At 44.7% G+C, this 57,671-nt stretch carries 57 protein-coding genes (2 of these 57 running past the window's edge); 28 read left to right on the forward strand and 29 right to left on the reverse strand.

The features are described 5' to 3' along the window. Nucleotides 1-63, forward strand: partial view of a DUF779 domain-containing protein gene (locus PO830_RS06875; RefSeq protein ID WP_272852800.1) — the final stretch only. Its footprint begins 315 nt before the window's first position; the window shows 63 of its 378 coding nt (coding positions 316-378); its start codon lies off the left edge, out of view; its stop codon occupies nt 61-63. Between the two features lie 54 nt (nt 64-117). Here PO830_RS06875 and PO830_RS06880 read toward each other — a convergent pair whose 3' ends face one another. After that, nucleotides 118-1,554 (reverse strand): SLC13 family permease, encoded by a 1,437-nt coding sequence (locus PO830_RS06880; protein ID WP_272852801.1) that lies wholly within the window; start codon nt 1,552-1,554, stop codon nt 118-120. A gap of 268 nt (nt 1,555-1,822) precedes the next feature. On the opposite strand from PO830_RS06880, the gene PO830_RS06885 reads away from it, so the two are divergent. Beyond that, nucleotides 1,823-3,100, forward strand: coding sequence for a hypothetical protein (locus PO830_RS06885; protein ID WP_272852802.1), 1,278 nt, complete (start codon nt 1,823-1,825; stop codon nt 3,098-3,100). A gap of 31 nt (nt 3,101-3,131) precedes the next feature. Here the strand turns inward: PO830_RS06885 and recO are convergent, their stop codons facing one another. From recO to gdhA, 3 genes are all read right to left on the reverse strand, one after another. Next, nucleotides 3,132-3,851, reverse strand: a complete 720-nt coding sequence (gene recO, locus PO830_RS06890) for a DNA repair protein RecO (protein ID WP_272852803.1) — start codon at nt 3,849-3,851, stop codon at nt 3,132-3,134. Next, complete coding sequence (gene porZ, locus PO830_RS06895; protein WP_272852804.1) at nt 3,851-6,130, reverse strand: type IX secretion system anionic LPS delivery protein PorZ; 2,280 nt, start codon at nt 6,128-6,130, stop codon at nt 3,851-3,853. The genes recO and porZ overlap by 1 nt, the downstream gene beginning before the upstream one ends. Nucleotides 6,131-6,241: 111 nt before the next feature. Next, nucleotides 6,242-7,585 (reverse strand): NADP-specific glutamate dehydrogenase, encoded by a 1,344-nt coding sequence (gene gdhA / locus PO830_RS06900; protein ID WP_272852805.1) that lies wholly within the window; start codon nt 7,583-7,585, stop codon nt 6,242-6,244. A 249-nt stretch (nt 7,586-7,834) separates the two neighbouring features. Between gdhA and PO830_RS06905 the strand changes: the two genes are divergently transcribed. Then, the gene (locus tag PO830_RS06905) at nt 7,835-8,644 is read left to right on the forward strand and encodes a THC0290_0291 family protein (protein ID WP_272852806.1); all 810 of its coding nucleotides are present in this window, start codon (nt 7,835-7,837) and stop codon (nt 8,642-8,644) included. A gap of 74 nt (nt 8,645-8,718) precedes the next feature. Here the strand turns inward: PO830_RS06905 and PO830_RS06910 are convergent, their stop codons facing one another. Continuing rightward, nucleotides 8,719-9,861: a cystathionine gamma-synthase gene (locus PO830_RS06910; protein ID WP_272852807.1), complete on the reverse strand. Its 1,143-nt coding sequence runs from the start codon at nt 9,859-9,861 to the stop codon at nt 8,719-8,721. An 80-nt stretch (nt 9,862-9,941) separates the two neighbouring features. On the opposite strand from PO830_RS06910, the gene PO830_RS06915 reads away from it, so the two are divergent. From PO830_RS06915 to PO830_RS06930, 4 genes are all read left to right on the forward strand, one after another. Next, nucleotides 9,942-10,706: a DUF3298 and DUF4163 domain-containing protein gene (locus PO830_RS06915; RefSeq protein WP_272852808.1), complete on the forward strand. Its 765-nt coding sequence runs from the start codon at nt 9,942-9,944 to the stop codon at nt 10,704-10,706. After that, on the forward strand, nt 10,703-11,062 hold the full coding sequence (locus PO830_RS06920; protein ID WP_272852809.1) for an arsenate reductase family protein: 360 nt from the start codon (nt 10,703-10,705) through the stop codon (nt 11,060-11,062). The genes PO830_RS06915 and PO830_RS06920 overlap by 4 nt, the downstream gene beginning before the upstream one ends. A 3-nt stretch (nt 11,063-11,065) precedes the next feature. Beyond that, entirely contained in the window at nt 11,066-11,959 is an 894-nt protein-coding gene (locus tag PO830_RS06925; protein ID WP_272852810.1) for a DMT family transporter, read from the forward strand. 61 nt (nt 11,960-12,020) lie between these two features. Then, the gene (locus tag PO830_RS06930; protein WP_272852811.1) at nt 12,021-12,386 is read left to right on the forward strand and encodes a nuclear transport factor 2 family protein; all 366 of its coding nucleotides are present in this window, start codon (nt 12,021-12,023) and stop codon (nt 12,384-12,386) included. A 9-nt stretch (nt 12,387-12,395) separates the two neighbouring features. Here the strand turns inward: PO830_RS06930 and PO830_RS06935 are convergent, their stop codons facing one another. The 4 genes from PO830_RS06935 to PO830_RS06950 all read right to left on the reverse strand — a co-directional run bounded on the left by PO830_RS06935 (nt 12,396) and on the right by PO830_RS06950 (nt 15,111). Then, nucleotides 12,396-12,878: an acyl-CoA thioesterase gene (locus PO830_RS06935; protein WP_272852812.1), complete on the reverse strand. Its 483-nt coding sequence runs from the start codon at nt 12,876-12,878 to the stop codon at nt 12,396-12,398. Next, the gene (locus PO830_RS06940; RefSeq protein ID WP_272852813.1) at nt 12,869-13,729 is read right to left on the reverse strand and encodes an alpha/beta hydrolase; all 861 of its coding nucleotides are present in this window, start codon (nt 13,727-13,729) and stop codon (nt 12,869-12,871) included. Before PO830_RS06940 ends, PO830_RS06935 begins: the two co-directional genes overlap by 10 nt. Next, nucleotides 13,729-14,322, reverse strand: coding sequence for a TetR/AcrR family transcriptional regulator (locus PO830_RS06945; RefSeq protein ID WP_272852814.1), 594 nt, complete (start codon nt 14,320-14,322; stop codon nt 13,729-13,731). The genes PO830_RS06940 and PO830_RS06945 overlap by 1 nt, the downstream gene beginning before the upstream one ends. Nucleotides 14,323-14,532: 210 nt before the next feature. Further along, nucleotides 14,533-15,111 carry a TetR/AcrR family transcriptional regulator gene (locus PO830_RS06950; protein ID WP_272852815.1) on the reverse strand — a complete coding sequence of 193 codons (579 nt, stop codon included), beginning with the start codon at nt 15,109-15,111 and terminating at the stop codon, nt 14,533-14,535. A gap of 106 nt (nt 15,112-15,217) precedes the next feature. Here PO830_RS06950 and PO830_RS06955 point away from each other — a divergent pair, with 106 nt between their 5' ends. After that, nucleotides 15,218-16,192 (forward strand): YheT family hydrolase, encoded by a 975-nt coding sequence (locus PO830_RS06955; RefSeq protein WP_272852816.1) that lies wholly within the window; start codon nt 15,218-15,220, stop codon nt 16,190-16,192. Next, on the forward strand, nt 16,182-16,694 hold the full coding sequence (azu, locus tag PO830_RS06960) for an azurin (RefSeq protein WP_272852817.1): 513 nt from the start codon (nt 16,182-16,184) through the stop codon (nt 16,692-16,694). Before PO830_RS06955 ends, azu begins: the two co-directional genes overlap by 11 nt. A gap of 37 nt (nt 16,695-16,731) precedes the next feature. On the opposite strand, the gene PO830_RS06965 is transcribed toward azu, so the two are convergent. From PO830_RS06965 to PO830_RS06975, 3 genes are read right to left on the reverse strand one after another with little or no spacing between them, the layout of a single operon-like run. After that, the gene (locus PO830_RS06965) at nt 16,732-17,655 is read right to left on the reverse strand and encodes a hydroxypyruvate isomerase family protein (RefSeq protein WP_272852818.1); all 924 of its coding nucleotides are present in this window, start codon (nt 17,653-17,655) and stop codon (nt 16,732-16,734) included. A 9-nt stretch (nt 17,656-17,664) separates the two neighbouring features. After that, nucleotides 17,665-18,309, reverse strand: coding sequence for a gluconate 2-dehydrogenase subunit 3 family protein (locus tag PO830_RS06970; protein ID WP_272852819.1), 645 nt, complete (start codon nt 18,307-18,309; stop codon nt 17,665-17,667). Nucleotide 18,310: 1 nt separating this feature from the next. Next, nucleotides 18,311-20,008, reverse strand: coding sequence for a GMC oxidoreductase (locus PO830_RS06975; protein WP_272852820.1), 1,698 nt, complete (start codon nt 20,006-20,008; stop codon nt 18,311-18,313). 257 nt (nt 20,009-20,265) lie between these two features. Between PO830_RS06975 and PO830_RS06980 the strand changes: the two genes are divergently transcribed. The 10 genes from PO830_RS06980 to nadD are packed head-to-tail and all read left to right on the forward strand — an operon-like array spanning nt 20,266 to nt 28,733. Next, nucleotides 20,266-21,252, forward strand: coding sequence for a sugar phosphate isomerase/epimerase family protein (locus PO830_RS06980; protein WP_272852821.1), 987 nt, complete (start codon nt 20,266-20,268; stop codon nt 21,250-21,252). A gap of 3 nt (nt 21,253-21,255) precedes the next feature. Next, nucleotides 21,256-22,485, forward strand: a complete 1,230-nt coding sequence (locus PO830_RS06985) for a nucleoside permease (protein ID WP_272852822.1) — start codon at nt 21,256-21,258, stop codon at nt 22,483-22,485. Between the two features lie 3 nt (nt 22,486-22,488). Continuing rightward, complete coding sequence (locus PO830_RS06990; RefSeq protein WP_272852823.1) at nt 22,489-23,622, forward strand: Gfo/Idh/MocA family protein; 1,134 nt, start codon at nt 22,489-22,491, stop codon at nt 23,620-23,622. 11 nt (nt 23,623-23,633) lie between these two features. Continuing rightward, nucleotides 23,634-24,686 carry a sugar phosphate isomerase/epimerase family protein gene (locus tag PO830_RS06995; protein ID WP_272852824.1) on the forward strand — a complete coding sequence of 351 codons (1,053 nt, stop codon included), beginning with the start codon at nt 23,634-23,636 and terminating at the stop codon, nt 24,684-24,686. A gap of 10 nt (nt 24,687-24,696) precedes the next feature. Next, on the forward strand, nt 24,697-25,521 hold the full coding sequence (locus tag PO830_RS07000; protein WP_272852825.1) for a 3-keto-disaccharide hydrolase: 825 nt from the start codon (nt 24,697-24,699) through the stop codon (nt 25,519-25,521). Nucleotide 25,522: 1 nt separating this feature from the next. Then, on the forward strand, nt 25,523-26,272 hold the full coding sequence (locus PO830_RS07005; protein ID WP_272852826.1) for a 3-keto-disaccharide hydrolase: 750 nt from the start codon (nt 25,523-25,525) through the stop codon (nt 26,270-26,272). A 5-nt stretch (nt 26,273-26,277) separates the two neighbouring features. Beyond that, a complete protein-coding gene (locus PO830_RS07010; RefSeq protein WP_272852827.1) occupies nt 26,278-26,634 on the forward strand; it encodes an SdpI family protein in 357 nt (118 codons plus the stop codon). 58 nt (nt 26,635-26,692) lie between these two features. Further along, nucleotides 26,693-27,550: a YicC/YloC family endoribonuclease gene (locus tag PO830_RS07015; protein ID WP_272852828.1), complete on the forward strand. Its 858-nt coding sequence runs from the start codon at nt 26,693-26,695 to the stop codon at nt 27,548-27,550. Beyond that, nucleotides 27,550-28,143 (forward strand): guanylate kinase, encoded by a 594-nt coding sequence (gene gmk / locus PO830_RS07020; protein ID WP_272852829.1) that lies wholly within the window; start codon nt 27,550-27,552, stop codon nt 28,141-28,143. The genes PO830_RS07015 and gmk overlap by 1 nt, the downstream gene beginning before the upstream one ends. Continuing rightward, nucleotides 28,143-28,733, forward strand: a complete 591-nt coding sequence (gene nadD, locus PO830_RS07025; RefSeq protein ID WP_272852830.1) for a nicotinate (nicotinamide) nucleotide adenylyltransferase — start codon at nt 28,143-28,145, stop codon at nt 28,731-28,733. The genes gmk and nadD overlap by 1 nt, the downstream gene beginning before the upstream one ends. A 103-nt stretch (nt 28,734-28,836) precedes the next feature. Here nadD and PO830_RS07030 read toward each other — a convergent pair whose 3' ends face one another. Then, complete coding sequence (locus PO830_RS07030; protein ID WP_272852831.1) at nt 28,837-29,763, reverse strand: nicotinic acid mononucleotide adenyltransferase; 927 nt, start codon at nt 29,761-29,763, stop codon at nt 28,837-28,839. Between the two features lie 208 nt (nt 29,764-29,971). On the opposite strand from PO830_RS07030, the gene PO830_RS07035 reads away from it, so the two are divergent. Both PO830_RS07035 and PO830_RS07040 read left to right on the forward strand, forming a co-directional pair. Next, nucleotides 29,972-30,976: an NAD(P)H-dependent glycerol-3-phosphate dehydrogenase gene (locus PO830_RS07035; protein ID WP_272852832.1), complete on the forward strand. Its 1,005-nt coding sequence runs from the start codon at nt 29,972-29,974 to the stop codon at nt 30,974-30,976. Between the two features lie 161 nt (nt 30,977-31,137). Further along, nucleotides 31,138-35,364: a proprotein convertase P-domain-containing protein gene (locus PO830_RS07040; protein WP_272852833.1), complete on the forward strand. Its 4,227-nt coding sequence runs from the start codon at nt 31,138-31,140 to the stop codon at nt 35,362-35,364. 70 nt (nt 35,365-35,434) lie between these two features. Here the strand turns inward: PO830_RS07040 and PO830_RS07045 are convergent, their stop codons facing one another. Genes PO830_RS07045 through PO830_RS07055 form a run of 3 tightly spaced genes read right to left on the reverse strand, consistent with a single transcriptional unit; the run spans nt 35,435 to nt 37,273 of the window. Further along, nucleotides 35,435-35,830, reverse strand: coding sequence for a hypothetical protein (locus PO830_RS07045; protein WP_272852834.1), 396 nt, complete (start codon nt 35,828-35,830; stop codon nt 35,435-35,437). Nucleotides 35,831-35,840: 10 nt separating this feature from the next. Next, entirely contained in the window at nt 35,841-36,860 is a 1,020-nt protein-coding gene (pheS, locus tag PO830_RS07050; RefSeq protein ID WP_272852835.1) for a phenylalanine--tRNA ligase subunit alpha, read from the reverse strand. 56 nt (nt 36,861-36,916) lie between these two features. Then, nucleotides 36,917-37,273: a hypothetical protein gene (locus PO830_RS07055; RefSeq protein ID WP_272852886.1), complete on the reverse strand. Its 357-nt coding sequence runs from the start codon at nt 37,271-37,273 to the stop codon at nt 36,917-36,919. 104 nt (nt 37,274-37,377) lie between these two features. Between PO830_RS07055 and PO830_RS07060 the strand changes: the two genes are divergently transcribed. Further along, complete coding sequence (locus tag PO830_RS07060; RefSeq protein WP_272852836.1) at nt 37,378-37,923, forward strand: CvpA family protein; 546 nt, start codon at nt 37,378-37,380, stop codon at nt 37,921-37,923. 31 nt (nt 37,924-37,954) lie between these two features. Here PO830_RS07060 and PO830_RS07065 read toward each other — a convergent pair whose 3' ends face one another. The 10 genes from PO830_RS07065 to PO830_RS07110 all read right to left on the reverse strand — a co-directional run bounded on the left by PO830_RS07065 (nt 37,955) and on the right by PO830_RS07110 (nt 49,021). Further along, complete coding sequence (locus tag PO830_RS07065) at nt 37,955-39,556, reverse strand: SulP family inorganic anion transporter (protein WP_272852837.1); 1,602 nt, start codon at nt 39,554-39,556, stop codon at nt 37,955-37,957. A 72-nt stretch (nt 39,557-39,628) separates the two neighbouring features. Further along, on the reverse strand, nt 39,629-39,859 hold the full coding sequence (locus PO830_RS07070; protein ID WP_272852838.1) for a hypothetical protein: 231 nt from the start codon (nt 39,857-39,859) through the stop codon (nt 39,629-39,631). A gap of 136 nt (nt 39,860-39,995) precedes the next feature. Continuing rightward, nucleotides 39,996-40,745, reverse strand: a complete 750-nt coding sequence (locus PO830_RS07075) for a tetratricopeptide repeat protein (protein WP_272852839.1) — start codon at nt 40,743-40,745, stop codon at nt 39,996-39,998. Between the two features lie 5 nt (nt 40,746-40,750). After that, nucleotides 40,751-42,520, reverse strand: coding sequence for a BatD family protein (locus PO830_RS07080; protein ID WP_272852840.1), 1,770 nt, complete (start codon nt 42,518-42,520; stop codon nt 40,751-40,753). Between the two features lie 3 nt (nt 42,521-42,523). After that, nucleotides 42,524-43,393, reverse strand: a complete 870-nt coding sequence (locus tag PO830_RS07085) for a tetratricopeptide repeat protein (RefSeq protein WP_272852841.1) — start codon at nt 43,391-43,393, stop codon at nt 42,524-42,526. Nucleotide 43,394: 1 nt separating this feature from the next. Continuing rightward, the gene (locus tag PO830_RS07090; protein ID WP_442870056.1) at nt 43,395-44,435 is read right to left on the reverse strand and encodes a vWA domain-containing protein; all 1,041 of its coding nucleotides are present in this window, start codon (nt 44,433-44,435) and stop codon (nt 43,395-43,397) included. Beyond that, complete coding sequence (locus PO830_RS07095; RefSeq protein WP_272852843.1) at nt 44,435-45,439, reverse strand: vWA domain-containing protein; 1,005 nt, start codon at nt 45,437-45,439, stop codon at nt 44,435-44,437. The genes PO830_RS07090 and PO830_RS07095 overlap by 1 nt, the downstream gene beginning before the upstream one ends. Beyond that, nucleotides 45,436-47,085 (reverse strand): LPXTG cell wall anchor domain-containing protein, encoded by a 1,650-nt coding sequence (locus tag PO830_RS07100; RefSeq protein WP_272852844.1) that lies wholly within the window; start codon nt 47,083-47,085, stop codon nt 45,436-45,438. The genes PO830_RS07095 and PO830_RS07100 overlap by 4 nt, the downstream gene beginning before the upstream one ends. Next, complete coding sequence (locus PO830_RS07105) at nt 47,082-47,945, reverse strand: DUF58 domain-containing protein (RefSeq protein WP_272852845.1); 864 nt, start codon at nt 47,943-47,945, stop codon at nt 47,082-47,084. The genes PO830_RS07100 and PO830_RS07105 overlap by 4 nt, the downstream gene beginning before the upstream one ends. 71 nt (nt 47,946-48,016) lie before the next feature. After that, nucleotides 48,017-49,021, reverse strand: coding sequence for an AAA family ATPase (locus PO830_RS07110; protein ID WP_272852846.1), 1,005 nt, complete (start codon nt 49,019-49,021; stop codon nt 48,017-48,019). Nucleotides 49,022-49,190: 169 nt separating this feature from the next. Between PO830_RS07110 and PO830_RS07115 the strand changes: the two genes are divergently transcribed. Next, a complete protein-coding gene (locus PO830_RS07115) occupies nt 49,191-50,060 on the forward strand; it encodes an aldo/keto reductase (protein ID WP_272852847.1) in 870 nt (289 codons plus the stop codon). A gap of 55 nt (nt 50,061-50,115) precedes the next feature. On the opposite strand, the gene PO830_RS07120 is transcribed toward PO830_RS07115, so the two are convergent. Further along, a complete protein-coding gene (locus PO830_RS07120) occupies nt 50,116-50,511 on the reverse strand; it encodes a hypothetical protein (protein ID WP_272852848.1) in 396 nt (131 codons plus the stop codon). Between the two features lie 172 nt (nt 50,512-50,683). Continuing rightward, nucleotides 50,684-51,487: a DUF4382 domain-containing protein gene (locus PO830_RS07125; RefSeq protein WP_272852849.1), complete on the reverse strand. Its 804-nt coding sequence runs from the start codon at nt 51,485-51,487 to the stop codon at nt 50,684-50,686. A gap of 138 nt (nt 51,488-51,625) precedes the next feature. Here PO830_RS07125 and PO830_RS07130 point away from each other — a divergent pair, with 138 nt between their 5' ends. The 3 genes from PO830_RS07130 to PO830_RS07140 are packed head-to-tail and all read left to right on the forward strand — an operon-like array spanning nt 51,626 to nt 54,011. Continuing rightward, entirely contained in the window at nt 51,626-52,381 is a 756-nt protein-coding gene (locus tag PO830_RS07130) for an SDR family NAD(P)-dependent oxidoreductase (protein ID WP_272852850.1), read from the forward strand. A gap of 55 nt (nt 52,382-52,436) precedes the next feature. Further along, complete coding sequence (locus tag PO830_RS07135) at nt 52,437-52,826, forward strand: four helix bundle protein (RefSeq protein ID WP_272852851.1); 390 nt, start codon at nt 52,437-52,439, stop codon at nt 52,824-52,826. Between the two features lie 48 nt (nt 52,827-52,874). Then, the gene (locus PO830_RS07140) at nt 52,875-54,011 is read left to right on the forward strand and encodes an ATP-binding protein (RefSeq protein WP_272852852.1); all 1,137 of its coding nucleotides are present in this window, start codon (nt 52,875-52,877) and stop codon (nt 54,009-54,011) included. Here PO830_RS07140 and PO830_RS07145 read toward each other — a convergent pair whose 3' ends face one another. Next, nucleotides 54,012-55,457 (reverse strand): T9SS type A sorting domain-containing protein, encoded by a 1,446-nt coding sequence (locus PO830_RS07145; protein WP_272852853.1) that lies wholly within the window; start codon nt 55,455-55,457, stop codon nt 54,012-54,014. Between the two features lie 100 nt (nt 55,458-55,557). On the opposite strand from PO830_RS07145, the gene PO830_RS07150 reads away from it, so the two are divergent. Both PO830_RS07150 and PO830_RS07155 read left to right on the forward strand, forming a co-directional pair. After that, complete coding sequence (locus tag PO830_RS07150) at nt 55,558-56,700, forward strand: SPFH domain-containing protein (RefSeq protein WP_272852854.1); 1,143 nt, start codon at nt 55,558-55,560, stop codon at nt 56,698-56,700. 36 nt (nt 56,701-56,736) lie between these two features. Further along, nucleotides 56,737-57,671, forward strand: partial view of a DNA helicase PriA gene (locus PO830_RS07155; protein WP_272852855.1) — the 5' portion only. It continues 169 nt past the right edge of the window; only the first 935 of its 1,104 coding nucleotides appear in the window; it begins with the start codon at nt 56,737-56,739; its stop codon lies off the right edge, out of view.

Raw genomic sequence — 57,671 nt, forward strand, 5'->3', positions numbered from 1 at the left:
AAGTCGCGCATGTATTCGGAAACGGAAAGAGACCATTTGCAACCCATCCGCTACGGACCCTAATATTTTAAAAATAGCTATGTACTTTGAAGACCCGTCGAAAAACGACGGGTTTTTTTATGAGAAGATATAAGGTACTAGGTAATAAGCAATCGTGATCAGAATCCCTATGGCGATGATATTCAGAAAAACACCAATACGCGCCATTTCATGAACTTTAATATGACCACTCGCAAAAACAATGGCATTCGGTGGTGTCGCCATGGGAAGCATGAATGCACAGCTCGAAGCAAGGGTTACGGGAATAACCATTTCCAGAATGGGCACGTCTAATCCTATAGCAATACCTACCACCAAAGGAACTAAAATGGTGACTAGGGCCACGTTGCTCATTAATTCAGTCATAAAAAGCATGAGCCCAATGAGCACCGCGGTAATTACCCAAACACTCCAGTGGGTTTTGGTTTCAATAAACGTTCCTATAGCGTCAATCATGCCGGCTTCAGTAAGGCCTGAGGCCAGGGCGAGCCCGCCTCCAAACAATACCAAGATCCCCCACGGAAGTCTGGAGGTATCGTCCCAGTCTAATGGAAACTTTCGATTATTCCATTCATAAGGAACCACGAACATGGCAATAGCAGCGACCATACTTATGGTGGTATCAGTTAGGTTTAACGAGGGGAACCATTGATTCAACGGACCACGAAGCATCCAGGCGATGGCGGTTAGTATGAAAATGGTGAGTACGGTTTTTTCTCCTCTGGACATGGGGCCTAGTTTATCCAGTTCGGTTTGAATAACATCACCGGACGCTTTCAGGTTTCCCAAACCGTTTGGATAAAACACCTTAACAAGCATCAAGTACGTAATTACAAGTAACAACGCAGATAGGGGAACGCCCAGTTTCATCCACTGAAAAAAGCCGATATCAATTTGGTATTGTTCGTTCAGAAAAGCCAACATTACGCTATTAGGCGGTGTTCCGATAAGGGTGCTCATGCCGCCTATATTTGCGGCAAAGGCAATCCCCAACATGATCGTTAGGGCAAAATTTTGATCGTTTTTGGTAAAACCATCAGCATCGTTCATGAGCAGTGCGATGACCGAAACCGCAATGGGTAACATCACCACGGTACTTGCCGTATTGCTAATCCACATACTCATCAAGGCCGTTGCCAGCATAAACCCGAGCACGATTCCGTTGGCCCGTGTACCCGTTAATTTTAGTATTGAGAGTGCGATTCGCTTATGCAATTGTACCTTTTCTAGCGCAAGCGCAATCACAAAACCTCCGAAAAATAAATACACAATAGGATTTGCATAATTCTCGGTAACGCTTCCTATATCCATAACTCCAAATAAGGGAAATAGCGCCATTGGCAATAAGGCGGTCACCGGAATGGCGACGGCTTCACTAATCCACCAAATGATCATCCAAACGGCAACCGCTATTACAGCATCCATTTGTGGGCTAAAAAGTGTGCCGGGGTAGGCTAGGATCGCAAAACACAGGATAGGACCTAATAGAAACGACATCCATTTCGCCTTGTGCATGGTTGGTTCTTTTAAAATGATGCGGAAAGATAAAAAAACCTCCCCACATCGTTGAGAGCTCATGTAAGGAACTAATATTTATACATTCAAAAAGCAACATGAGGGTAGCCATGATCTCTTGAGTATTCGAAAGCTTTCATCTTTGAAGTCAGGAAATTAAGGTGTAATAATAATCGCATTCCACCATCTCAAAGCCATTGAAATACCCCGTATTGGGTATTTCACAGCATACGACTATTTCTACCTTGTGATTGCTAATTCGCTTATTATGAAAATCGCATTATTGATAACGGCTTTTATTTTTTTTGGAGTGCATGAAATTTTTGGTCAGAAATCCATAGAAGCAATTGATAAACTTGCTATTCAAGAAAAAATAAGCATCTCGAAAAACAATGACTCGGTACCCGGTTTACAACCATTTTTAAAAGGGCTTAGGGCACAAGAGGTGTCAGAAACCAAAATCAATGGGAAACTGGGCTTTGGGCTTACATTAAAAAACTCTCAGAATCAGGACCTGTCCGAATTTCGTGTCAGTGCGGAAGCAAGCAGAGGCTTCTTTCCAGGAGAATTTGAGTTTGAATCCTCCTTAAACGTTCAGGTACGAGATGGGGTCTTTATCGAAAATTTGTCTACCCTCGCAATGTCTTATGATCATCACATTGGCAATGAATTACAATATGAGTTTTATTCCTTTATTAGACGTAGTTCGAATAACTTTCTGAATATCGATCAGCGATATGAAGTGGGGGTAGGACTGGTTTGGAATGCCTATCTCTCCGGAAGCAGCCTTGTGACAAAAGAAGATAACATCAACAAAGAAAATACTTCACCAGAAAACAAAGAGAAATTAATTTCTTCGGAACGAAAAAAAAGGCTAACACCAGCGGGAGCAACCAAATTCAATCAACTGCGTTCCTTTGAATGCAATAACGAACGAATTGGAAAAAACCCATCGGAAGCATTTTTGTCATGCTGTAGCGAGAACGTTTGTTTTAAAGGAGGTCAAGGCTTGTTGACAAAAAAAGAGATAGTCGCGTTTCGCAATTCGATGCGTCGGTCTGTACTTTCTGTTATAAAAGAAGAAAGCAAAATTCGCTTTTCAATGCTTGCGGGAATAAATTATGAAAGTGAACGCACTAGCGATTCTCTTCAATTGAGATATACGGATACAATCTTTGAAAAACGCTCCTTTGATCCCGTAAATTTGGTTCGGGCAGTGATAGGGTCTGGGCTAGAATTAAAAATTGACAAATTCAGTCTGAAATCGAAATGTTATTTTAAAGTAGGTGTTTCAGACGGCGCCCTGGAAAACGAAGTTAGCGAAGGTCCATTTTCTAATAAGCGAGTGGATTATCGTTTAGAGTGGATAACCAGCAGCAGTCTTAAAATAAGTGAAAATATAAGCTTAAAAGGCACATTGTTATATACCCACATTAATGCTCCGAGGCGTGCCTATTTTACCGTAGTGGGCGTTGACGACCTTCAATTGTATCAGGCCGCCAATCGGTTCTTGAATTTTCAATTAGGTTTTGAATACAAGCTGTAAGAAACAGGGGCGATTTTAGCCTGAAACATTGCTAGCTAAATACTGTTTGCAAGACTTCTAAGGATTTGGGTTGTTTGAAGTTTTCAACATGCAACTGGTAATATTCCAAAAGCCAGCTTAGAGCCTCTTTACGCTGGGTTTTGGACACTCGAACGTTGCCCACATCTTCCCAACTTAGATCGTTATAGGCCAAAATGCATTGAACAGCTTCCCGCGTTTTAATGGCGTGTCCAAATTCCTGCATCTGAAATGATCCTTCCAACATGTTGAAGTAGGGCAACTGCGCTTCGGAAAAATCTGGGTAGAAGCCCAAATATGCGGTAAGTTTCAGCAGGAATAGAATCGGAAAATGCGTGCTTTTTGAACTGACATCCAATCGCAATAGCGATTCCTGTAAAAATTGGAATAAAGCTTCATTGGCTTCTTCCTCTTTTATGCTGCTTTTAAGGACTTCGGCTAAAAACAAGGTAACCGAACTTTTTATCACATCGGTATGCAGACTTTGATACGGATAGGCTACCTGAGCTTCGCGAATCCGTTCTAAGGTGCCTTTATCGCGGTGGACGGCATCGATATTGAGTTGTGTAAGCGGTTGGAAATAGGAGGGCTTTAGTTTTCCGCGTTTCGATTTTAGTAAGTTCCGAAGCAAATAACTTTTTAGACCCGCTTCTTTGGTGTAGCAGCTAACAATCAGGTCGGCTTCGGAATATTTTACCGCAGTTAGTACAATCGCCGGGGTCGTAACCGTCATTATCTTACAACCATAATTTTGGAGACCGTTGTTTCGATTCCGTCATCGGTGCTAATGAGCACTAGGTACACCCCTGAAGCGACACGATACTCTCCAAAGGCGGTAGTGTCCCATAACACGCTTCCTCCTTCACTAGTGGTTTCAAAGACTAAATTCCCTTCAATATCGGTGATTTTCACATTGGCATTAGAAGTTAAGCCGTCGATAGTCACATTTCCTGTAAATCCTGGCCGCACCGGGTTGGGAAACGCATATACATTTTCGAGGTTGTCACGAGGCGCCGTTGCTGTTCCATCGTAGGCTACGAGGCCATTAGCAGTGGCAAAATACACCCGACCCGTAAAATTATCGATATCGATATCCTGCACATTATCGCTGGGCAGAGGTGAATTGTCCTTGGTAAAACGCAATAAGGTCTCCTGCCCATCCGAGGAGAGATAAAACACTCCCGAGGTGGCGGTTGCGATCCACTTATTATTACTGCCGTCTACTTCAATATCAGTAATCGATTGCTGAAAGAGTAGTTCTTGCGGCACGCCGTCTTCTAGAATGATAATTTCTTGGGCATCGGTATTGGCACCTTCCTCAAAAAAGCCACCCACGTTGAACAAAACGCGCAGTCCTTCGAGGGTGCCGATCCACAACCTACCGCTATTGTCAAACTGCAAGGCTCGAATGTTGGGGGATGGCAGGTTTCCGCTTCCGGTTCCTTCAGAAATACTATTGAACGCGCCCGTATCGGGATTGTATCCTATCAATCCACTTTGTGCTGTTCCGAAGAACACCAACCCTTGATCATTTACTTTTACCTCGGTAAAGGCCAGTTCATCTTCTCCGGTAATGATAGCACTTACGTCTATCTTGGTGAAACTATCTCCCGGGCCCACGCGAATAAGCCCGTCATTCACCCGCGACTGTGTAACCCACAGGTTTCCCTGATTGTCGTAAGAAGCGCCAAATAAACGTATTCCCGCATCCGGATCGTCAAATGCGAGTTCGAGCGGACTATTTGTTTCGTTGAATAAAACACTGGGCGTTTGCTCCTGAATTTTAACCAGTCCCTTCTGAAAAGAGCTCATATAAACTTCAGATGTATTCTCTGGATTGATGGCAACGCGTACCAGATCGTTGGCGTTAAAGACCTCTTCTACTTCGAGGTTGGTCCAAGTGTCTTCCACAAGGTTACTTACGCCACGGAAGGTTAGTGGAAAAGGATTAAAGGTTACCGAGACTTCTCCAAACACCACCCAAACCTGTCCCGGCGTGACATCCAGCGCAAACGGAGTATTTAAAATAGGGCCGTCTGGCAAAATCTGCTCGGTACCGGACCCGCTGAAAGGAGCTCGTATCATCCCTTGAAATTGTGTTCCTACATAAAAGAAATTATTAAAGGCGATCCCCGAAATAAGTTCGTAGGGCTCAAAGTCAGGAAATGAAGTCGTAGCTCCCAAGGTCTGAAAATTGAGGTCGAAGGCCTGCACGCCGCGATTGGTGGTAATGGATAACGCCTCTTCGGTGGCTTCAAAATCTACTACCGTAGAAAAACTTCCTACTTGTTCGAATCCGGTGCCGGGCGCATATCGAAATACGGCGTCGTTCGACCGCAATAAATAGAGCTGCCCTCCAATCTCTTGCGCGCCTTTGTAGGCACTTGATTGAAGGGGGGTCCATTCCTCAAAATCAATGAGATCGTCATTGGCCACTTCGGCCTGATAAATTCCGCCATCGGTGGAAGCTGCATAAATAAATGGCTCTACCACGGCTGTTTGTGCAATATTGATTTGTGAGCCCAAAGGCCCAATAAAATAGCTGTCTCCAAATTCCAAAGCGGCCAGATCGAACACTGAAATTCCGTATTCGGTGCTAATGTATGCCAGCCCGTTGTATTCATTAAACTGATTAATGCGCTTTCTATCCGGAGGAATGCTGGGCTTGTCGAGAATATCCACCACGGTAAATACGTCTTCTTCCCCATCCATCACCACTTCTATGAGTCCGTTTTCATAACCGATGAGCAATACGTTGAAATTCTGACTGTAATACAGAGTAGAAATTTGATCTCCGGCCAGACCATTGACGGTAGAAAGTGTTGTTATTTCTTGGGTGCTGAGGTCGTAACTAAATACCGCATTGGTAGAGGCGGCATAGACGCGGTCGTTCCCAACCACGATATCCTTCACCGTCACATAGGAGAAAAAATCAGACCAGGTGTCTTCAAAGTTCTGTGCGGAAAGCCGAAAGGTAGCCAGCACGATCAGAATACAAACGATGGGCTTCATAGGGTTTGATGACATTGCTATAATAACAAGCTAAAATACTATTTATTGCCGCAATCGTCCAATAAAAAAGGCTTCCTGTATGGAAGCCTTTCTAAGTCGTTTGTGATGCTTTTACACCACGCCTTGCGCAAGCATGGCGTCAGCTACCTTTACAAAGCCGGCCACGTTGGCACCTTTCACGTAATCAACATAACCGTCTCCGTCCTTTCCATAGGTCACACAGGCGGCGTGAATATCGTTCATTATACTGTGAAGCTTTTGATCAACTTCCGCAGCGGTCCAGCTTAATCGCAAGGAGTTTTGGGACATCTCTAATCCAGAAGTAGCAACTCCACCGGCATTAGAAGCCTTACCGGGGGAAAACAAGATCTTCGCTTTTTGGAACACTTCAATCGCTTCGGGAGTACACGGCATGTTTGCTCCTTCACTCACACACATACATCCGTTGTCAACCAAGGTTTTGGCTTCGTCTCCATTGAGTTCATTTTGGGTGGCACACGGTAACGCAATGTCACAGGTTTCATTCCAAGGGCGCGCATCTTCGTGATATTTTGCGCTTGGATACTTATCTACGTATTCTTTAATACGACCACGACGGTTGTTTTTGAGATCCATTACGAATGCCAATTTCTCATTGCTAATACCTTCCGCATCGTAAATATATCCTGAGGAATCAGACATGGTGACTACCTTGCCTCCAAGTTCGATCGCCTTTTCAGCTGCAAATTGCGCCACATTTCCTGAACCGGAAATAACGACTGTTTTCCCTTTAAAGCTCTCCCCCTGTGTTTCCAACATGTTTTGAGCAAAGTATACGTTTCCGTACCCAGTGGCTTCTGGTCTCATCAAAGATCCTCCATAGCTACGTCCTTTACCGGTAAGCACTCCGGTAAACTCGTTTCGAAGTCGTTTGTACTGTCCAAACATATAGCCAATTTCACGGCCTCCTACGCCAATGTCACCAGCGGGAACGTCGGTATCAGGACCTATATGTCTAGCGAGTTCGGTCATGAAGCTCTGGCAAAATCGCATCACCTCTGCATCACTTTTCCCCTTAGGATCAAAGTCACTACCTCCTTTTCCACCGCCCATCGGAAGCGTTGTTAAACTATTTTTAAATACCTGCTCGAACCCTAAGAACTTAAGGATGCTCAAGTTTACGCTCGGGTGAAAACGAAGCCCGCCTTTATACGGTCCGATGGCCGAATTGAATTCTACACGATAGCCTCGGTTTACCTGAATGGTACCAGCATCGTCTGTCCATGGCACCCTGAACATAATGGTGCGTTCGGGTTCTACCATGCGCTCTAACAACTTCTTGTCTTGGTACTTTTCATTCTTTTCGATAAACGGAATCACGGTTTCGGCAACTTCGGTTACCGCTTGCATGAACTCGGGTTCGTTTGGGTTTCGGTCGGCTACCGAAGCGATAAAATCTTTAATACTTTGCTTCACGAGTTAAAAATTTATAGGTATTAGTAAATTTAAGGTTCAAATACGATTTGCTTCAGAAATGAGTTTTATGTAAAGTCAAACGCCCTTAATTTGGCTTCTGAAAACGTTTTCGTTTTGGTGGCAAATATACGGGTTATGTAAAAATTAAGAGATAAAAAAACCACATAAAAACACTTAAATTAAGCATTATATTTCGCTGTTAGATATGTTTTTATATATTTGTCTCGTCTCAAATTAATCGTTTTAACCATGAATACCAGGAATTTGCTATTGGTATTTCTCCTTCTTGCATTTGCCAAGCAGGACCTGCATAGCCAGTTTGGCTTTTCTCATGAAATAGGTGTCATAACCGGTCCTGTGGTGTTCTATTCCGACTACGGACAACGGTATGATTTTGAAACAAACGCAGGGAATGTGGGCATCGGGATTGGACTAGTACACTACATCAACTTCTCTTATCGGGCAGATTGTAATTGCTATACAAGAGATACCTACTTTAATGATCATTTTAAAATTCGGTCTGAATTAGACTACCACAAAACCAATTTTGAACATTTTGGAGAGTGGGTAGATCCGGATCGTGAATCCATTACCGCCAATCAACTTCGCGCCATGAAAGGTTCCACACGGGTGATCGAACTTGGAGCACAATTGGAATATTTTCCCTTAAGCATTCGGGATTTCGCGGCTGGAGGCTTTCGGTTGGCACCCTTTGCCAGTTTAGGAGCCCACTGGGTAAATTATGATCCAGAGGTGTATTCTGAACTCGGGGATTTAGTGCTCGGGGTGGATGGTGACGGAAACCAGATTTTCAACCCGGAAACGGTTCCCGCAAAATACTTTGATTCCTTTCAGCAAGACTCAGATTCCACCTGGGCCATTGTGATGAGTCTAGGTACACGTTACAAATTAGGGCCATTGAGCGACTTGATGCTAGATGCGCGTTGGACCTATTATCTATCAAATTGGGTAGACGGTTTAAATCCTGATGTGCCTGAGAATAAAGCAAACGACTGGAATTTTTGGATCAATATAGGATATATCTATTACATCGATTAAAACATATAATTATTCCATTAAAAAGGCGCTTTTTCAGAAAAGCGCCTTTTTTTATATCGAATGGTATCTGCTCGCTAGCCAATAGCCTGTTTTAAGTCGGCTACCAGATCTTCGGCATCTTCTATTCCTACACTCAGTCGAATTAATGAATCGACTACTCCTGTCTTTTCACGTTCTTCCTTTGGAATACTGGCATGGGTCATGCTGGCTGGATGTCCCGCTAAACTTTCCACCCCTCCAAGGCTTTCCGCTAGTGTGAAGACCTTGAGCTTTTCAACGATCTTGATCGCTTCTTCGTAATCATTTCCTTTGGTGACAAAAGAGATCATCCCACCAAAATCCTTCATCTGGGCTTTGGCCACCTCGTGATTAGGATGCGAAGGCAGTCCCGGCCAATACACCGCTTCAATCTTTGGGTGATTCGCCAAATATTCTGCCACCGCCTTACCATTTTCGCAATGACGTTGCATCCGTACATGTAAGGTTTTTAAACCGCGCAACATCAAAAAGCTATCTTGGGGCCCACAGATTGCACCGCTTGCGTTCTGAATAAAATAAAGCTTTTCAGCTAAGGCTTTGTCGTTTACAACAAGGGCGCCCATCACTACATCACTATGACCTCCTAGGTATTTGGTAGCACTGTGCATAATTATATCGGCACCTAAATCTAACGGCTGTTGTAAATAAGGTGTAGCGAAGGTGTTATCGACCGCCAGTAAGACTTCGTGTTTTTTAGCAACTTCCGCACAGGCTTTAATATCGATGATGTTCATCATGGGATTGGTAGGCGTCTCCACCCAAATCATCCTGGTATTCTCGTTAATGTAGTCTTCGATGTTCTCGGCATTTTCCATTCCGATGAAATGAAACTTGATCCCAAATCCTTCAAATACCTGTGTAAACAATCGATAGGTGCCTCCGTACAGATCGTTGGTGGAAATCACCTCATCCCCCGGTTGTAAGGTTTTTATCACCGCGTCAATAGCGGCTAAACCACTTCCAAAGGCTAAGCCATACTGCCCGTTTTCAATACTCGCCAGTGCACGCTCTAAAGCAGCTCTGGTGGGGTTTCCGCTTCGGGAATACTCAAACCCTTTGTGGCCCCCAGGAGTGCTCTGAGAATAGGTGCTTACTTGATAAATGGGAGGCATTACCGCACCGTAGGCGGGATCTACATCGTGTTGACCTCCATGGATTGTTTTCGTGTTAAATTTCATAAAATCTGTCTTCAGTTTTTTTCCTAGAACAAAAGTACTATAATCCTTTCTGAATGTGAATTCTGTTGTATTTTTAACGTATGTTTGAACGAATAAGCCTCTTATTTCTACTGTTACTGTTATTGGGCTGTGCAGACCCTGCCCCCTTGTCGTTTGAGAACCTTTCGTTTTCTGAAGAAGAGTTGGCAATGTGTACTTCGGTGGCCTGTCCTGAAATTTCGTTACAGTACATTCAGGCGGAAGGGTCTGATGATCTGGCCAATCAAATCAACCAAGAGGTGGAAGCGTTGCTCATTAATGCCTTGCACATTGGTGATCCGGATGAGCCTATTACAGCGACCCATCTTTCCGAAGCGGCCCAGGAATTTGTGAACACCTACCGGCTGCATGTCGCTGAGTTTCCCGACATGCCAGCTGCGTATGCGGTTGAAGCCACGATTTCGGAGCGATTTCAGAATGACCAATACCTGTCCTTGGAAGCAAACGTATATACCTATACCGGTGGCGCGCACGGGTATGGAAGCACCTCCTTTTTGCTATTTGATAAGGCCCTGGGGACCTCCATTTCATTTCCGGAGGTGATCGCTGATTGGGAGGCTTTTGAAGCGTACGTTGAAACAGCGTTTCGAAAGGCCTATGAGCTCTCAGCAGCAGATTCGATTAACGCCAACGGCTTTTGGTTCGAGAAAGACCAGTTTTATATTCCTAAAAGCATCGGGTTCACTTCCGAAGGTGTGTTGTTAATTTACAACCCCTACGAGATTGCTAGCTACGCGGAAGGTGCCATCGAGCTATCACTTCCGTGGAAAGATATTGAACCTTACCTAAAAACCTCTTCCTTATGAAAAAGATATATTATTTAGAAAGTTGTGATACATGCAAACGGATCATAAAGGAAATCGACCTTCCGCAAGCCTTTATTAAACAGAACATTAAAACAGAAGGCATCACAGAAGAAGAATTGGAAGAGCTTTACAACTTGGCCGGTAGCTACGAAGCCCTATTCAGTAGGCGCGCGCAACGGTATCGCGAACAAAATTTAAAAGATAAAGAACTGCTAGACGAAGATTATAAAAACCTCATTCTAGAACACTACACTTTTTTAAAGCGTCCGGTGATCGTCAATAACGATGAAATCTTTATCGGAAACAGCAAAAAAACCGTCGCAGCTGCCAAAGCCGCTATCCACTCAAATACTTAATTGATGAACGCCCGCGCGCTAGCCCTTCTCGCCGCGACCGCTGCCAGTGCCATATACGGACTCAATCACAGTCTGGCAAAGGGCTTGATGCCACACATTATAGGGCCCTACGGATTCATTCTGTTGCGGGTCAGTGGTGCTGCCGTGCTTTTCTGGATCCTCAGTATTTTTTATCCTTCGGAAAAGATCGACCGATCGGATGGGTGGCGCATCCTCGCTTGCGCTATTTTTGGAATGGTCCTGAACATGAACATGTTCTTTAAAGGACTACAACTTTCCACCCCAATCAACAGTTCGGTGGTGATTACCCTTACTCCGGTACTCCTCTTAATACTTTCTGCCCTTTTTCTGAAAGAACGCGTAGGTATATTGAAAATAGGCGGAATCGGGATAGGTTTGGCGGGGGCGTTGCTGCTCATCTTATTTGGTGCCGAAACACAACCGGATGCGCCTAACATTCCCCTTGGAAATGTGTTGTTTATTGTCAATGCTTCCTCCTACGCCTTGTACTTGATTTTAGTAAAACCCTTAGTAGCAAAGTACAGCAGCATCACCTTAATGAAACTGTTCTTTCTACTGGCCGTTGTCATCAATCTTCCTATAGGTTGGAAGCAATTCTCTGAAGTCGCCTGGGGGTCACTTCCCTTTGATGCCATTTGGAAAATGGGCTTCGTCGTAGCAGGAACAACGGTTTTGACCTACCTCTTCAATATTTATGCGCTCAAAGTATTAAGTCCGTCTACCATTGGTGCGTTCATCTATTTACAGCCTGTCTTAGCTACCTTATTTGCCATCTTATTAGGGGTGGACCAGCTCAGCCCGATTCGCATGATCGCCGCTGTCTTGATCTTTACCGGAGTTTTTCTTTCGACGCGAAAAAAAAGAGATCCTGCATAACCTTTTGATAATGAGAATGTAAAAACTTGTTTGTACCTTGCTCTTCTCAACAACATACCCTATGAAAACACAAGAAATAGCCACGAATTTAGTGAATTGGTGTAAACAAGGAGATTGGCAACGCTGTTACCAAGAATTATACAGCCCGAACGTTGTAAGTGTAGAGCCGGGAGGCCAAACCCCTGTGGTAGAAGGAATGGAAGCCGTTCAGAAAAAAGGAGAATGGTGGGAAGAAACCTTTGAAGTACATAGCAGTTCGGTAAGTGAACCCACGGTAGCCGATAATTGGTTTAGCGTTAAATTTGACATGGATACGACGCATAAACCAAGCGGGCAACGAAGTAAAACCTCCGAAATAGCGGTGTATCAGGTACAGGATGGCAAGATTGTAAAAGAACAGTTCTTTTACGACATGCTCGACGCCTAGTTAGGCTTCTCATTCCGAAGGAAGTGACTTGGGCGTTTTCCCGTGTTTTCGAGTGTCGTCTTTGGTCAATATTCGAAACTCGGCACTTCGTTCTGCGCGATCAAAGGTGGCTAATATTTCTTTGGGTAGGCCGGTAAGCTTACGTGTTTGTAAGTCAATCCAAGCGCCCATCATCTCACAATGCGCCACATTGTTTCCGTTGTGGTCGTAGAAGTTATGCGCGAATTCGAAGTACATTCCATCATCACTCATCCCTGTGATCTCGAGGGATACTCGTAAGGGTTTCCCAGGAAATACTTCCTTAAAATAATACACGTGTTCATAGAAGACCACCGGCCCTATGTTCTGAGCCACCAAATGCCGCTGATCAAGTCCGATTTCGTTTAAATAACTCATGCGGGTATGACTCATAAAATTGATATACGCGCTATTGGCCAAATGACGATTTGCGTCAATATCACTCCATCGCACTTCAAATTGTTTTATATACATATGGTTTCTTTTTCGGTTAGGGGTGTAGTAATGATTTGCAGGATTTTTTCTCGTGTTTCTGGGGCTTTCAGGTTGTGATCCTGACCTTCGGTAATAAAGGTGCGCAGGGATTTTTTCTTCGGAAGTGCGGCATGGATTGGCGCCCAAGGAGTGATGATATCAGAAGCCTCGTGGACGACCCAAACCGGTTGGGTCACTTCTTCGAAAAAGCCTTTCATATGAATTTCCTCCCTTGGAAGTTTCAATACTGCAGCCACTTTTATATATAAATTCTGTAATGCTCTCGGGGAAAGACTTACGATCTCCTGAAAATAGTCGAAAATTGCCGCCAAACCTGATGGTGCTCCCATAATCACGTAGCGTGCTACCGGAAGATTAGATTGATATAGACGGGCGTATGCGGTCACCAGGCTACCCAGCGAATGCGCTACCAAGGTATCTACGCCGCCAATTCGTTCGAGGGCGCGTTGGGTCGCATCACGATACATTTCGATATGCAGCGATTGCCCTTCTGAAAGTCCGTGACCCGGCGCATCCAGCGCGTAGACGGTATACTCGGTGAGGTCCAATTGATCGATATAGGGTTTCCAACGATACGAATAGCTCATCCAACCGTGCAGGAACAGAATCTTCTTTGGTCCACTTCCCCAACGGTGCAGCGTACTGTCAATCCAGGGTGACGGAATTACTTCGGTGTGTGCTGTTTCCAAAAAACTGCGTCCCTCCTCCGAAACAGGCACTCGTTTTACGCGACACAACAAGTCAAAAGCGCGCTCACGACTCCATTTGGGAAATAGTGGTGTGCTCAGGCTTATCGCAGCACCTAATATCTTAGGGATTACATTTTTCATTACGATTGGATATTTTTTGCCACTAAAGTGCGTAGATGCGCAACAATAAACTGTATCGGACTACGCTTGCCTTCGAGTTTACTCATCATGATACCGCCCTCTAGACTGCCAATAACGATATGAACAAAGGCTTCGGTGTCAATATTGGACCGCACCTGACCGTTTTCGATCCCGTTAATGACCAAGGTTCTCACAGAAGTTTTGAGTTGTTGTAATATGTTTCTGGCTTCGGTCCGCAGTTCAGGAAGTCCGTCGTCCACCTCTACCGCCGCGTTCATCAAGGGGCATCCCCCTTCATAGAAGGGCGACTCCATGTATTGTTCAAAAAAAGAAAAGATCGCCTCAAACTTTTGTTCGAAATCGGGTGCCGCCTTAATAGAAGCCCCTAACCGATCAAACATCATGGTGGAGAGCTGCTGAAGGGCATGTTTTTCAAGATCGGCTTTACTTTCGAAATGCCGATAAATAGCTCCTTTAGTAAAGCCAGTGGCTTTGGTGATATCACTGATGGAGGTAGCCTTATATCCCTGCGTATTGAAAAGGTTCGCACTTTCCAATAAAATGGTGTTTTTTGTTTGCTCCGGATCTCTCATGACACAAAGATACCGGTTGGTATCTAACTTGCCAAAGTTTTTAGATACAATTGTGATTTGGTACGTACCAGACCCTTGAGGTGCCGCTATTTCGAAGCGATTCGCGGAAAACTATCACTTTGTGAGCGTACATCTATTGGAATCGGCTGTTTATTGGATCGTATTCTGAAAATATGATATGAAACGTTCATTTCATTATCCTATTGTCCACTAACGCAGGCTACGCAGTGTCACCTGCACGATTGCCTCCAAGCGATGTGCGTCGTTTTGCAAGATCCCAACGGTCTTCATTCCCTGAAGGGTATTGTAAAGCACATAGGCATATTCCCCTGCTGTCTGCCGCCCATTGATAGAACCTCGTTCCTGTCCGTCTGCTAATAATTCCTCAAAGAATGATAGCTGTTGCTCTTCTTCCAACAGCAATCGGTTTCGAATGGCGGAATCGGAATTCATTTCATGTTTCGCATGCGCGCTAAAGCAGCCCATTCCCTCCTCTCTATTGTTGATTTCCTTCACAAACCCATCAAAAATTAGGGCGATGGCTTCTCTCGGATTTCCTGCCGTCATTAAGGCTTTTTGAAAGATCGTATGACTCCGTTTTTGATATCGTGCAAGTGCCGCCTGATATAGTTGCATTTTTCCGCCGAACGTATTGTATAAACTACTTCGATTCAGCCCGGTCGCTACCGTAATATCCTGCATGGAGCTACCGTGATACCCCTGCTTCCAAAAGAGAAGCATCGCATTTTCCAAGACCTCATTGGGTTCAAAAGCTTTTGTTCTAGGCATACAATTACCGATTCGTACGCTACAAATATACTGAAACGATTGGTTCAGATAAGTTGCATTTTATATTTTTACACTAAGTGCGCAACTTTTACGATATTCGCCTTGTATGCCCTTGGTTCCATCTACATATCAACCCCCATTGCCTTTCAGAAATGCCCACTTCGCGACCATTTTTTCAGCGAAACTAAGACGCGCCCCTACCCTCATTCAGGAGCGAGAACGGTTACAATTGCCCGATGGTGATTTCATCGATATGGATTGGTCGTATGGAACCGACGCTCGTCACCTTGCCTTACTGCTTCATGGACTGGAAGGCAACGCACAACGTCCTTACATTCGGGGACAGGCCCACCATCTAAATCGCAAGGGAATCGACGTGGTTGCCGTCAACTTCAGAGGATGCAGTGGCACCCCTAACAAGCGCTTTGAGTCTTATAATGCCGGAAAGACGGATGACCTAGAATGGGTCATTCAACATATCCTGAAAGTTAAGAATTACCAGCGCATTTCGTTGATTGGATTCAGTTTGGGGGGAAACATGGTTTTGAAGTACCTGGGGGAAGGTCGAACGCTCCATAAGCAGCTGTATCGGGCTGCCGCCATTTCGACACCCCTAGACCTCCATGGCTCGTTGCAGGCCTTAAATCAATTTCACAATATTGTCTATCGCAAGACCTTCCTGAAATATCTTCGGAAAAAGTATCGGCAAAAACAACAAGCATTTCCAAACCAAATAACCGTGGCGCCACGGCATATTAAGACCCTTATTGACTTTGATGAACACTACACCGCTCCGGCGCATGGATTCTCCAGCGCCCTAGCCTATTACAACAAAAGCAGTAGTATGCACTATCTATCCAATATTACGCTCCCGGTATACCTGCTGAATGCTAAAAACGACACCTTTCTTTCTGCAAATTGTTATCCGACAGCACTTGCATCCCAGTCAAAAAACATCTATCTTGAAACCCCATTATATGGCGGACATGTAGGTTTTTACGGCCCTCAAAACGTCTACTATAATGAGCGACGAACTACTCAATTTTTAGTTGAACCTTTAGCACATATATATGAAATTTAAACTGTATCTCTTCGCACTCCTAGCGGCTGCACTCATGGTTAGCTGCGGTGATTCCAAAGAAGAAAAGAAAGAAGAAAATGCCATCACCATTGGCGGTAAGAAAGAAACCAAGAAAAAAGATGCCAACAGCGTTACTATTGGTCTTACCGGAAATGATCTTATGAAATACGACAAAAGTGAGATCCGTGTAAAGGCTGGACAAAAAGTGACGCTTAATTTTCGCCATGTAGGCAAAATGGACAAGCTCGTTATGGGGCACAATTTTGTCTTGTTAAAACCGGGAACCGATATTACCGAATTTGCGATTAAAGCGAGCGAAGCCGGGGAGGCTGAGGATTGGATTCCTGAAGATGGCGCAAACGTGATTGTTCACACCGAGATGATTGGTGGCGGACAATCTACTTCCATCACCTTTGATGCCCCGGAAGCGGGTACTTACGACTTTATCTGTAGTTTTCCAGGGCACGCGGCCTTAATGAAGGGCAAATTTATTGTAGAATAACACCTAACATGCAACTTTTAGGTAACGTCGATGCCTTTTAAAAGGCATCGACTTTTTTATACGCTTCAATGACAGCACGCTCGCCCTCTTTTCCGGTTTGAGAATTTCCATGCTCCATTCCTATTACACCCTGGTATCCTTTTTCATGCAAATACTTGAATAGATTTCGGTAATTAATTTCTCCCGTAGTGGGCTCATTGCGTCCCGGATTGTCCCCTACCTGAATATATGCGATCTCCTCCCAACACGCTTCCAGATTTGGAATTAAATTGCCTTCCTGAATCTGTTGATGGTATACGTCATAAAGAATCTTACAAGATGGACTAGCAACGGCTTTACAAATTTGAAAGGCTTGGGGAGACTCTTTCAAAAACTGCCCCGGGTGGTTTCTGAAGTTCAAAGGTTCTAGTACCATAACCAACTTATGAGGCTCTAATAGTGCCGCTGCCTGCTTTAAGGTTTCCACAACGTTAGCAGTTTGATAGGCTGAGTTTAAATGTAAGTCTACGTGTCCCGGCACAACGGTCATCCACGTGGCACCCACGCGTTTGGCAACGGTAATTGAATCACGTATATGCTGTAAAAATTCTGCCCGCCATTCGGGTTTCCCACTCGTCAAATTAGGTTCACTCCAATAGATCTTATGGGCCACAAAAACTCCCATGGTCATCTTGAGTCGTTTCATTGCAGCCGCCATTCGTTCTTGCTCCGCCACAGAACGCTGCGCCATTTCATTGTCTTCGAAGGCGGTAAATCCTTCCGAAGCCATAAACTCCAGTTGCGCCACAACATCGTCTCCGGCGTGCGCTTTAAACATTCCGATATGAGGAGCATAGGGTAGCTTGAACGAATACTTAGTATCGTGCCATGATGTTTCCAAAGCATGTGCCAGCAGTGGTGATGTGAATGTTAAAAGGGAACCCGCTAGGGCTCCCTTTTGAATGAAAGATCTTCTATTCATAGTTATTGCTTAAAGTGACATCGCTTTGCCTTCAAATCCGGCTTCTCCAGAAGTGATGCATCCACGCTGTTGTCCGGGTACGGGATCGTACCACAGTACGTTCTCTCCAATTTCTTCACTGTTTTTCCAAGCCCAAATAGCCGATCCGCGTATGTTGGAAAGCAAGCTATACACACTTGCGTCCACATCGGGTTCTACCGTAGGGTCTTGTGCAAAAGCGATATAGAAATTACCCATTTCTTCTTGAAATCCTTTTTGAGCATCCTTATCTGCTAGGAGGTATTCTTGAAGTAATTGATCGTATTCTTCGGCATCCCCTTTTTCAAGCTCTTTATCAAAAGTGCTTCGGAATTTCTCCCCAAGCTTTCTAAAGCCAATACGTACATGCTCTTGTTGTTCTTCAGGGATCACAGCATTCCAAAAGGAATCGATAAAACTGTGTACCCCAACATCTACTGCACCGGGCATATTTTCATCCGAAGGAATTATCAAATCCACAATGTGCCTCAAGGCGTGCCCTTCATTTTTAGCGATAAACACCGTATTGAATTCAGGTTCGTTCTCACAGCTTTGTAGCAAGCTCATGATGGTAGGAGTGGCGACTAAAAAGCCGGCTCCCATTCCAATGTTCTTTAATGCTTGTCTTCTATCCATCTTACGCTTCTTTTTTAAGTTGTTCGGCGGCATGATTGGCTGCACGCGCAGAAAAGGCCATATAGGTTAGGGACGGGTTTACACAACTGGCCGAGGTCATAAACGATCCATCGGTGCAGTACACATTGGGCACTGCATGCAGTTGGTTGTTCTTGTTACACACCGACGTTTTTGGGTCTGCACCCATACGTGCCGTTCCCATTTCGTGGATTCCTAATCCGGGTGCACCGGGATCATCCCAGGGCTGTACGTCTTTGAATCCGGCTTTAGTTAACATATCTACCGCCTGGGCCACCATGTCTTTTCTCATTTCCCATTCGTTTTCTTTCCATTCGGCGTCAAAAGTATAGGTAGGAAGTCCCCATTGATCTAACTTGTCGTAATCCAGGGTCATCTTATTTTCGTGATAGGGCAAACACTCTCCAAAGCCCATCAATCCGATGGTCCAACCGCCGGGTTCTGTGACTTTTTTCTTGAGTTCTTTTCCATACCCTAATTCTGCAATCGATTCTTCCCAGTTTCCACGACTGGCACCTCCTTGGTATCCGTACCCTCGCTTGAAGTTGGGAGCGTCTGTCTTACCTCCGATATTTCGGAAACGCGGAATATAAATTCCATTAGGACGCCGTCCTTTATAATACTTATCTGTGTAGCCATCTACTTTCGCGGTAGCTCCTGCTTTAAAGTGATGGTCCATAATATTTCTACCTAATTCTCCACTATCGTTCCCCATTCCGTTCGGAAAGCGATCACTCTTAGATTGCATTAAAATTCCTGCAGTGGCAATGGCGGAAGCACACAAGAAGATCACTTTAGCTTTGAACTCCATTTTTTCGTTTGTCTCGCGATCGATCACCTTCACGCCGGTGGCCTTACCGGTAGCGTCGTCATACATTATTTCGTGTACAATTGAATTCGGACGTAACGTCAAATTCCCCGTGCGTTCCGCTGCCGGCAAAGTCGAAGAGTTACTGCTAAAATACGCTCCAAAAGGACACCCTCGCATACACCGATTTCTAAACTGGCAATTAGAACGTCCTTCGTGCGCCTTATTCCCTGTGATGTGCGCCACGCGTCCAATCGTAAGAAGTCGGCCGTCATCATAACTCTCGGCAATCTTCGCTTTTAGGTCGGTTTCGACACAATTCAATTCCATCGGTGGAGAGAATACGCTGTCTGGAAGCACATCAAGTCCTAATGCCTCCCCGCTAATTCCTACAAACTCTTCTACTTTTTGATACCATGGCTCGATGTCTTTATAACGTACGGGCCAGTCTACGGCAATGCCTTCCTTTTTATTGGCTTCAAAGTCATAATCACTCCAGCGGTAACTTTGGCGTCCCCACATGATGGAGCGTCCGCCGACGTGATATCCACGCATCCAGTCGAACCGCTTGGTTTCGTTGTACGGGTGAATAAGGTCATTTACGAAAAAATGTCGATGCGGCTCGGCGGTTGTATATCCGGTACGGCCTTGTTTTAATTGTTTTGCTTGTTCTTCCTTGGGGAGATTTCCTTTGAATTCAAAATCCCACGGGTCTAAGTTCGCTGTTGGATAATCCTCAATGTGCCGCACCATTCTTCCGCGTTCCAGAACCAGCGTCTTCAGTCCGTTCTCACAAAGTTCCTTAGCAGCCCATCCGCCACTGATTCCGGAACCCACTACGATGGCATCATAGATTTCGTTTAGGTTTGCCATGTTAACTGATTTATTTATAATATGTTAGCTATTTTAACTAAATTTTAGGAATGTGTAATTTCTGTTAATTTTTCCGATTACACAAAAAACAACTCTTAAAAAAAGAAGATTATCAGCCGAAAACGTTTTCGCTTGCGAATACCGCAGGAGATTGACAAATCTCTTAGCTTACACATAAAAAAAACATACCTTAGAGGTCACTTTTTTAGAACGAACCAATACAATTACACGACACCAATTCTAATTACATACTCCCTATGAAATTGTATACCACCTTATTGTTCCTCTGTGCGATCAGCCTGTATTCTTGCAAAGATCAGCCCACAACATCCGAGCCGGTCGCGGAAGAACCTTCTGAAACTCCCGATGCTTCAGAACCCTTCTTCAAAATTTCACTGGCGCAGTGGTCGCTCAACGAACCTATCCGCAATGGTGAAATGGATCCGTTTACCTTCGCTGCAAAAGCGAAAGAACTAGGCTTCGAAGGCATCGAATATGTAAGTCAGTTGTACACTCCGTTTCTAGCAACTTTCGAAGATAAGGAGGTTGCCATGGATTCTTTAGTGGCCAAACTGAATCGTGAAACAGCAACCCATAATATAGAAGACTTAATTATAATGATAGATGCCGAAGGTGAACTGGCATTCAACGATCGAAACCAAACACGTGACGCGATCAACAATCACAAACGGTGGATCGACGCTGCGGAAGCTTTAGGATGTCACTCCATTCGAATCAATCTTTTTGGGGAAGAAGATCCGGAGGCCTGGAAGCGAAATTCGGTGCGTTCCTTAAAAGCACTCGGCGCCTATGCCGCTCCAAAAGGAGTGAACGTGATCGTCGAAAATCACGGAGGTTTATCAAGTAATGCTTCTGTGCTGGCGGAAGTAATGACCGAAGTAAATATGGACAACGTGGGTACCTTGCCTGATTTTGGTAATTTTTGCCTACAACGAGAAGGCGGTGCGCGTTGGGGTGCGCCTTGTATAGAAGAATACGATAAGTACAAGGGAGTGGAAGAACTCATGCCTCATGCCAAAGCGGTTTCGGCAAAATCGTATGCTTTTAACGATGCTGGTGAAGAAACGACTATTGATTATACGCGCATGTTACAACTGGTTAAAGAGGCCGGTTATACTGGTTTTATCGGGATTGAATATGAAGGAAGTGAATTAGATCCTGTGACTGGAATCAACAAAACTCGAGAGCTCTTACTCAGCGCTGCGGCACAACTTAACGAATAAACTATGAAAGCACTTACTCGCATCCAACTTTCTATTATGATGTTCCTCGAATTTTTTATTTGGGGAGGGTGGTTTGTCACCCTAGGAACGTTTTTAGGAAATAATCTGAACGCCTCCGGCGCCGAAACGGCCATGGCTTTCTCAACCCAATCGTGGGGAGCCATTATCGCTCCTTTTATCATCGGACTCATTGCCGATCGGTTTTTTAATGCCGAACGTATTCTAGCGATCCTGCATCTCATTGGTGCCTTTCTTATGTATCAACTCTCGCAGGCAACCGATTTTAATACATTCTATCCCTACGTGCTAGGGTATATGATTGCCTATATGCCTACGCTTGCCCTGGTGAATTCGGTTTCTTTTAATCAAATGAAGGATCCCGCAAAAGAATTCCCTTTCATTCGCGTTTGGGGAACCATCGGATGGATCGTAGCGGGATTGATGATTAGTTTTGCGTTTCAGTGGGACTCTATCGACAACATCGCCGACGGAATGCTTGTAAATACCTTTACGATGACGGCGGTGGCTTCCGGAATATTAGGATTGTTTAGTTTTTTCCTTCCGAAGACACCACCCACCACCAAAAAAGGAGAAAAAGTAAGTGTCTCTCAAATCTTAGGATTAGACGCATTGAATTTGTTGAAAGACCGAAACTTCCTCGTCTTTTTTATCTCCTCGGTCCTGATCTGTATTCCGCTGGCATTCTATTACCAAAATTTGAGTCCGTTTCTCACCGAATCTGGCGTAGAAAACTCCACCGCATGGGCATCGGGAGGTCAAATTTCGGAAGTACTGTTTATGCTCTTACTACCGTTCTTCTTTAAAAAGTACGGATTTAAAAAGACCATTCTCTTCGGAATGTTGGCCTGGGCCATTCGCTATCTTTTGTTTGCCTACGGAAATGCCGGCGAGCTCTTCTTTATGCTGGTCATCGGAATTATACTTCACGGTATTTGCTACGATTTCTTCTTTGTTTCCGGACAAATCTATACCGATAGCAAAGCCGGAAAGAACAACAAAAGTGCCGCACAAGGGCTCATTACCTTGGCCACCTACGGTGTGGGTATGCTCATTGGTTTCTTCGTGGCCGGAAAGGTGACAGATGCCAACGTTTTGACAGATGGCAATCATTTATGGAACTCGGTTTGGGTCTTCCCAGCCATTTTCGCAGGGGTGGTGTTCATCATTTTCGCCCTGCTGTTTAAAAAAGAAAATATTGAATACAAAGAATAACGCATGAGCGCAAAAATTAGATGGGGCGTGTTAGGTGGTGGAGGTGATTCTCTTATTGGAATCCTACACCGCGTGGCCGCCAGTATGTACGACAACTTTCAATTAACCGGAGCGGTGTTTAATCCCGATTTCGAAATAAGCAAGGCATTCGCCGAAGAAATAGGGATTGGCACCAACAGGATCTATGCCGATTTTGATACCATGGTGGCTGAAGAACTGAAGCTGCCCGAACAAGAACGTATTCAGGTATTCTCGGTCTTGACACCTAACTTCCTGCATTATCCAATGGCTAAAAAACTTCTGGCATCCGGATTTCACGTAATTTGTGAGAAGCCGATGACCATGACGCACGAGGAAGCGCTGGACCTTCAAAAAGCCCACCAAAAAAGCGGAACCGTCTTTGCTCTTACCCATACTTACACAGGCTATCCCATGGTACGGCAAATGAAAAAAATGATAGAAGAGGGTGTCTTAGGGCAAGTCCAAAAGGTAGATGCACAGTATTATCAGGGATGGATCAACCCCATTATTCATGACGCTGAGCTTCGAAACACCACCTGGCGGCTCGACCCGGAAAAATCGGGCATTAGCTGTTGTATGGGCGACATAGGCGTACATGCCTACCAAATGATCGAATACGTGACCGGAATGGAGATTAGTACCATTCTAGCCGACCTTAACCACCTTTATGAAGACAATGAGATGGACATTGATGGTACCGTTTTACTGCGCTTCGGAAAACATATTAAAGGGGTCTTACGGGCAAGCCAGATTGCCACTGCTGAAGAAAACAACTTTACCGTCGCCGTTTACGGAAAGAAAGCCGGACTCAAGTGGGAACAAGAGAATCCTAATTATCTGTACCTTTTGGAAGAAGGAAAGCCTATGCGAACTCTAAAACCGGGACATGGATACAACAGTGAATTATCGCTAGATGGCACCAAGTTACCTCCGGGACATCCCGAAGGAATTTTTGACGCCATGGGGAACATCTATAAAGGAGTCGCCAAAGCCATTCGTGGCGAGGCCTACGATCCGGCAGAATTCCCTTCAATGACCGACGGAGTACGCGGCATGCACTTTATTGAGACCTCCGTCGCCTCGCACGCCGAAGGAAACGTTTGGAAGAATCTATAAGACACAACCTCATGAAAACAATCAAAGGACCCGCGGTATTTCTTGCCCAGTTTATGGACGATCACGCACCGTTTAATTCGTTAGACGGTCTCTGCCAATGGGCCGCCGATCTGGGTTACAAAGGCATTCAAATTCCGACCTGGGAAACGCGCCTGATCGATCTCGACAAAGCTGGGGAAAGTAAAACCTACTGCGATGAACTCAAAGGAAAGATCAACGACTACGGATTAGAGATCACCGAATTGTCGACCCACCTCCAAGGGCAACTCGTAGCCGTACACCCGGCATACGACATCATGTTCGATAATTTCGCTCCGGAAGGCTATAAAAACAATCCAAAGAAGCGTACTGAATGGGCACGCCAACAATTGATCAGTGCCGCCAAAGCGAGTAAGCACTTGGGATTAAAGGCGCATGCCACGTTTAGCGGTTCCCTGTTGTGGCATACCATGCATCCATGGCCGCAACGACCTGACGGACTCGTAGAAATGGGGTTCAAAGAATTAGCGGAACGCTGGCTTCCGCTATTGAACGAATTTGAAGAAAATGGGGTGGCAGTATGCTATGAAATTCATCCCGGAGAAGACCTCCATGATGGGGTGACTTTTGAACGCTTTCTGGAAGCGACAAACAATCACAAGGCTGTAAATATTCTGTACGACCCGAGTCATTTCGTCCTTCAGCAATTAGACTACATAGAATACATCGATCACTATCATGAATTCATCAAGTCCTTCCATGTAAAAGATTCAGAATTCAACCCCACCGGAAAGAAAGGAGCTTTTGGAGGCTATTCCGACTGGCGCGATCGTGCCGGACGCTATCGTTCTCTCGGAGATGGCCAAATTGACTTTAAAACCATCTTTACGAAGCTCACCGAATACGGCTGTGACGTCTGGGCGGTGATGGAATGGGAGTGCTGCGTGAAGAGTCCGGAACAAGGGGCCCGCGAAGGGGCACCCTTTATTCAGAAACACATTATCGAAGCCACAGAAAAAACCTTTGACGATTTCGCGGGAGCGGAAGTTGATAAAGAAAAACTGAAAAAAATACTCGGACTCTAACACCAAGACCATGAAACATATCCTTACCTTTTTTATTATCTTCGGAATGATCCTAAGCTGTAATTCTCCAAAAGAAGAGACAGTCGAAGCGAGCGAAACTCCTTCCGAAGCCACCACAGAAATGAACAATACCAAGCAAGAACAGGAACCCACCAAACCCGAAGAAACCGAAGTGTGGGAACCCAAACCTGAAAAAATAAACCCTACAGGACAAAACGGGATTCCAAGCGATGCCATCGTTTTGTTTGATGGCACCGATCTTTCTGCCTGGGAATCGGCCAACAAAGGCGGCGGTGACGCGCAATGGGAACTGAATGACGATGGCAGTATGACGGTTGCCGACAAAACCGGAGACATTCAAACCAAGCAATCCTTTGGCAGTGTGCAGCTGCATCTGGAATGGCGCAGCAATCCAGAAAATACCCAAACCAACCAAAACCGAAGCAATAGTGGGGTGTTCTTACAGAATCGCTATGAAGTTCAGATACTAGATAACAACAACAACGACACCTATGTTAATGGAATGGTAGGGTCAATCTACAAACAATCGCCGCCATTGGTCATGGCGGCAAAGCCTACAGGCGAATGGAACACCTACGACATTATCTTCCATGCCCCAGAATTTGACGATGCGGGAGAACGCACCAAAGCGGGAACATTAACCGTATTACTCAACGGAGTCTTGATTCAAGATCATTTTGAATTGGAAGGCACCACCGAATACATCGGCTGGCCTAAAAATGACGCTCATGGAAAAGGCCCAATCAAGTTGCAGGACCATCAAGATCAAAGTGGTGTAAAATACCGAAATATTTGGGTGCGAGAATTAGACTAGTATGAAAACAACACATGTATTATTTCTAGGCATTGGACTGATAGTGCTAAGTTGCCAATCAAAACAAGACAAAAAACAGGTCGTAACCCAAGACGTCGCGATTGTGGAATCAATGCCTTTGAACGCAGATTGGAAAGTACTCTTCGACGGCACTTCCTTTGAACATTGGCGTGGTTACAATGACTCCGAGATGCCTTCAGAATGGTCGATCGACGGGGACGCTATGGTCTTTACACCCAGTGGCGAAGGTGGAAATAATATTGTTTCCAAAGAAACCTACACCAACTTCGTGCTTTCCCTAGAATGGAAAATCGCGGAAGGTGGCAACAGCGGTATTTTTTGGGGAGTTCATGAGGCTGAAGACCTCCCCGAGCCATATTTGTCCGGACCAGAAATTCAGGTCCTGGATGACGCCAAACATCCCGATTCTTTTGTTGGAGAGGGCACTCATAAAGCCGGATCGCTGTATGATATGATCGCACCTAGCGATCTTTCAGTGGTGAACCCTGCGGAGGAATGGAATGCGTGCGAAATTACTATTGACCACAACAAGAACCAGGGAATGGTGACACTCAACGGAACCAAAATTGTTTCGTTTCCGGTACATGGTGCCGACTGGGATACCATGGTGGCTAATTCGAAATTTGCCAATTGGGAACACTTTGGCGTACATCGCAACGGGCACATTGGCCTCCAAGACCACGGTGATAAAGTGTGGTTTCGCAATATCAAGATCAAACCTCTAGAATAACAGTTATGAGTATGGAATGGCAAGAGATGATCGCCATCGGAAGTGTGAGCTTGCTTCTCGTGGTACTTTCTTGGTATTACAAAACCCATCCGCCAAAAAAAATAAATGAGTACTACGGTTATCGTACCCGACGCTCGATGAGCAATCCTGAAATTTGGAAAGCAGCCAATCACCACAGCGCAAATAGATTTTGGGAAATGTCTTGGGCGCTTGTGGTCGTGGGCGTCATCCTCATGGTTTTTGAGCCACCCTACCCTGTCATCATTCACTGTGGGGCACTCTTGCTTGGTATCTTGTTCGCGTTTCTGGCAACCGAGAACTACCTCAACAAGCATTTCGATAAAAACGGCAATCCCAAATAAAGGGTTTTTCGTTCCGCATGCATTAGAATTAGTACCTTTGTGCTCTTAAACACGTACTATGATCCAGTCCATGACCGGCTACGGCAAAAGCATCCTGCAATTGCCTTCGAAAAAGATTACGATTGAAATAAAATCCTTGAACAGCAAGAACCTCGATCTTCACGCGAGAGTCCCTAGTTCATACCGCGAGAAAGAGTTGGAACTCCGCAATCAGATCGCGCAATCATTATCTCGAGGAAAGGTAGATTTCAACCTGTATATTGAAGTAACGGGCGAAGCTACCCAAACAAAGGTGAATCAGGAGGTGGTAAAGGAATATATGAAGCAGCTTCAAGCCGTTTCCGATGGAGACGCTATAGATTTGCTCAAAATGGCGATCCGTCTCCCGGATGCCCTTAAAACCGAACGCGAAGAGATCGATCCGGCGGAGTACAAAAAAATTGTTTCCGGAGTGGAAGAAGCCTTAGCCGCCATCAATGAATATCGCACCGATGAAGGAAAAACGTTGGAAACCGATTTCCACCAACGGGTGACCAATATCGACAGTTTATTAGATCAAGTAGTGGCTATGGACCCAGAACGGGTTGCCCATGTGAAGGATCGCCTACACAAGGCGGTGGCAGAAATCAAAGAATCGGTAGATGAAAACCGTTTCGAACAAGAACTGATCTATTATCTTGAAAAATACGACATTACTGAAGAGAAAGTACGACTTAAAAATCACTTAGATTACTTCAAAGAAACACTACAAAAGCCCGTTTCCAACGGAAAGAAACTAGGCTTTATTTCTCAAGAAATTGGCCGTGAGATCAACACTATTGGAAGTAAAGCCAATTACGCGCCCATGCAGCAATTGGTGGTGCAAATGAAAGACGAGCTAGAAAAAATAAAAGAACAAGCCCTAAACGTGCTGTAATGAAAGACGGAAAACTTATTGTTTTTTCGGCACCGTCCGGAAGTGGAAAAACAACCATAGTTCGCTATCTCCTACAACAAAAAGAGTTAGATCTGGATTTTTCAGTATCGTGTACATCACGAGAACCTCGAGGTGACGAGAAACACGGAGAAAATTACTATTTCATTTCTCTGAAAGAGTTCAAACAACATATCAAGAATGGTGATTTTCTGGAGTGGGAAGAAGTCTATCGCGATAATTTCTACGGAACCCTAAAAAGTGAGGTAGAGCGTATTTGGAAGGCCGGAAAACACGTGATCTTCGATATTGATGTAGTGGGTGGCTTGCGCATCAAGAAAAAGTATCCGGAGCATACCCTGGCCGTTTTCGTGAAACCCCCCAGTGTGGACGAATTGAAAATCCGACTCAAAAAGCGGCGTACCGAAAGTGACGAGCGGATAAACATGCGTATTGCAAAGGCTTCGGTGGAATTGGCTACAGCGCCGCAATTCGATTTCATCATAGAAAACAACACCTTGGAAGTAGCCTTAAAAGAAGCCAAGGACCTGGTGTCTCGTTTTCTTTCCGATGAACTTCAAATGGAAGAAGAATAATGGCAGGTGCAAAAAAAATAGGCTTGTTCTTCGGAACCTTCAACCCTATTCACTCGGGCCACTTGATTATTGCAAATCATCTGGCGGAACACAGCGATCTCGATGCCATTTGGATGGTAGTGACCCCTCATAATCCCCATAAAAAAAAGAGCAGTCTTCTGGAAAACCACCACCGTCTGGCGATGGTGCGCATTGCTACGGAACACTACCCCAAACTAAGCGCCAGCAATATCGAATTCGACCTCCCGCAACCTAATTATACCGTCCACACCTTAGCCCATCTGGAAGAGAAACACCCCGAACATTCCTTTTGCTTGATTATGGGGGAAGATAATTTGAAAAGCTTTCCGAAGTGGAAAAATTACGAGGTCATTTTAGAGCGCTACGAATTGTACGTCTATCCCCGTATTAGTTCGGGCACGCTTCCGGAGCGCTTCCAAGACCACCCGAAGATCCATCGCATTGAGGCGCCTATCATCGAATTGAGCGCGACCTTCATCCGAAAAAGTATTTCCGAAGGAAAAAACATACGCCCAATGATGCCGGACAACGTTTGGACCTATATGGACGAAATGAATTTTTATCGCTAAAAAAACCGCCCCTCAAAACAAAATCCGTTAATCGGGGCGGTTCCACTAAATAACCAACCAAAAAATCGATAGTGCTACGCGCTGGTTGTGCGCCTTAGCGTCGTTAAAACGTACTAATCTTAATCATTTCCTTTTCAATCGCCTCTGTTGAAAGTCGTAGTTTACCTTCTTTCGGACTTTTAAACGGAATATATCCTTTGCCTCTAAATCGATACACAGTTCCTGAACTTTCATGAAACAATTCGATGGTACTATCATTGATAACGTTCAATTCAAAAAATTCATTGCCCAAATAGTCGTAGTCTAATGTTAAATATTTAGTATAAAAATCTCCGGGGACGGGATCCACATTATAGATACCCGTGTAATCCCAGTATAAGTCATTAATTGGCGTACCATTTGGATCTTGTGAGCTGCGGAAATTACCATCGCCTCCACCTGGCAAGAACTGTAGAAATTGTTCGTAGTCGAATTCATTTACTTCTCCGGTCGCGCTGGTATACGACTTCTCCCATGCGGTGTATTCCTGAAGGAAATAGTGAATATTATCATAGAAGAGGGCATCGTAATCAAAGGTGGTTCGCTGATACCCTACCAGGCGATAGCGCAGGTTCTGCGGTGGATAATACAAATCAATTTCGTGATTATTCACCTGAACTACATCAAAACTGTGAACGCCATCGATGTCATGAGAGATATCTAATACAAAATCGAAGGTATCGTAGAAACCAACATCGATTCCGTAGCCATAGCCTTGATCACCAATACCTACCAGATTGTTGTTGGCGAATACCGTTCCGCCCTGAAAGGAAAGTGTAAACGCTTTTTGAACAAAGGGTATGTACCCTGAACCACTTGAGCGATTAACATCTACATACCACAGTTCGTATGAAGACAGTAACTCACCCAGGGTAATGGCTGGAGTTGGATCTACCACAATTGGGTCTTCCTCGATAATTACTTCTGAATAGCAACTTGTAAGGGTAAGCGCCAGTAGCGCCGCAGCTAAAAAAGTGTGTAGTGTCTTCATAGGTCAAAACTTTAAAATTCTGTTAATCAAAAACGAAAAGCATGCCAAACTTTTATATAACTGGTTTTCAAATACTTATATGGTAATAAAAGCGTCTAATCACCTTCAAAATGGTTTCAATTGCAAAAAGAATGAACGCATTCTGCAAAAACGCGGAAGAAACGTTGTGGTTTGTGTATTTTTGATAGAATCGTAAAACCAAGGATCGATGTCACAACCTCCTAAAGTAGCTGTATTTGGGGGCGGAAGCTGGGCGACCGCCATCGTAAAAATGTTATGCGAAAATTTAGACGAAGTGGGCTGGTATATGCGAAGCGTGTATGCCCTTGAACATATCAAAAAAACGCAGCACAACCCGAATTATCTCAGTTCGGTTGAATTTCAAACAGGGCGACTCAAAATGAGCAACGACATCAATGAAATGGTTGCCTATGCCGAATACTTGATCTTTGTGATCCCTTCAGCTTTTGTTGAAAGTGAATTACAGCAAATAACGGTGCCCTTTCAGGAAAAAGCGATTTTTTCAGCCATCAAAGGAATCGTTCCTGAAAGTAGTTTGATCGTAGGAGATCATTTTTATACCCATTACAATGTTCCGTTTAAAAATATTGGGGTCATTACCGGGCCGTGTCACGCGGAAGAAGTGGCCTTAGAACGGCTCTCCTACCTCACGATCGCATGCGCCGATGAAAAGAAATCAAAAGCCATGGCTGCCCTACTGGAAAGCGACTACATAAAATGCGCTACTAGCGACGATGTGATTGGTACTGAGTATGCGGCCATGCTCAAGAATATTTACGCTATTGCTGCCGGAATAGCCCATGGTTTAGGCTATGGCGATAATTTTCAAAGCGTGTTGATGAGCAATGCCATCCGTGAGATGAAGCGCTACGTTAAAAAGGTTCACAAGATGAAACGCGACATCAATCAATCCGCCTATTTGGGTGATCTGTTAGTTACGGGATATTCTGTTTTTAGTCGGAATCGCATGTTCGGCAATATGATTGGCAAAGGGTATACGGTCAAGAGCGCACAAATGGAAATGAGCATGATCGCCGAAGGGTATTATGCGGCCAAAAGCGCCTATCACCTCAACAAGCAAAAAGGAAAGAAAAAAGCCAAAACACCCATCATCAATGCGGTATATGAGGTCTTGTACGAAGGAAAAGAGCCGAAACGCATCTTCGCGAAATTGACGGAAAAGTTGAACTAACCCCTTTAAAAACTAGCAAAAACTACCTTTTATCGGTGTAATACTACCGTTTGACTACGTCTTCATAAATGTTATCAAAATAGTAAAGTTTTAACCTGCTGAGGCTAGGTATCTTAAAAATTTTAACATATCTTTGAGTTAGAACCAAATAAATTTTGATCATGAAGAAAATTACGTTAGCATTAATGCTGATTGCGTTTGGGTTCGGAACGAGTCTACACGCGCAAGTATTACAAGATGACAACGCGAAGCAGGATCAGATCCAAAGTTCGAGCAACACGGTTGTTCAAAACAAAGGTCCGATTTCGCAAGATGCTGTCTTAAAAGCCTTAGAGTTACAAGGCAATGATGTAACTCATTTCACAAACCCCGAGCGTGTTTCGGGCACACCCATTTTGAACGATGCTGCAGGCACTACAACAGCAACCAAGCTGCCAGTAGGAGCGTCTGTTGCTTTAACTCCAAATGCGAGTCAAACCATTACGCCTGGGCAGGAAATAGCCTGTGCAAGCCCTACATCTTTCAGGGACAACAACATTTTTGTTGATTTTGACCTAGATGATGATTACGGCGTCAACGGAGATTTCCGAATGGCGGCTGTTGAGGTTGCCATTGGGCCGGTTTCTACACCTTCGGGCTTCCCATTGACCTTGAATATCTGGGAGTCTGATGGGGCCTTCCCCGGAGGAATGCTTACCATGGTGAACTCTATGGCTACAACCATTACCAATGCCGATGCCAACACCATTTTATCCATTCCTATTACCGGAACCATTTCCGAAGGAATGAATCTTGTGGTTGAGTTTGTAATCGTTGATGATGGTACCGACACCAACTTTATGCGCTTTGGCTGTAATTCTGATGGTAGTATTACCGAATCTTGGATTGTCGCTCCCGTCTGTGGTGCTACCACTCCAACAACACTAGCCTCCTTAGGTCTTCCGCAAGATTTTGTAGTGAACGCTATAGGGCAGCAGTCCTCTACCACCATTTGTGGTGCTGGCAATCCGCAGTCCATTCCCGTAACAGGGAGCGGAGGGTTTCCTTGTGTAGGAGGACCGACTGAATCTGACGCTACCATTACGGATGTGGGAACGTTAGGAACCAATCCAGGAGAATACACCTTAGACCAGGTAGAAATAGATATCAACCATACGTTTGATGGTGATTTAGAAATAAGTTTAGTTTCTCCCGCTGGAACTTCGTTAGACCTTTCAAGTGATAACGGTGGCGCTGGTGATAATTTTACCGGAACCGTTTTTCAAGATGGAGGGGCTGATATTACAAGTGCATCCGCACCCTTTACTGGAGTCTTCGCTCCTGAAGGAGGAAGCTTTGCCGCGACCTTTGCTGGAGAAGCGGTGGACGGTAACTGGACACTTTCCATTTGCGACGATGCTGGTGGAGATACAGGAACGTTAAACAGCTACTGTATTTCTTTTAGCAGAAATCCTGTTGTACCCATTATTAGCTGTCCTGCCGATGTTATGGCAGATACAGATCCAACCCAATGTGGTGCGGTAGTAAACTTTGCAGATGCTATTGCTATTGATCCTGACGGTGGAATGGTGACAGTAACCCAAACGATGGGACCTGTTAGTGGAAGTGTTTTCCCTGTAGGTGATACTATCGTACAATTTACCGCTACCGATGAGCAAGGTGATATGTCTATGTGTCAATTTACCGTTACGGTAACAGACAATGAAGCTCCTATGGCCATGTGTCAAGACATTACCCTTGAAGTAGATCCTGTTACAGGTTCTGTAAGTATTGTGCCTGCGGATGTAGATAATGGTTCTACCGATAACTGCGGAATCGTATCGTATAGCATTGATGAGGATACTTTCACCTGTGCTGATGTAGGTGCTAACGCAGTAACACTAACAGTTACTGATGCCGAAGGAAACACTGATTCCTGTGTGGCTACTGTTACGATTGAAGACAATACCGCACCCGTTATTGCTTGTATTGGGCAGCCAGCTGACGTGACGGATAGTGGTACTAGTGCTCCTGGCGCTGCCATCCCAGACGATGACCCCGTTGGTCTTACGAACACAATCACCATCACAGATGATCAAACCATTATCGACTTAGATGTTGATCTTGATATTGCTCATACGTGGGTAGGAGATTTGGCTATCACGATCGAATCACCTGCAGGAACGCAAGTAACGATCGTTGATCAGCCTGGCGTGCCAGCAACTGGATTCGGTTGTTCTGGAGATGATATTCTAGCCACATTAGACGATGAGGCTACTGACCCTGTGGAAGACGAATGTGATGCTGGAGTACCCACCATTTCAGGGTCATTCATTCCGAATGAAGCACTTTCTGCTTTTGATGGTGAAAGTACCTTAGGAGATTGGACCATCACTGTTGTAGATAACGCAGGTGGTGATACCGGTACCTTAAATAGCTGGACGGTGAATTACACCTATGAAAACTCAGGCGCTCCACTTGATGTGGTGCTTGACGATAACGGCATGGCCACAGTAAATATCGCCGACCTTCTCTTGAGTGTTGACGAAGCCTGTGGTTGGACCGCGACTACGAATACCACGGCTACCAATTCATTGGAGACGACCTTTGCTGCTGGCAACGGACAGTCAGGTAACATGTTCGACATTATGGCGATTAATGACCTTACAGTTCAATCCTTTGATGTGAGTATGGATGCTGGGACTACAGATGACGTGGAAATTTACTTCAAGACAGGTTCTTGGGTAGGTTTTGCGCAAGACCCAGCAGCTTGGACATTGGTTGAGACGGTAAGTGGAGTCACTTCCGCAGGAACCAACGTACCTACTCCGTTGAACACAAGTTTAGATATTGATGTTGCCGCTGGTGAAACGGTTGCGTTCTACGTTACCTTGGTGAATACTACCAATATCGCGTATACCAACGGTACTACAACAGGAGCCTTGTTTGCTTCCGACGCTAACTTAGAGTTCTATGAAGGTGCCGGAAATGCATATCCATTCGATCTTTTCTTCGAACCTCGAATATTTAATGGAAACATTATTTATGACGTTGGTGGAATGTCTAGTATGATTGACCTTACGTGTGCCGATCTTGGTGAAAACCAAATTGATGTGACGGTAACTGATGACAGTGGAAACACGGCTATGTGTACTGCTACAGTTAATGTATTGGATGAAACCGCTCCGATAATTACTTGTGGTCCACCGGCCAATGTTTCGGAAAGTGCTACGACCAGCCCTGGCCAGACCATCGATACGAATGGTAGTGATGTTACGATCAGTTCTGTGCTAAGCGTTACTGACGATCAAACATTGAATGATCTCAATGTGGATCTCAATATCAATCATACATGGATCGCAGATCTAGAAATTACACTTACCTCACCGGCTGGAACCTCTGTTCTAATCTTTAGTGGCGGTGCCGATGGATGTGGTAGTAATGACCTTATAGCAACCCTAGATGATGAATCAGCAAATCCGCTGGATTGTCAGGCTGGAGATGCCTTCCCGCTTGGAGATTATATCCCAAGTAACGCATTAGACGCGTTTGATGGGGAGAGTACGCTAGGAGACTGGACGCTATCTATCACAGATACCTTCGCAGGATTAGATGGAGGTGTTCTTAATAGCTGGGGTGTTACCTATAGCTACGCCAACCCGAATCCAAATTCTGTAATCGAATTGGATGAGAACGGAATGGCGGTTGTAGATCCATTCGACTTGATTAGTAGTGTGGATGAAGCTTGTGGTATCTCAACAGCTGCTGTGGATATCAACGAAGTATTCTGTAGCGATATCGGAACGACACTTGAAATCACTGTATTTGTAAGTGATGCTAGCGGAAATATCGCTTCTTGTGTTGCCATGGTAGATGTAGTAGACGCAATGGCTCCTGAGCTTACGTGTCCTGCTGATCAAACCGTTGATCCAGGTGCGGGTAACCTTAACTACGAAGTGCCAGATTACTTCGCAGATGGTGACGCAACGGCTACTGACAACTGTACAGATCCTGTAACGATCTTGACTCAAGATCCGGCTCCGGGTACCTTGTTGCCTGACGGCGTATACACGGTAACTCTTACCGCTGAGGATGAGTACGGAAACGTTGCTACCTGTACGTTCGAATTGACCGTAGAAAGCACCTTTGGTGTAGAAGACGTTCTTGCAAACGCGGTAAGCATTTACCCGAACCCTGCTCGTAACGTGATCAACATCACCAATGGTTCTGCGATTGGTTTAGACAACGCTACCATTTATGATGTAAACGGTCGTTTGGTACAAACCATCGATCTTACGAACATGACTACTGAAAAGTCGGTTGACGTTTCTCAATTGGCTTCAGGAGTATACATGGTAAATATTCAAGGGGAAGGTGGAAACACCATCAAACGCTTGATCAAGGAATAAACTTCCTTTATAACCAACCAAAAGAAAAGCCGCTTCTCACGAAGCGGCTTTTTATTTTTAACGAAAAATCCTAGGTTGCCATAATCCCTTTTCGCGAGAGTATGGGCAAGGTGACGCAAGCATCCTCATGAATACTATTTGTGGGAAACTCGAAGATTTTATCGTAGAGCCTCCCATCTTTGTAGAAGGTAAGCGCAAAGCGGTTGTCCAGGCTCAAGACGGAATCTTCAACCCATTCAATTTTAGCAAAGGATTTAGGGGGTAATCGATCTAATCGATGCCGCATAACCGAAGTCTGCACCTCCGCTTTACTTCCCTTAGAAACCACTAGAATTAGTTCTAATGCTTCCGAGAGCTCGTTGATGAGATAGGCGTACCATATAGTTGCTCCAGAAGCTTCCGAAGTTTCGGGCACTATGGCGATAGTCACGCCTTCAACGGTAGGGATTGAAATATCTTTCCGCATTCAACGGTGCTTAAAATGCGTTTTTGAACTGATCTAAAAAGCGTACATCATTCTCACTGAGCATGCGTATGTCTGGGATTTGATGTAGCAAGAGGGCAATTCTATCGATTCCCATTCCGAAGGCAAAACCACTATACTCTTCTGGATCGATATTGCAGTTCTTTAGTACATTGGGATCTACCATCCCACAACCCATAATTTCTAACCAGCCCGTGCCCTTCGTCATTTTATAGTCGGTTTCGGTCTCAAGACCCCAGTACACGTCCACTTCTGCGCTAGGTTCTGTAAATGGAAAATAGGAAGGTCGCAGTCGGATTTTCGACTTCCCGAACATTTCCGTCGTAAAAAACTGTAAGGTCTGTTTTAGATCGGCGAAGCTCACCCCTTTATCAACATACAATCCTTCCACTTGATGGAAGAAGCAATGTGAGCGTGCAGAGATCGCCTCGTTTCGATATACCCGTCCGGGCGAAATCGTTCGAATAGGCGGCTTGTTATTCTCCATATAGCGCACTTGTACCGAAGAGGTGTGCGTACGCAACAACACATCGGGGTCCTTCTGAACAAAAAAAGTGTCTTGCATATCACGTGCCGGATGGTATTCTGGTAAATTTAGAGCGGTAAAGTTATGCCAGTCGTCTTCGATCTCTGGACCTTCAGAAACATTAAAGCCAATACGTGAAAAGATGTCAATAATTTTATTAGTCACCAAAGAGATTGGATGTCTGGAACCTACGTGATACGGTTCTCCGGGCCGACTCAAATCGCCATATACACCCGCAGTTTCTTCCGAAGCGGCTAATTTTTCCTTCTGTTCATTCCACTTCTCTTCGGCCGCCTGTTTCAAGGCATTTACCTGCTGACCATATTGCTTTTTTTGGTCTTTGGGAACCTCGCGAAAGGCCGTAAAAAAATCATTTAGGATTCCCTTTCGACCCAAATAGGAAATACGGAAGTTTTCTACTTCTTCGGCTGTGGCAGCTTCAAACTGAGCTACTTTTTCCAGATGTTTTTTAATGTCGTCAATCATTCTTCCAGAATTGAAGCGCAAAAATAGTGTTTTTTCAGTCAATCCCCTGTGAACACTTAGGAGATAAATCCCTGCTCCTTAAAGTAGAGGACGATGGCCTCTTTCATCAGTACCGACTGTTCGCCGGCTTTTAGGGGAGGTAGGGGTTCTACGTTCTTATAGTGGGGCCATCCCTCCTCATCGAATAATTCAAACTCATAATACCCAAAAGGCTCTAGTAATCGACAAATAGCGATATGCATCAGGTGAAGCTTTTCATCTTTTTTAAAACGACGGTGTATTTGACCTAGTTCCTGAACGCCTATTAAATAAATAATAGCATCCAGTTCTAGCGTGTCGCCATCGGCAAACTGCTTACTCAATACACCTACGAGGGTATCCCAATCTTCCTTTAATTTCAGGTCGCGCGCCATAGGCTGTAAAGATACGGTAGAGTTCACAGTTCAAAAAATATCCTTCCGGCTATTCTCCTGTATTCGAGATGCGCAAAAATGTTATCTTTACCAGAAACCGAGGCATGAATACCATCGATATTGTACTAGGCATCATTCTACTCATTGCCTTTGTAATGGGGTTTAAAAAGGGCTTATTCGTTACGCTTGCGTCATTAATTGGACTGCTTGCTGGTGTATACGGGGCCGTATATTTCTCAGACATCGTAGCCGCCTATCTGACGGATTGGTTCAACTGGAGTGCGCAAATGACCAATATCGCCGCCTTTGCACTCACCTTTTTTATCATCGTATTTCTGATCTCACTGGCCGGAAAATTCTTAACGAAAATTGCTGATTTCGCTTTTTTGGGAATTATCAATAAACTACTGGGCGGTGTGTTCAATACGTTGAAATATGCCTTTATTGTAAGTGTCCTTTTCCTTTTGGTAAATGCTTCGGAAGAATTTACGATTCTTTCAGAAGAACAACGGGAGGAATCAACACTCTATCAACCGGTAGCGTCTTTAGCCCCTCTGGTGTTGCCGCATTTGCTTAGAGGAATCGAAGAATTAGAGGATCCCGAAGAAGAATCCCCTCCCATCGATTTAGAAGAATCAACAGACGAATAAAAAACCCGGCGGATTCGCCGGGTTTTCATAATTACTCCCCTACGGTAAATTCTTCTACCTTTTTTCTGCTGAAAAATTCTGCATAGCTTTCGGGGTTTTTCTCCTTTCCACGTTCAGATATTAATATCACGTCGATATTCTTATCACGCGCTTTTATCTTAAAATCATCAAAGACTTCAATGATGTCATTATCCAGATAGCGCGTTCGTCGTGTGTCGATCTGAAGCGTACTATTCTCAGAGATTCTATCCAGTTCTTTAATAATCGCACCTTTGTTGATAAAGGTTACTTCTTGCGCTAAGGTCATCTTCACGATCTCCTCTTTATTGGTGTCTTCCGATTTTTCAATATTGAGGAAGTGACTGTTTTGATAACTCTTAATGAGGATCACTACAATTCCTATGGCAAGACCTAAACTAATCCCTATGAGTAAGTCTCCGAAAACGATTCCAATAATGGTTACGATAAACGGAATAAACTGAAACATTCCCTTCTGATACATTTGCTTGAAGAGCGCAGGCTTGGCCAGTTTGTACCCTACTAAGAATAGAATGGCAGCGAGCACGGAAAGCGGAATTAAATTCAATACGGTTGGAATCAAGATTACCGAGATCAGCAAAAAGAATCCGTGGATGATCGCCGACATCTTCGTTTGACCACCTGACTGAATGTTGGCCGAGCTACGTACAATTACCTGCGTAATGGGAAGCCCTCCAATGAGTCCGGATATCAGGTTTCCGGTACCTTGCGCAAAAAGCTCTCGATTGGTAGGTGTTGTTCTTTTGTGCGGATCTAGTTTATCAGTCGCTTCCACACAGAGCAAGGTTTCTAAACTCGCAACCAGGGCAATGGTAAAACCGGTAACCCAAATTTGTGGATTCGTGATCACGCTAAAATTAGGGAATGTAAATTGTCCTAGGAACGATTCAAAATCATCGGGTACCGGCACCGCAACCAAATGGTCTGTAGAAATTCGTAAGCTTTCAGAATCCTTCGTCAGCAGGTAAAAGATAATACCCACAGCCACTGCAACTAACGGTCCTTGAATTAATTTGAAAATTTTGTATTTCTTGCTTAGTACCGCTTCCCACAGGACGAGAATCGCCATCGCGATGATTGCGATTGTGGTGGCTCCGGGACTAATATTCGCTACGATGTTTCCGAGCTCAGAAAAAGTGTTTTCACCATCTACTTGAAAGAATGCCCAGTCTCCTTCCGGGTCGGCATCATATCCAAAGAAGTGCGGAATTTGCTTTAATACGATGATAATTCCAATACCGGTAAGCATTCCTTTAATAACCGAGGACGGAAAATAATATCCGATAATTCCAGCTCTTAAAATTCCGAATACAATCTGAATAGCACCTCCTAATACGACGGCCACCAAGAAGTTCTCGTAGCTTCCCAGTGTGGCTAGCGCTGCCAGTACGATGGCTGCCAGTCCGGCGGCAGGACCACTTACCCCTAAACTTGAGCCACTAATGGCTCCTACAACAATACCTCCAATTATTCCGGCGATGAGTCCGGAAAACAAAGGGGCGCCACTGGCAAGGGCAATTCCGAGACACAAGGGAATGGCAACAAAAAATACAACTACTGCTGCCGGTATATCATTTTTTAAATTCTTGAACATAATCTTACTTATAATATGGAAGTCCAGGCATTTAACTGCCCAGACCAAATGAATGGATGGTTTGAAACGTAATTAGCTAAGATGCTGTTCAGGGGGAGGAGAAAAAGTTTCAGAAAAGAGGGACGTAAAATCGTTTAAAAACCCGGGAAGCATCCTATCTTGTAAGGATTCGATTACGGTAAAATCGACCGTGTCTTGTTGTAACAAATCAATCTTTAGGTTTACGCCAAACTCTACGGTATCGTGGTTTTCTTCTTCCGAAGTACTGAAATAAGACACTACATTAATTTCCATCTTGGTCATAGTAACCAGTGTCGGCGTCAGTAAAAAACCCGTGAAGATGAATAAAAAAAAGATGCTTTTTGGTCTCAATGCAGTTATTTTTCGACTCTCAAATATATGCTTTTTAACAGTATTTAGCTGTTAATTCTCAGTAAATCTAGAGCTCCTTTACTTCGGTAGCAGGCAACCAACCGTCCTTTCCATCGGCGATAGCGATTCGAAGCCAGTCTCCTTCTGAGGCCAAAATGCTCACTTTGGTTCCTTCGTGTAGGGCAAATGCGGCGTCACTTCCCATGGTAGGTCCTGCCCGTACAATAACTTCCTCGGCAAAAACAATGGCGGCGCGCTTAGCGTTGCGTTCGCCCTTCACTACAAACGATAGGGAAATCGACACGATCAGAAACACCAAACTTATAGTAGCCACCACAAACCAGGTGCGTTTTGTTCGTTCCCGATAGGTAAAGTAATACAGTAAAAAGGCAGCTGCAAAAAGTACCGAACACGTTACCGCTAATACAGCCCAAGTGTCATAGGAAGCAATAGAAATCAGTCGGTTGTACCACTTGTTGAAAAAGGTGGTGGGTAAGGGCTCAATGGCGTCGACAGTAGCATTTTTCGCAAAGGCCAGGTTGTTTTTTATATCTGAATCATCTGGATCCAGTTGTAAAGCTTTTTCATAATAATAAATACTGGGCCCTATTTGATTCAGCTTGTAATGAGCATTCCCCAGGTTGAAGTATACCGCGGCCGAATGCTGTCCCTTCTCGATGATTTGCATCCAGCGCGTGATGGCATCTGAATACTGCTCGGACTCATATGCGTCTTTGCCGTGCTCAAAAAGCGTCTCATTCTGAGCCGACGTTATCGTGACAACAAAACAAAATACAACCAACAATAGCTTCTTCATCCCAATCATTTTAATTGTTTGTCAATTTCTGAAAGTACCGAAACAGCCTTCTCGTAATCCTGTTGTATGGCAACATTTGTCGTTGGCGTATAGCGCGCCAGTTCACAGCTCTTTAACAGCGTAATAAAGGACGCCACCGTAGCCTCATCCACGCCGCGTTGCTGCAACAAGCCGTCAATGCGCTCCTTGCTAAATTCACTGGTTTCAATCGAAAGCTTTGCTCGTAAATAATTGTGCAATGCTCGTTCCAGCGATTCGTAGAACACCGCTTTATTCGTGAGATTCTTTTTAGCTTCCGACAGGTATTTCTTCGCCAATCTGTTGGCTTTGCGTAAGCGGTTCCCGGCAATGTCGGCTCGACGTTCTTTCCGTTTCTTTCCTATCAAAATAAACAACGGAATTAGTAAAAACGGGGCTACCAATAATATCCAAAATAGCCGTGAGCCTAGAAAAGGTGTGGTTGTTACCGACGTTAAGTTGCTATTCAGCTTTATGTATTTGAAGGTATCCCCCGCTGTGACCACCGTTTGATTGTTGCTGACCGTAGTATTTTCCTCGTTAGTTGCGACAGGTGCTGGTCCATTTTCTACAGTAATGACTATTTCTTCGGAAGTCCGCGTTTCGTAAGTTTCGGTCTTCGGATTGAAAAACGAAAAGGAAATAGGTCGAATGGGGTAGATCCCTTTGGCCTGCGGCACCACCACGTAGGATTCTGAAACCGATCCACGCATTCCGGAAGCAGTAGTACGAACCTCTTCCGAGCGTTCTGGATCATATACTTCCAAAGAACTGGGTGTTTTGGCCGAAGGAAGGTTGAAGAGTTTCAGGTTTCCACTTCCGCTTACTTCAATGTTGAGCTCTAACGATTCGTTGGCGTCCAGGGTTGTTTTGTCGCTTGTCACATTAAAATCGAATTCGCCTACCGCTCCCGAAAAGGTAACTGGTTTTCCTTCTTCTGGAAGCGGTTTTACATTGATCGTGCGTTTTCCAGCGGAAATCGTCTTATTGACACGCGTCATCAATCGGCGGCCAAACAAGTCTCGGCGATTGCTTTGTACGTCAATGGGAACATCCAACACTAAGGGTTCGATTTCCAATTCTCCCGTTTTCTGTGGATACAACACCGTTGTTCTTAAGATCACGTAGCGATACGGGCGCCCTTCGTACGTACCCTCATAAATCTTAAAATTACCTTGGGTATCGATATTCTGACTCCAGAAGTCGGCGTACTTGGGCGTGTCAATCTCTCGCCAATTACTGGTAATACTCACCTCATCCGAAACATACAGTTTATACACCACGGTAAGGGATTCATTGAGGTATGGGTTCGTTTTTGAAACCTCCGCTACCAAATGGACGTTCTCGCTGGCCACATATTCGGCATCGTTCCCATCTTTTGGGCGTTCTACGGCCTCTGTGATTGTAACGGTTACCGGAGTGGTCTTGTAGATGTCGCCATCGATCTCGATGGTTGCCTGATTGATGGTGACGGTTCCTTTGGCCAGGGGCGAAAGAAAATAGGAATAGGTTTTTGAGTAGCTTCGTTTTCCGTTGATGTAACTATTACTTATCGCTTGATTGGGTCCGCCCACCACTCGAAAGCCATCAAAATCAGGAGGTGTAAAGTTGTCGCCATCCTGGTTCATTTCAAAGTCAATGCGCAATCGTTCATTGATGCCCAATTGCTTTTTACTCACTTTCGCCTCAAAACTCACTTGCGCGGTAACGCCAAAGGTGAGTAAGCACAACAGTAAAAAAGCATGCATTCGTTTCATAAACTACCAATCTTTTTGGGATCGTACCCGCTGACCTTTTTGTTTTTTAGCGTTGATTTTATCTTGTACTTTTTTCTCCTCATTGTTCATGGCCTCTAGCAAGTTTTGAATTTGCTGAGGAGACAGCTTTCCGGGAACAGGCTGCTGATTTTTTGGGGTATCACCATCCTTTTCGGGTTGGTCTTTAGGTTGGTCTGGCTGCCCATTTTCATTTTCCTGATCACCTTCCTTATTGGGGTCTTTTTCTTCGCCTTGATCTTGGTTCTCCTCTTCATCACCCTCATCGCCTTCACTATCCTTATTCTGATCGCCCTGATCCTTATTTTCCTCGTTCTGATCGTTCTCATCTTGCTCATCTTGTTCGTTATCGTCACCACCACCACCCCCTTCCGGCGGGTTTTTCTCTAACAGTTCTTTGGCCAGGGCTAGGTTGTATCGGGTTTCATCATCGGTGGGATCATTTCGCAGCGCATTTTTATACGATTCCACCGCCTCCTGATACTTCTTGGCGTTCATAAAGGTATTGCCCAAATTGTGAAAGGCACGGTGCTTTTGCGTTTTGGTTTCCGCCGTTTGCGCCGCCTGTTGAAAACGTCGCATGGCTTCAGCGTTCTTACTTTTATTGTAGTATGCGTTTCCTAAGTTATATTTTCCAGTGGCCGCCTCCGGATGTAAGGCAATGGCCTTGCGATAATCTGCCTCACCAAGGTTGAAGTTGTCATTCTGAAGCTTGCTTTGTCCTTCACTCAACAAGGTTTCAGATTCTTTTATCGCCGCCTCTTTCTCTGGATTGGGTTGTGCCAAGAGCACTCCCGGTAGTAGCAGACTTCCAAGGAGTAGGAATATTACATTTCGATACATCTTCCGCTTCATATTATTTCTTTTTTTCGTTGAACAAATTAAGACGTTTCAACCATTGTGTTTTTCGTTCCAATAGAAATACATCCAATACCAACAAAAACAATGCCCCAGCCAAAAACCATTGAAATTGATCTTTAAAGTCGCTGAATTGCTTCGCTTCGAAGGTTTTCTTGTCCATTCCATTCAAGATATCTGTCACATTGTCAACCACATCAGACGTGTCGTTGCCATTGATATAGCTTCCGTTTCCTACTTCGGCGATCTCGAGCAAGGTGGATTCATTGAGCTTGGTGACCACACGTTCATTGTTCTGGTCTCGTTTGTAATATTGTAACACGCCGTTACTTTTGATAGGAATGGGACCTCCGTTTGTAGTTCCTACTCCAATTGTAAAAATGCGAATGCCTTCTTCGGCTGCCTGTTGTGCCAGTTCGGAAACGTTTCCTTCGTGGTCTTCGCCATCGCTTACAATAAATAAGACCCTATTGGTTTGTTCTTCATCATTGTAGTAGGTTTTCGCCATTTCAATCGCTTCAGTAATGGCGGTGCCTTGAGAAGAAACCATGTCGGTGTTCATGCTATTCAGAAACAAGCGCGCAGATGAAAAATCGGTGGTAATTGGAACCTGAGGGAATGCACTTCCGGCGTAGCCAATGATACCAATACGATCACCCGCCAGACTATTGATAATCTGAGAGACCAATTGTTTCGACTTTTCAATGCGGTTGGGCGCGATGTCTTCCGCCAGCATACTTTTAGACACATCGATGGCAAAAACCAAATCAACGCCTTCTCGCTTCACCGTTTCGAGCTTGGTACCGATCTTTGGATTCACCAGCGCCATCGTAAGACAGGCAATGGCCAAACAAAGCACGATGAGCTTCAACAGCCCCTTGAACGTAGAGGTGTTTGGGGTAAGTCGTTGTAACAGCTCGGCGTCCGCAAACTTAGACTGAATTCGCTTTTTCCAGATGAGCACGCCAACAAACAACACCACTACAAAGGCAATGGTGAACAATAGGTAAAAGTATATGGGCGATTCGTACTGCATAATTACACAAAGCTTCTGAATACGGTATGTCGTAGCAAGAATTCGAAAGCGAGGAGCCCAAAAGCGATCAACGCCAGCGGTCTAAATTTCTCGTCGTAATTCTTATACTTAAATTCTTCTATATCGGTTTGCTCTAGTTGATTTATCTCATCATAAATTTCTTCCAATCGGGTATTTGAGGTCGCTCTAAAGTATTTTCCCCCGGTAGTTTGCGCGATTTCTTCCAACAGGGCTTCATCGATCTCCACCTGAATGTTTCCGTATTGAAACGTACCATCATTGCGAATGCCAATAGGCGAGAGTGCCATACCGTTGGTTCCGAGGCCTATGGTATATACCTTTATCCCAAATTCGACCGCCAACTCACTGGCAATCTTTGGGTCGATGAACCCGCTATTGTTCACTCCGTCTGTCAATAGTATGATCACCTTGCTTACCGCTCGGCTTTCTTTGAGTCGGTTCACCGAGGTAGCAAGCCCCATTCCAATTGCCGTTCCGCCTTCAATAACCGTATTATAAGAAATTCCTTTTAAAGACGAGAGCACGATTGTTTTGTCACTGGTAAGTGGGGTTTTAGTAAAACTTTCTCCAGCGTATTCCACCAATCCGATACGATCGGTTGGGCGGTCATTGATAAATTGAGCCGCTACTTTCTTCAGAGCCTCTAATCGGTTGGGTCGTAGATCGCGCGCTAGCATACTTGCGGAAACATCAATGGCCATCACTATATCAATCCCCTTAGTAGTTTTCACTCGAGTCGATTCATCAACGGTTCGTGGGCGTGCCATGGCGGTGATGATCAGCGCCAAGGCAATGAGCCGTAACACGAACAGCAGTGGACGCAATCGGGCCAACCAATTCTTCTTGGTTTTAAATCCGGAAACACTCGAAATACGCAGTGCTGCCGTGCGTCGTTTGCGCGTCCAAACGTACCACCCCACCAATGCAGGGAGTACCAGCAACAGCCAGAATAGTTCAGGATTTACAAATTCGAATTGTGACATCATTGCGTTTGCGTTTCCAATACTTCTAATTCGACAGAATTTATAATGCGTTCTTTAATAGCTTCCGCATAGGTTTCGTTCGTAGGATAAACGATCATCACCTGTTGCATGCCATTGGCTTGTGAAAAGGTAAGAATCTCATAGGCCAAAGGAATGGGGAGCTCTTTCCCGTTTTCCGTGACAAAGTTAAATTCGCCATAGGCCTTCACCCCAGTGATTCCTTTTTCTGTAGAAAAGCTTTCCTTTTTGGCCAGTAGGTTGGTGGCTCCTTTTCGTTCTAGTTCCTGCAAGCTTCCTTCTACGGCGGCATCTAAATCGAACTCTTGTTGCCCGGCGAACTGTACCGTGCTTACGCTGGTGTAAAAATGCCTGAAATCGCCAAAGCTAAACATATCAATATTCGAAATGCCTGCTTGCGATCCTTCGGGTAGGGAAGCATCCTGACGTACTAATACGTCGGGGGTTTCTATGATGATTGCCGGAGTTCCGTATTCGCTACGAACCCAGCGTCCTTCCGCCAGTTCTTTGGTCACATTGCTGAAGAATATATCCCTCAGCGAATCAAACCCTTTAATTGACCCATACACTATTCCTCCTAGTAGTAGTAGCCCTGCCACGCCGCTTATTCCATAAATCCAGCGTTTGCGTTTGCGTTGTTTCTGAAGGGCTTCCAGATACGCTTCATTTTCACGTAATTCTTCTTCGGTCGGTTCCGGAATGGCCGCCTTGGTTTCGTTGATGACTTCTTCTACGGTACTTCGGTCTGCCTTTGCCTGTCCTTCCAACTGCTTAAATTTGGCGAATTTTACCAAATCGGCTCGTTTTAGCACCGCATCTAGCTTTTTAAGTGTGGCGGTGTCCAGGTCTAATTCGCCGGCATCCTTATGCATTTGGAGTCGGAATATCAACTCATCGGTAGTACTTTCCTGTGCTCGGTCATCCACCTCCCGATCGAGATATCGCTTTACGATCTCTGTGAGTTGCGAATAATACGTTTTAGAGTTGCCTTCTTTCAGCCAATTGGACTGGTCTAAACTGTGTAAGGACACCATTGCTTCTTCGTATGGCTCCAGTACCACTTCCTTTTCGGCTTCCTTTTTCTTTTTCCGATAGAATAAATAAGCGATACCCCCAAGAATAAGGGCCACGAGACCGATCCATAAAAGCCACTTCTTCCAATCGATAGGTGGGTTTTTAACCTCAACCGCCGGTTTGATGGTAAACATCTTTTGTTGGGTGGTATCTACGGCGACATCTCGAACTTCCACCGCTACCGAGTCGGTTGGATAGGCGATATCATTGATAAACACACGTTGTGAAGGGATGGTATAGGCGCCGCTGTCGAATTGGGTAAGTCCGTATTTCTTTACCAGTCGATAGCGTGCATCCTGGCGTAAAGTGTCCGTTTTATAGGACTCTATGGTTTCCAGGGGTGCAAAGCTCTGCCCCTCCGGAAACAGTACCAAATCGGTGGTATCTGCGGAAACTTCAATAGTGTATTGAATTTCTTCACCAATGCGGATCAAGGTGGTGTCTACCGAACTTTCCACTTGAGCAAGCATTCCTTCCGAAGCAAAAGACAACAGCACCGCGATTATTCCGAAGCGCCTAAAGTTTCTGAGCGATATGTGGGAAACAGGAAGTCTCATCGTCTTTTAAAGTACCCTAATAATTTTTTGACATAGCTTTCATCCACCCGACAACTTAGTGCTCCGGCGCCGCTCTTGGTAAAAGATTCCTGAAAATCATCAACACGTTCCCGGTAATACTGATGGTAACTATTTCGAACCCCCTTGGCGCCGGTATTCACCAATAGCAACTCTCCGGTCTCCTCATCTTCCATTTGCACCATCCCCAGATTAGGTATCTGTTCTTCCCGGCGATCATAGACTCGGATACCCGTGATGTCGTGTTTCTTTGCGGCGATTTTTAAGGTGTCTCGATAGCCTTTATCCATAAAATCAGACAGCACGAAAACGATCGCTTTTTTCTTCATCACGCTCGCCATGAACTTAAGCGCTTGGGCAATATTTGTTTTTTTGCTGTTGGGTTCAAACTCGAGCAACTCGCGAATGATGCGTAAGACGTGTGACTTCCCTTTTTTTGGTGGAATGAAGAGTTCTACATCGTCTGAAAAGAGGATCAATCCTATTTTGTCGTTATTCTGAAGGGCTGAAAATGCAAGGGTCGCCGCAATCTCGGTAACGATCTCATTTTTAAACTGCTGATGGGTTCCGAAGAATTCCGAACCACTAATATCGGCCACTAACATGAGGGTTAGTTCGCGTTCCTCCTCGAACACCTTTACAAAGGGCTCGTTGTAACGAGCGGTCACATTCCAATCGATATTCCGTACATCATCTCCAAACTGGTACTGGCGTACTTCGCTAAAGGTCATCCCACGCCCCTTGAAGGTACTATGATATTCGCCTCCAAACACGTGGTCGCTAAGACGGCGTGTCTTTATCTCGATTTTTCGTACTTTCTTAAGAAGTTCTTTGGTGTCCATGACTGATTTACGATCTACATGCAATGAGTGCGGCTTCTTTCAAGCTGTCTTTTGATGGTTAATCTTAAATCTTACGGTACCTCAATAACATTAACGATTTTGTTGATCAGGTCTTCAGAAGTAATGTTTTCTGCTTCGGCCTCGTAGGTTACCCCAATACGGTGGCGCAACACATCGTGTACTACGGCGCGTACATCTTCCGGAATCACATACCCACGCCGTCTAATAAAGGCGTAGCACTTGGCCGCCATGGCAAGGTTGATACTCCCTCGCGGAGAAGCTCCAAAGCCGATAAGCGGTTTAATATCAGAAAGGTTATACTGTTCGGGAGTACGCGTAGCGAAAATGATATCGAGAATGTACTTTTCAATTTTTTCGTCCATATAGACCTCACGAACCGCACGTTGCGCTCTCAATATTTGGTCTAAGGTTACTACCGGTTTTACTTCTTCGAAACCACCTTTCAGGTTTTGACGAATAATGAGTTGTTCTTCGGAAAGTTTTGGATAATCGATCACCGTTTTCAGCATAAAACGGTCTACCTGGGCTTCCGGAAGCGGATAGGTTCCTTCCTGTTCAATCGGGTTTTGTGTCGCCATTACCAAAAACGGCTTGTCTAAGGTAAAGGTATCTTCACCAATGGTTACCTGCTTTTCCTGCATCGCCTCAAGCAAGGCCGATTGAACTTTGGCCGGAGCTCGGTTGATCTCGTCTGCCAGCACGAAATTCGCAAAAATAGGTCCCTTTTTAATGCTGAAGTCATTGACCTTCATATTGTAAATGAGGGTACCCACCACATCGGCTGGGAGTAAATCTGGCGTAAACTGAATTCTACTGAAACTACCGTGAACCGCCTTAGATAAGGTGTTGATAGCCAGCGTCTTCGCCAAACCCGGAACGCCTTCCAACAGAATATGCCCCTGGCCTAATAGCCCAATTAACAGGCGCTCTACCATGTGTTTTTGGCCCACGATAACCTTGTTCATTTCGAGCGTCAAGATGTCTACAAAGGCACTTTCTTTCTCAATTTTTTCATTCAATACTCCGATATCTAAAGCGGTATTCGTTTCTTCCATAGGTCTAGATTCAAGTGATACGTAAGCTACAGTGTAACAACCACGCAAATTGCCTAAATATTATCGCAAACCTTGTTAATGATAGGTTAAAAGTAACTGCTAATAGTAAGCGCTTGCGCAGGGTGTTTCTTTTTCCTTTTTGCTACTTTTACGAGCACAAATTTAAAATATGAGTACTAGTTTTTCAAGAATTGTACAAGGATGCATGGGTTGGGGTTCCTGGGGGCACAATCTCAGCGCTTCGGAAATGGCAAAAAGAATTGAATTCTGCGCCTCAAACGGAGTGACTTCTTTTGATCATGCCGACATCTACGGGGATTATTCGACCGAGGAGACCTTCGGAACGGCCCTGACGGAAAGCGGGGTTGCCAGGGAACGTATTCAGCTCATTTCCAAATGTGGTATACAGTACGTTGGGAACGCACGAAACAACCCGATTAAGCATTATCAATACGATGCCGACTATATCATTTGGAGTGCCGAACGGTCCATTCAACTCCTACAAGCGGAGTATCTCGACCTGTTCTTGCTCCATCGTCCCAGTCCGCTGCTACAGCCGGAAGAAGTAGTAAAAGCAATTGAAACCCTTTTGGATTCCGGAAAAATCCGTGCTTTTGGAGTTTCCAATTTCACTCCCTCTCAAACAAGACTGATCTCTAAATACGTACCGGTTTCGGTCAATCAGATTGAATTTTCGATCACAAACTTTAAACCCATGTTGGAAGGCGATTTAGACATGATGATCTCAAAAGATATTACCCCGATGGCTTGGAGTCCGTTGGGCAGTGTATTCAAAGAAGATTCCGAACAGACGAAACGAATTCACGAAGTATTAGAGCCCCTCTGTAAAACCTATGAGGCTACCAAAGATCAGCTTCTATTAGCCTGGATTTTAGCGCATCCTGCGGGCATTCACCCCGTGGTGGGCACGGCGACAGAAGAGAGGATTGCGCAGGCGGTTGCTTCGGAAAAAATTCAATTAGAAGAAACCGATTGGTTTGAACTATGGGTGGCGAGTCAGGGACATAAAGTCCCATAAAAAAAGAGGCTCGATGAGCCTCCTTTCTTCTTTTTCTTTTTCAAAAAACAATGTATTATTCGTCTAGAGTCACGGTACCTATTGCGGTTGCTTCTCCTGTAACAATTTCCACATTTTGTAGCACTTGGGATTCGGTCTGACCGTTTATAGTGGCTTCAACGATTACCTTATACATTCCCTCTTCAAATCCAGTAATAAAAAACTCTCCGTTCTCTTTTGTCGTTCCGGTAATGGTCGCTTCTCCATTGGTTGCTATTACCGATACTTCTTCGGCCTTAGGAGCGATGACACTTCCCATCAAGGCGCCGTCTGTAGGAATCCCTGCTTCAACATCTTCTTCAAAAACATTTTCTGCGATCATCCCGTCCGGTTCGTTTGGTGTTACCGCCGATGTAATCACAGTAGCGGGCAGTGCAACAAACAACATGTATAAACTTATCTTCCAGATCATTTTTTCTCTTCTTTAATGGTATACCCAAATATACTTCAGAAAAGCGCCTAGACGCTACTGCTTAACAATGATTAACAGCAACTTTAACCGCTACTTAACTATAGAAAATGTTAAAGAAATTGCACAAAAAAAGCAGGGAATCCCCTGCTTTTTTAATCGACATAAATAGCTGTTACTCTAAAATAAATTCTATGGTTTCAACAGTGGTCACATTTCCAACGGTTACGTCAACATCGGGAAGTGTGATTGGCGGTATGTCAAGGTCAGCGTCAGCTTCAAAAGTGAGGTCGTAAGTACCTTCCGGAACACCGCTTAGTACATACGTTCCGCTAGCATCAGTGTACGATGAAATCGTTACCAGACCATTTGTAGCGGTAACTAATGTCTGCACACCTAAGGGCAATACGGTTCCTGAAATCGCTCCCGTTTCGGCTACTGTAGTCGCACGAATTACAGGCTTTAAGTTGTATCCTCCATCGCCACGAGCGACTACCGAGGCATCAACATCGAAATCCAATACAAATTCATACAAGACTCCGTTCTCAAGCGTTTCATTGACATTTATTTTTAAACCAGATTGTTGCGCGCTTGGAGTGTTCAACGGAAAGGTCTCTCCATCAATGACCACGGTGTTATCATCGCCAAGAATAAGGCGAATCTGACTCAAATTTCCGGCGGGCACTTCGTCGTCTACCAATAATACGGAAACGCCTCCTGTAAGTTCAAGCAAATCATACACACCTGTATTCACAGCGCCTATGGATACCTCTTCTTCAGAATCGTTATACTTTACAACAACATCTTCCACCTCTACAAAAACGGCTTCATAATCACCGGGAGCATCTACCATACGCACGCTAATTTGTGAGGTCCCTTGCGGGTCGTTATCGGGATCTGAATCGGAATCATCATCGCTACACGAAAAGATCGCGACACTGAGGAATGCGAGGATGGCTACATTAAATACATTTTTCATTTAAAAGGGATTTAGGTTTATTGGAATCAAATCTAACAATCGCCCCTTGCTTCTTTACCACAGCTTAACGAAGATTAACAAACGGTTTAACGGAATGTTTACTTTTACCCTTATATTCACAACGATCAATTCAGAAATATGACTTCACAAACAGCATTTATCACCGGCGCCACTAGTGGTATTGGTGCCGCCACGGCCAAACGCTTCGCAAAAGAAGGAATTCGTTTGATTCTCTGCGGAAGACGGCAAGAGCGTCTGGACGCTCTCTCTGAATCTCTGTCTTCGCAAACGGAAGTACTTACCCTTAATTTCGACGTGCGCGAACAAGAACGTATTCAAAAACTGGTAGAAGGGCTGCCGGAAGCGTTCCAAACTATTGATATTCTCGTTAACAATGCGGGAAATGCCCACGGACTCGACCCTATACAGTCGGGTAGTACAGCCGACTGGGATGCGATGATGGATATTAATGTGAAAGGCTTGCTCTATGTTTCCAAAGCGATTCTTCCGGGGATGCTTGCAAGAAATGCCGGGCATATTATTAATATTGGATCCACTGCAGGAAAAGAAGTATATCCTAAAGGAAATGTGTATTGTGCCAGCAAGCACGCAGTGGATGCCATCAACCAAGGGATGCGTCTCGATCTCAACGGAACGGGCATTAAGGTAGGCGCGATAAATCCAGGATTGGTGGAAACGGAATTTAGCGAAGTGCGTTTTAAAGGCAACACCGAACGCGCCGAAACCGTCTACCAGGGCTACACGCCGCTGCGCCCGGAGGATATTGCCGATATCATTTGGTTTACGGTGACCCGTCCTCCCCATGTAAATATTGCCGATCTCACGGTAATGTGTTTGGATCAGGCGTCGTCTACCGTTATAAATAAAAATTGAGTCTCGATAATTATTATTTATTGGTATTATTTATTGGTCGTTATTTCTATTAAATATGGCACATTACAACTCTTTTGAGGAATTAGAGATTTTCATTCTAGCCAGAGATGTCTCTAATGAGGTTTGGCAACTGATGAATGAAACCAAGCTTAGGAATGATTATAAATTGAGAGATCAAATCAATGCTGCTTCTGGGTCGATAATGGATAACATAGCTGAAGGCTTTGGAAGAGGTGGAAATAAAGAGTTTATTATGTTTTTGAGCTATGCTCGAGGTTCTTGCACTGAAACCAGGTCTCAATTGATACGCGCACACGATCGGAATCACATTTCAGCGGAAACTTTTAAAACTGTATCAGCAATGACAATAGAGTTAGAAGCCCAAATCTCTAAGTTTATTAACTATCTGAGAAATTCCCAGCGTAGAGGATCGAAATTCGATTAATAGCAATAAGAATAGATAATGAAAAATAATAATAAACAATAAGCAACAATGATCAACAAACGCCTTCTGATAAAAAACCTGCTCGCGCATAACGACGAGAGTAGCTTTTATGATAAGAAGCGGAAGATCGACCTGGGTACGAAAGAGGGAAAAGCGAAATTCTTAAAACATATTTGCGCCTTAAGCAACAGCAACCCCAAGAACAATAGTTATATCGTTATTGGGGTGGAAGATGAAGCGAACATCATCACCGGAGTGGACTTCTTCGACGATAGTAAAATTCAGAATTTGGTGAACGCCTACCTTACCAACGCGCCCTTAATTGCTTATGAAAATGTGATGTTTCCGCACCTTCCGGAAGACAAAGTCGTGGGATTGGTAACCATCAGACCGAATGGTAAGATCACCTCACTGCGGAAAAACATCTGGAAATACTGGGGCGGTTCTATCTTTTTGCGAGACGGAAGCATTTCGATGCCGAAGGATTTTGACATTGAGATCAAAGACGTGAATTCTGAAATTGTCAAATCCATTGAAAATCGCGCGAAAAATAATATTGAACATACGTTGCATGGTGTCATCGACTTTTTAAATCACCGACATGACGAGCTGGAAGCACATTACAAAGTATTTAAGGAGCAATTTGTGGTGTGCTGGGCCGGAATTACCAAACAAGTGAAGGACACTACGTATTACTCACGCGTGGACATTGAATTGATCAACGAGCAGGTAAAATTGTTTTATTCGGCTTTGGATGAAGTACAAATTGAAGTCACCAACGATTATTTTAAAACCGTAGAATATGTGAGTTTAGGTCTTACGGAACCTCAAAAATACTATCCGTTGGAAGAGGTGATTATTACCTTCCGGGAAAACGGATCGTATGTAATGGACTCGAAATTAATCTTCGAACCCCCACGTTTCGACAAAAAATCGTTGCATCACATCTACAATAGCAACAACGCCTTGATTGAAAAACTACGCAAAGACATTCCGTTACATCCTTCGGAACAAAAAGACCTTTACAACCTACCCGAAACCTATCTTATTTGCTATTTGAATGGTTTTGATTCTGCTAAAGAAAAGTTATACGACGCCAAACCTCAATTGAAAGGGGTAGGCGGCGCTGTTTATCAAGCCTATAAAGAAGCCACCCGTATTTTAAGAAAGGTGAAATACAATTAATTACTCTTTTATTATTTTTTGAACATAGTCGCCTTCTGAAGTGACCACCTTTAGCAAATATACCCCGGCTGCTAACAGACTCACATTAATAGGCTGCGCTGTTTCTGAAGTGCGTAGAATCAACACGCCTTGCATGGTATAAATCTCAACAGTCGTAATTGGTTCGATAGTGTTGGCGTGAAGGTATAGTTGCTCTATTACAGGGTTGGGATAACACAGCATTTCTGCAAAAGCATCTTGTTCTTCGACTCCTAAAATCGTTTGGTTTTCATACCAAACCAATTCTCTGCCCTCATTAGACAACGCGGCAGAAAGAATGTCTAAATCACCATCACCATCAAGATCGGCGGCACGAACTGTTCTGGGGCTTTGCAAGGAGGGGTCGATCACTAGTTGGGGACCAAAACTTCCCATCCCATCCAAATGTTCGTACCAAGCAATTTTATTATCATTTGCAGAAGCGGAAAAAACATCAACCTTACCGTCATTATTTAAATCGCCCACTCTTGTATCAAAAACATTATCCACTTCATCACTAATAATTACAAAAGGATCGAATTGCCCCATGCCATTGATGTTTTCTCTCCAAATAACGGCATCGTTTTTTTGGGAAACAATATCCAAATCGGTATCGCCATCTATATCTATCAGGTTTACAGAGTTTTCGTATAAGCCAACGGGGTCAATGATATGTTGGGTTGTGAAAGTACCTTCTCCATCCTCGTTGTCAAACCAGGACACATAGATGCCATCCGCAGAATTCGTTAGAATATCCAAATCCCCGTCGCCGTCAATATCCCCCACCGCTTGCGTCCGGGCTTGGCTAAGGGTGGCGCTAATGGTAATAAGACCCCCAAAGCTGCCCTGCCCGTCCAGATTTTCTACCCAATACAATCCCGAACCGTTAGAGACGCCAAGCACTAGGTCTAGGTCGTTATCACCATCCAAATCAGCTGCGCTCACGCCACTGGCCCTTAGCAAACCGGCGGCGATGGGTTGTAGGGTAGAAAACATACCTTCACCCAAATTTCGATACCATACCACTTCATCGTCATCAAAAAAACTTACCACCAGATCGGTCTTGCCGTCGGCATCCAGATCGGCCGGGGCTAAATTAAAAGACTGCCCCTTCCCTTCTTGAATCGCAATGGCTGGGCCAAAAGTTCCTTGGCCATCCAGGTTTTCATACCAAGCGATCAAATCAAAAGCAGCCACAACTACATCCTGGTCGCCGTCTTGGTCAAAATCGCCCGTACGAACCATTCTAACGAAAAAAGAATCTTCATCAATGATCTGCCGGGGAGCAAATTGAGACAGGCAGGGAACGCCTGTCAGCCATAATAGTAGGATGGACAGTCGTTTTAATACAAAAAAAGGCAGCGGAATAGGTTCAATCATTATGGGTTTCTTGATTTCTTCGGAATACGTTACGCCTAAGCGCGACATAAATGTAAGGTTTTACGTAGTAAGGACAAATGTATTCTTGGGGTCACATCAGATAAAACATATTCAGTATCTTTAGTTCTGAAAACTAAAACCAACTGTTATGGGTATCTTCGATAAGATCAAAGAAAAACTAAGCCATGAATTTATCGACATCATCGAGTGGCTGGATTATACAGACGACACCATCTGTCATCGTTTTGAACGGTATAAAAACGAAATTAAGAACAACGCCAAGCTTATTGTTCGGGAAGGGCAAACCGCTGTCTTTATTAACGAAGGACAATTAGCCGATGTCTTTACGCCCGGCACCTATACCTTAAATACTCAAAACCTTCCCATCTTAACTACGTTGAAAGGGTGGAAATACGGATTCGACAGTCCGTTTAAAGCTGAAGTCTACTTCGTGAACACCCACCTCTTCACCGATGAAAAATGGGGCACTAAGAGTCCGATTACCTTAAACGACGAGCGTTTTGGGTTGGTGGAAATTCGCGCCTACGGAACCTATGCCTTTAAGATCAGTGAGCCCGGAAAGTTTATTGTGGATATTGTGGGAACCGACAATAATTTCACCAACTACGAGATCAACGAACACCTCAAAAGTTTGATCGCTACGCGCTTTACCGATACCGTAGGGGAAGCCAACCTGCCCATTGAGTTGTACGCGGCGAATACTTCCGAATTAAGCGAAACCTGTAAAGAGGTGATGCAACCGGAATTCCAAACTGTGGGAATTTCCCTAGAAAAATTCTATATCGAAAACGTCTCCATGCCGGAAGATCTGAAGAAAGAGATCTTCGAGTACAGCCGTATCGACAAACTCGACCTCAACAAGCTTACCCAATTTAAAACCGCCAAAGCCATTGAAGCGGCTGCCAACCAAGAAGGCGGAACGGCCGGCGCCGGAATGGGCATGGGAATGGGCTTTGTTATGGCACAGCAAATGGGCCAAATGATGGGCGGTATGGGCAATCAAGTGTCACAACCCGGGGCCAATTCGGGGCCTGCGGCCATGGGACCACCCCCAATTCCTGCTGCTGTTTCGTATTATTACGCCAGCAATGGCCAACAAAACGGACCCGTTTCTTTTGAGCAATTACGCGCCCTTTTTGCCAATCGTACTGTGAACAAAGACACCTTAGTATGGAAAGCAGGCATGACTAACTGGAAAGCCTTGCAAGAGGTGGAAGAGTTGAAAGCTTTTTTAGGCGGAAACACACCACCACCACTTCCTTCAAACTAAGATATACTCATTCGATAAAAATGCTCCTGCCATAAGATGTCGGTCCCAACGACACAACAATCGGAACTTAAAAAGCCCTGCGTTAATTGCGGGGCTGAACTGATGTATGCTCCCGGCACCACCGAACTGGAGTGTCCGTATTGCGGTCATTCGGAAACTATTGAAGCTTCCGAAGCAGGTCTTCAAGAACTCGAACTGAAGCAGTACCTCGATTCCCTTGGCGCACAGACGCACAGCGAGGCGATCACGTTGTTGCATTGCAAAAATTGCGGCGCCAATCAACATGTGGAAGAGAACTACAAATCGCTGCAATGTGTGTATTGCGGCGGCCCGCTAATTGTGGAAGACAGCACTACCGAATCATGGATCCTGCCCGGAGCGGTCTTGCCGTTTCAGATCGATAAAGCAAAGGCGCATCAGGTATTTCAAAAGTGGGTCAAAAAATTATGGTGGGCGCCGAACAACCTCAAAAAAGCGGCACTCGACCCCAAACATACCAAGGGACTCTATGTTCCGTATTGGACCTTTGATGCCCAGTTGTCTGCCGACTATACCGGAGAACGCGGCGATTATTACTATGTCTCCGTGCCCTATACCACCACGGTGAACGGAAAAACCGTTACCCGAACCCGTCGCGAACGCCGCACCCGATGGACCCCCACTAGCGGTGCTATTTCAGGTTTTGTAGATGACACGCTTATTAAAGCTTCTAAACAACGACACGGACGCATTCCTGTTAAGATCGCTCGATGGAACCTTCAGAAATTGCAATCGTATGACAGCAGCTATTTATCAGGTTTCATTACGGAAAAATATACGATCTCGTTGGAGGATGGCCATCTGGCATCTAAAGAAGAAGCTGAAAAAATAGCCCACCGTTGGGCGCGTAGAGATATTGGCGGTGATACACAGCGCGTACATCACATCGATATGGAGCTTTCCGACGAAACTTTTAAACATATCTTATTGCC

It is taken from the genome of Altibacter sp. HG106, from assembly GCF_028561755.1.
Taxonomy (GTDB): Bacteria; Bacteroidota; Bacteroidia; order Flavobacteriales; family Flavobacteriaceae; genus DFVG01.

Excerpts from the sequence above, each read along its gene's own strand:
- PO830_RS07110 (WP_272852846.1), bottom strand. The coding sequence starts at position 49,021 with ATGGAAGAAACGAATACCGCTTTAGATATCGGAGTATTGAATGAAAAA.
- PO830_RS07060 (WP_272852836.1), top strand. The coding sequence starts at position 37,378 with ATGAATACCATCGATATTGTACTAGGCATCATTCTACTCATTGCCTTT.
- PO830_RS06930 (WP_272852811.1), top strand. The coding sequence starts at position 12,021 with ATGAAAACACAAGAAATAGCCACGAATTTAGTGAATTGGTGTAAACAA.
- PO830_RS06905 (WP_272852806.1), top strand. The coding sequence starts at position 7,835 with ATGAATACCAGGAATTTGCTATTGGTATTTCTCCTTCTTGCATTTGCC.
- PO830_RS06990 (WP_272852823.1), top strand. The coding sequence starts at position 22,489 with ATGAGCGCAAAAATTAGATGGGGCGTGTTAGGTGGTGGAGGTGATTCT.
- PO830_RS07075 (WP_272852839.1), bottom strand. The coding sequence starts at position 40,745 with ATGAAGAAGCTATTGTTGGTTGTATTTTGTTTTGTTGTCACGATAACG.
- PO830_RS07080 (WP_272852840.1), bottom strand. The coding sequence starts at position 42,520 with ATGAAACGAATGCATGCTTTTTTACTGTTGTGCTTACTCACCTTTGGC.
- PO830_RS07015 (WP_272852828.1), top strand. The coding sequence starts at position 26,693 with ATGATCCAGTCCATGACCGGCTACGGCAAAAGCATCCTGCAATTGCCT.
- porZ (WP_272852804.1), bottom strand. The coding sequence starts at position 6,130 with ATGAAGCCCATCGTTTGTATTCTGATCGTGCTGGCTACCTTTCGGCTT.
- PO830_RS06920 (WP_272852809.1), top strand. The coding sequence starts at position 10,703 with ATGAAAAAGATATATTATTTAGAAAGTTGTGATACATGCAAACGGATC.
- gmk (WP_272852829.1), top strand. The coding sequence starts at position 27,550 with ATGAAAGACGGAAAACTTATTGTTTTTTCGGCACCGTCCGGAAGTGGA.
- PO830_RS06910 (WP_272852807.1), bottom strand. The coding sequence starts at position 9,861 with ATGAAATTTAACACGAAAACAATCCATGGAGGTCAACACGATGTAGAT.
- PO830_RS07135 (WP_272852851.1), top strand. The coding sequence starts at position 52,437 with ATGGCACATTACAACTCTTTTGAGGAATTAGAGATTTTCATTCTAGCC.
- PO830_RS06950 (WP_272852815.1), bottom strand. The coding sequence starts at position 15,111 with ATGCCTAGAACAAAAGCTTTTGAACCCAATGAGGTCTTGGAAAATGCG.
- PO830_RS07045 (WP_272852834.1), bottom strand. The coding sequence starts at position 35,830 with ATGCGGAAAGATATTTCAATCCCTACCGTTGAAGGCGTGACTATCGCC.
- PO830_RS06965 (WP_272852818.1), bottom strand. The coding sequence starts at position 17,655 with ATGAATAGAAGATCTTTCATTCAAAAGGGAGCCCTAGCGGGTTCCCTT.
- PO830_RS07095 (WP_272852843.1), bottom strand. The coding sequence starts at position 45,439 with ATGATGTCACAATTCGAATTTGTAAATCCTGAACTATTCTGGCTGTTG.
- PO830_RS07105 (WP_272852845.1), bottom strand. The coding sequence starts at position 47,945 with ATGGACACCAAAGAACTTCTTAAGAAAGTACGAAAAATCGAGATAAAG.
- PO830_RS07150 (WP_272852854.1), top strand. The coding sequence starts at position 55,558 with ATGGGTATCTTCGATAAGATCAAAGAAAAACTAAGCCATGAATTTATC.
- PO830_RS07005 (WP_272852826.1), top strand. The coding sequence starts at position 25,523 with ATGAAAACAACACATGTATTATTTCTAGGCATTGGACTGATAGTGCTA.
- PO830_RS07125 (WP_272852849.1), bottom strand. The coding sequence starts at position 51,487 with ATGAAAAATGTATTTAATGTAGCCATCCTCGCATTCCTCAGTGTCGCG.
- PO830_RS06880 (WP_272852801.1), bottom strand. The coding sequence starts at position 1,554 with ATGCACAAGGCGAAATGGATGTCGTTTCTATTAGGTCCTATCCTGTGT.
- PO830_RS06940 (WP_272852813.1), bottom strand. The coding sequence starts at position 13,729 with ATGAAAAATGTAATCCCTAAGATATTAGGTGCTGCGATAAGCCTGAGC.
- PO830_RS07035 (WP_272852832.1), top strand. The coding sequence starts at position 29,972 with ATGTCACAACCTCCTAAAGTAGCTGTATTTGGGGGCGGAAGCTGGGCG.
- PO830_RS06915 (WP_272852808.1), top strand. The coding sequence starts at position 9,942 with ATGTTTGAACGAATAAGCCTCTTATTTCTACTGTTACTGTTATTGGGC.
- PO830_RS06885 (WP_272852802.1), top strand. The coding sequence starts at position 1,823 with ATGAAAATCGCATTATTGATAACGGCTTTTATTTTTTTTGGAGTGCAT.
- PO830_RS07120 (WP_272852848.1), bottom strand. The coding sequence starts at position 50,511 with ATGATCTGGAAGATAAGTTTATACATGTTGTTTGTTGCACTGCCCGCT.
- PO830_RS06945 (WP_272852814.1), bottom strand. The coding sequence starts at position 14,322 with ATGAGAGATCCGGAGCAAACAAAAAACACCATTTTATTGGAAAGTGCG.
- PO830_RS07115 (WP_272852847.1), top strand. The coding sequence starts at position 49,191 with ATGAGTACTAGTTTTTCAAGAATTGTACAAGGATGCATGGGTTGGGGT.
- PO830_RS07100 (WP_272852844.1), bottom strand. The coding sequence starts at position 47,085 with ATGAGACTTCCTGTTTCCCACATATCGCTCAGAAACTTTAGGCGCTTC.
- PO830_RS06985 (WP_272852822.1), top strand. The coding sequence starts at position 21,256 with ATGAAAGCACTTACTCGCATCCAACTTTCTATTATGATGTTCCTCGAA.
- PO830_RS07040 (WP_272852833.1), top strand. The coding sequence starts at position 31,138 with ATGAAGAAAATTACGTTAGCATTAATGCTGATTGCGTTTGGGTTCGGA.
- PO830_RS07070 (WP_272852838.1), bottom strand. The coding sequence starts at position 39,859 with ATGACCAAGATGGAAATTAATGTAGTGTCTTATTTCAGTACTTCGGAA.
- PO830_RS07145 (WP_272852853.1), bottom strand. The coding sequence starts at position 55,457 with ATGTCGCGCTTAGGCGTAACGTATTCCGAAGAAATCAAGAAACCCATA.
- PO830_RS07085 (WP_272852841.1), bottom strand. The coding sequence starts at position 43,393 with ATGAAGCGGAAGATGTATCGAAATGTAATATTCCTACTCCTTGGAAGT.
- PO830_RS06925 (WP_272852810.1), top strand. The coding sequence starts at position 11,066 with ATGAACGCCCGCGCGCTAGCCCTTCTCGCCGCGACCGCTGCCAGTGCC.
- PO830_RS06955 (WP_272852816.1), top strand. The coding sequence starts at position 15,218 with ATGCCCTTGGTTCCATCTACATATCAACCCCCATTGCCTTTCAGAAAT.
- PO830_RS07010 (WP_272852827.1), top strand. The coding sequence starts at position 26,278 with ATGAGTATGGAATGGCAAGAGATGATCGCCATCGGAAGTGTGAGCTTG.
- PO830_RS06970 (WP_272852819.1), bottom strand. The coding sequence starts at position 18,309 with ATGGATAGAAGACAAGCATTAAAGAACATTGGAATGGGAGCCGGCTTT.
- PO830_RS07140 (WP_272852852.1), top strand. The coding sequence starts at position 52,875 with ATGATCAACAAACGCCTTCTGATAAAAAACCTGCTCGCGCATAACGAC.
- recO (WP_272852803.1), bottom strand. The coding sequence starts at position 3,851 with ATGACGGTTACGACCCCGGCGATTGTACTAACTGCGGTAAAATATTCC.
- PO830_RS07055 (WP_272852886.1), bottom strand. The coding sequence starts at position 37,273 with ATGGCGCGCGACCTGAAATTAAAGGAAGATTGGGATACCCTCGTAGGT.
- PO830_RS07065 (WP_272852837.1), bottom strand. The coding sequence starts at position 39,556 with ATGTTCAAGAATTTAAAAAATGATATACCGGCAGCAGTAGTTGTATTT.
- PO830_RS07030 (WP_272852831.1), bottom strand. The coding sequence starts at position 29,763 with ATGAAGACACTACACACTTTTTTAGCTGCGGCGCTACTGGCGCTTACC.
- PO830_RS07130 (WP_272852850.1), top strand. The coding sequence starts at position 51,626 with ATGACTTCACAAACAGCATTTATCACCGGCGCCACTAGTGGTATTGGT.
- PO830_RS06935 (WP_272852812.1), bottom strand. The coding sequence starts at position 12,878 with ATGTATATAAAACAATTTGAAGTGCGATGGAGTGATATTGACGCAAAT.
- PO830_RS06975 (WP_272852820.1), bottom strand. The coding sequence starts at position 20,008 with ATGGCAAACCTAAACGAAATCTATGATGCCATCGTAGTGGGTTCCGGA.
- azu (WP_272852817.1), top strand. The coding sequence starts at position 16,182 with ATGAAATTTAAACTGTATCTCTTCGCACTCCTAGCGGCTGCACTCATG.
- PO830_RS06995 (WP_272852824.1), top strand. The coding sequence starts at position 23,634 with ATGAAAACAATCAAAGGACCCGCGGTATTTCTTGCCCAGTTTATGGAC.
- nadD (WP_272852830.1), top strand. The coding sequence starts at position 28,143 with ATGGCAGGTGCAAAAAAAATAGGCTTGTTCTTCGGAACCTTCAACCCT.
- PO830_RS07000 (WP_272852825.1), top strand. The coding sequence starts at position 24,697 with ATGAAACATATCCTTACCTTTTTTATTATCTTCGGAATGATCCTAAGC.
- pheS (WP_272852835.1), bottom strand. The coding sequence starts at position 36,860 with ATGATTGACGACATTAAAAAACATCTGGAAAAAGTAGCTCAGTTTGAA.
- PO830_RS06980 (WP_272852821.1), top strand. The coding sequence starts at position 20,266 with ATGAAATTGTATACCACCTTATTGTTCCTCTGTGCGATCAGCCTGTAT.